Here is a 57671-nt window from a genome sequence, read left to right on the forward strand (position 1 = left end):
CCGCTGAAATTGAAAACCTAGAAAAGGAGCAAGCAGAACTTTCTGAGAAACTTGTAGATGGTTCATGGTTTATTAAAGATGCTGATGCAGCAACAAAAGCAAGCCAACGTCTTACAGAAATTGACGAGTTATTACTTGAAAAATTGGAACGTTGGGACGTGCTTGAACAAATGAGTAAAGGAAACTAATCAGCTTTACTTTGCTAAAAAGAACATAAAAGAGCCTCCTTAAATTAAGGGGGCTCTTTTTTTATATTAAGAATATAAGCTTTTTTAAAATCAAAGCTTCTATATCACATTCCTATAATGGATTATATCTTCGCTATTTTTAGTATTTTAAAATAGCCTTGTGCTTGAATATAAGACTTATAAAAATAATTATGTTATATGTATATGCATAATAATATTGGAGTGATTTCGCATGCTGGAGCTTTCTCAAATTTTGGCATTTGGACTAATTTGTTTGGCGATGGTACTCACTCCTGGCCCCAATATGATTTACCTGATTTCCCGCTCAATTTGCCAAGGAAAAACAGCAGGATTTATCTCTTTAGGCGGGGTAGCTGCAGGTTTTATCTTTTATATGCTTTGCGCATCTTTTGGTATTACGGCGTTAATTGTTGCTGTTCCCTATGCCTATGACACTATTCGTATTGCGGGTGCAATTTATTTACTCTGGCTTGCATGGAAAGCATTACGCCCAAATGCCTCCCCTATTTTTAATGTAAAAGATTTATCAGTAGATTCTCCAGCTAAACTTTTTTTAATGGGTTTTGCCACAAACTTGCTTAATCCTAAAATTGCCATTATGTATTTATCTTTACTGCCACAGTTTATTCACCCACAACAAGGCAGTATTTTATGGCAATCAATCCAACTTGGTACGATTCAAATTTTTGTAAGCGTTTCGGTAAATGCTCTTATTGTACTTTCTGCGGGTAGCATTGCACTTTTTCTACAAGAAAAGCCTCTTTGGGCCAATATACAGCGCTGGCTCATGGGAACTGTATTAGCCGGACTCGCTGTTAAAATTCTTTTAGAAAATCGCCGATAATCCAGCCTCTTATTTCAAACTCTCTTAACACTCAATTGAACAGTGTATTACGACGATAAATGCAGTTCGTGATACACTTTTGCCAGTTTTAACTTTTTGAAATCTTTTTATCGTTATGAGCCAAAAGCAGCCTTATACGCCCGGTGAGTTTCAATGGTCCTTTTTACTGCCTAAATATTGGGGTGTTTGGATTGCTATTGTTTTTTTAATGCTTTTGGCTATTTTACCATGGGCCATACAATGGCGTCTGGCGCATAGCGTAGCTCATCTGGCTTGGAAATATCTAAAATCACGCCGTAAAACAACTATTCGTAATTTAGAAGTCTGCTTTCCTGAATGGTCTGCCGATAAAGTTCAACAGCAAGCTCAACAAGTTTTTGTCGATATGATGCTTGGGGTGTTTGAAACCTTAAATGCATGGTACAACCCGCGCTGGTTTAAAAACCGAGTCACCATTGAAGGGTTAGAACACATTACCAATGCCCAAGCTCAAGGCAAAGGTGTTTTATTACTAGGCACTCACAGTACTCTACTCGACGCTGGTGGTTATATTTGTGCTCAATATTTCGAGCCTGATGTTGTCTATCGTCCTCAAAATAATCCATTACTCGATATGCTCATTTATCGTTGCCGTGCCACTATCTATAAAGCACAAATCGATCATGACGATATGCGTGGTTTAATTCGTCATCTTAAAGATGGCGATGCAATTTGGTATAGCCCAGATCAAGACTTTGGTTTAAAACAAGGCGTTATGGCACCTTTCTTTGGTGTACCAGCTGCCACAGTCACTGCACACCGCCGCTTATTAAAAATCTCGAAAGCAGTCGCCGTGCCTTTATATTTCTACCGTCATGGGGATATTAAGAACCCCAAATATCATGTTCTGATTGAACCTACGGTCGACAATATGCCAAGTGAAGATGAAGTTGATGATGCAACACGCGTCAATAAAATTATTGAAAATCAGCTTCGAATCGCACCGACTCAATATATGTGGTTCCACCGCAGATTTAAAACACGTCCTGAAGGGTATGAAGAAATTTATTAAATAATCTTCCGTAATTACCGCATCATAGTTATAAACATCTAAATAATATCCAGTATGTACTATCGTGCGAAGGCGACAAGGATGTCGCCCGTTGGACTACGACATCATGGATGTGTCGTTAGTCCAACAAATGGTTTTGTTACTTTTGCCAAAACAAAAGTAAGGAGTAAACTCCAAATATTGAATGAATAAACTGCAAGACCTCGCTTTGCTACAACCTAAAGGCAAAAAATAATGAAAGTGATGCAACTTCTCCCAGAACTCAACAGCGGTGGCGTAGAACGCGGCACACTGGAAATTGCACGTGCGCTTGTTGCACAAGGACATCAGTCTTTAGTTGTATCCAACGGCGGGCGCTTAGTTTCACAGCTCGAAGCTGAAGGTTCTACCCACTTAACGCTACCGATTCATAAAAAGTCACTTTCAAGCTTGTGGCAGATTCGGCCTTTACGTCAACTAATTGAACAACATCAACCCGACATTGTTCATGTACGCTCTCGTGTACCAGCATGGTTAACTCATTTTGCTTTAAGAAAAATACCTACACATAAACGTCCTCACCTCATTAGCACGGTGCATGGATTTTATTCAGTCAATCGTTATAGCGCAATTATGACTCAAGCCGAGAAAGTCATTGCTGTTTCTGACAGCGTGGTTAAATACATTACTGAGCATTATAAAAATTGCCCACCACAAGATATTGTGCGGATTTATCGAGGGATTGACCCAGCTGCTTTTCCGCATAACTATCACCCTCCAGCACAATGGTTTAATCAAGTTTTTAATGACTTTCCTGAACTCGAAAATAAATTTTTACTTTGCTTACCTGGCCGTATTACACGTTTAAAAGGCCATGAAAGCTTAATTGAACTGATGCAACAGCTTCAGTCGCAATATCCACAACTACATGCGGTTGTTGTCGGCGGTGCTGATAGAAAAAAACAGGCCTATTTAAGTGAGCTGCAAAGCACCATTCAAAGTAAAGGACTCGCAGATAAAATCACCTTCGTAGGGCATCGCTCAGATATTCGCGAATGGCTCGCTTTTAGCGATATTGTGCTCTCTCTATCCAATCAGGCAGAAACATTTGGCAGAACAGCCTTAGAAGCGCTCTCAGTAGGTACGCCAGTCATTGGCTGGAACCGTGGAGGTGTTGCCGAGATTTTATCTAATGTCTACCCGCAAGGTCTTGTTGAAGTAGGAAATGAAAAGGTTTTAGTGGAAACTGTGGAACAGCATATTGAACAGCCTCAAGTCGTTGCCCCTGTTACCATGTTTAGCTTGAAAGACATGTGTGATCAGACACTGGCACTATATGAATCTATACTGAAATAACCTCATAAAAAAACCCGCGATCAACGCGGGTTTTTACTACAATAACAAGGCAGATTATTTATAAGTTGCCTCATAAGCTGCTGCTTTCTCGCTGTCGTATTGTTTTTCCCATTTACTAATCACAAGTACTGCAAGTGCATTACCTACAACGTTCAATGCGGTACGCGCCATATCCATGATACGGTCAACACCAGCAATAAATGCTAAGCCTTCAAGTGGAATACCAACTGTATGTAACGTAGCTAATAACACCACGAATGATACACCAGGAACACCAGCAATACCTTTAGAAGTAATCATTAAGGTTACAACTAAAAGAACTTGTTGACCAATTGACATGTCAATACCATAAAGCTGCGCAATAAAGATAGCTGCAATACTTTGGTAAAGTGTTGAACCGTCAAGGTTAAATGAATAACCCGTTGGAATTACAAAACTAGAAATTGCTTTTGGTGCACCGTAGTCTTCCATTTTTTGCATAATACGCGGTAGAACAGTTTCCGAGCTCGCTGTTGAGTAAGCTAAGATCAGTTCATCTTTCAATATTTTCATTAGAATAAGGATATTGATACCGAACATTTTTGCAGTGATTCCTAAAACCACAAAAGCAAAGAATAAGATAGCTACGTAAACTAATACCACTAATTTAGCTAATGGAATTAATGATGCGAAACCGAAGTTCGCAACAGTTACAGCGATCAAACCAAACACACCAAATGGTGCATATTTCATAATGATGTGTGTCACACGGAACATTGTTTCTGACACAGCATGAAATACGCTTAACAATGGATCTTTGGTCTTCTCTGGCAATGAAGATAAACCAATACCAAATAACACGGCGAAGAAAATCACTGGCAACATTTCGCCATGTGCCATCGAGTTAATAATATTGGTTGGAATCATTGACAAAACTGTCTGTACCAAACCATGCGATTGAGAACCAACTTCTTGAGCTGTACTCTTATATTGAGAAATATCGGTTTGAACCAGTTGAGACATATCAATGCCTGAACCAGGATGGAAGATATTTGCCGCAACCAAACCAACTAAAATGGCAATCGTGGTAATAATTTCAAAATAGAGAATGGTTTTAAAACCAAGACGCCCTAAACTTTTCGTACTGCCAACACCTGCAATACCTAAAATTAAGGTAGAGAAAACGATTGGAATAACAATCATTTTAATCAGGCTAATAAAGATCTTACCCATTGGCGTAAGAACATTATTCACAATACTATCTTTGATTTCAGGCTGGTTATGTAAAACAGCCCCTACAACTATCCCTAGGACTAAAGCAATTAAAATTTGCCAAGCAAGGCTAAATTTAAAATTCTTCATAAGACAATCCTTATGCACCGCAAAGTATCAAATATGAGAGGGAGAAGACCACTAACTAAGAGTGAAACCTCAATATGTACAGTAATTTCCAAACAGAAATTTAAATGCACAAACAAATCACAACTCGCCGATCCGGCGAAATAAACAACAATGCCTGTTGACGATCCAACATGTCAACGATCGGCACATTCTATTGAGATTTGCCAATTAAACAACCCCAATTTATATCTAAATAGATCAAAGCCTATATTTAGTCATCAATAATCTATAAAAACAAAAACTTATCAAAAAAAAATTTTTATCTATTTTTCATTTAAAATTGCTCAGATATATAAAGAACTTATGAACTCTTACCTACAGTTAAATAGATTTTTAAATTAAGATTAACTTAACAATATTTCTTATATTCGCAATGAACTAAATAGGGTATATATAAAGTATTAACCCGAGTTCTGCGTCCTGCAAAACTCGGGTAAATGAGGTTGTGCTTTCAGGTTAATCGTTATTTTTATCGTTTCCGTTCCAACATCTGATCCGTGATGCTTATTCCATATCAGCTTAGTGTATCCTTACGTGGGATCGTCCATTCCCGTTTCCGTGTGCCGATGAATGTAGAATAAGGTTTTTATACCCCTCTGCCTATTGGCCCTAGACTCAAATCTTTGTACGATATTGCTTACATCGATTTTTATATGCTTTTTATTTATAAGGCTGTGCAATTTCATCAGTCACAATTTTTTCTTCTTTTTCAGCCTTGGCAATTCCTTCTTGTATAGCGCTTTGGGCCTCGTCTTCATCGTTTTGAGTTTGTTCCAATTCTTCTTGAATTTGTTCAAACACCCGACCAGTCTGCAAAACGACATATACTGGAAAATGATCCGATCCAATATGTGGCAACCGTTTCATTTTAACCAGACCAAAATCAGTACTATGAAAAATATGGTCTAAAGACCAACGCAGCAATGGATAATCTGCATGGAAGGTATTAATGAAATGTCGACCAACCCGTGGGTCAAGTAATCCGCTAATACGTTGAAATAAACGTGTAGTACGCGACCACGCTACATCATTTAAATCCCCCATCACAATACAGCTTTCATCTAAGTCCTTAATCTGATCTCCAACAATTAAAAGCTCTGCATCACGTAAAGTCGAATCTTTCGCCTCGGTTGGACTCGGTGGCTTAGGATGCAAACAATATAACTGAACTGGCATACCAGATCGTAAAGTCACAGTGGTGTGAATAGAGGGAATTTCATCACTTAGAATAAATTTAACTTCTGTATTTGATAGAGGTAAGCGACTATATAGATGCATTCCATATAAGTTATCTAAAGGCACAGGAACACGATGAGGATAATCTTCTTCAATTTCTTTTAAAGCATTTTCCCATGTCTTGTCACTTTCTAAGGTAAGCAATAAATCAGGTTTTAATGTCCGAATCTGTTCAAGAAGTAAATGATATTTATCATTAGGGGTTAGAACGTTAGATACAATCAATGAAATCTGCTTTTGAGGGTCTAATTGAGACCGTCTCACCTGCTTAACCTGTTTTTTCCAAAATAGGGTATAAGGCAAAACCATTTTAAGCTGATAGGCGATGGCCGCAATGAGCACAGCAAGCAATATTTCACGCCATAGATTCCATTCGGTAGGCCAAAACAACATCCCGACAAAGGCCAACAAACCAATAAATAGAATCTGCAAACGAGGAAAGTCGGCGCCACGAAACCACCACTCATCACGAGGAATAAGTGACCAGAAACTTAACCAAATCACCAGACCAGCTAGAACTTCGATATAAATCATTGAATTTTCTCTTTTAAGATGATTTGGTTTTTAAATTTTTTGTCATCTTTATCAATTTTGTATGTAACATAAACAAGATATTCTACTCAATAAACATGGTGTTTTGTTTCTGTAACGCTTGCAGTTGTGGACACTTTTGATACACTCAACTCCCCCTAATAATTTTAACGCACCGAGGCAAAATGACATGAAAGTAGGTCTGGTCGGTTGGCGCGGGATGGTCGGTTCCGTCCTTATGCAACGTATGGTTGAAGAGAATGATTTTGCTCATATTGAGCCATTTTATTTCTCTACCAGTAATGCAGGTGGTGAAGCTCCTTCATTTGGTGGTAAGACTGCCCCAGCACTTATGGAAGCTACAGACATTAATAGTCTGAAGCAAATGGATGTCATTATTACCTGTCAAGGTGGTGACTATACGTCTGAAGTTTTCCCACAGTTAAAAGCAACTGGTTGGAATGGCTACTGGATTGATGCAGCCTCTACTTTACGTATGTCAGATGATGCAATCATCGTTCTTGACCCAGTAAACCTTAACGTTATCAAAGATGGTTTGGCTAACGGCACCAAAACTTTCGTAGGCGGTAACTGTACTGTATCGCTTATGTTAATGGGTTTGGGTTCACTTTTCCAAAACAATTTGGTGGAGTGGATGACTGCTATGACTTATCAAGCAGCATCAGGCGCTGGCGCACAAAACATGCGTGAGCTAATTACTGGTATGGGCTACTTATATAACAATACCAAAACGTTGCTAGATGATCCTAAATCTGCAATTTTGGATATTGACCGTCAAGTTGCCGAGTTACAACGTGGCGAAGGTTTCCCATCTGCTAACTTTGGCGTGCCATTAGCTGGTTCGTTGATTCCTTATATTGATAAGCAACTTGAAAGCGGTCAGTCAAAAGAAGAATGGAAAGGTCAAGTTGAAACCAACAAGATCTTGGGTAATTCACAAATTATTCCAATCGATGGTCACTGTGTCCGTATTGGCGCGATGCGTTGTCACTCTCAAGCACTGACGATCAAGTTGAAAAAAGATGTCCCGCTTGATGAAATCGAAGATATGATTCGTACTTCAAACCAATGGGCAAAAGTTGTACCAAACACTCGTGAAGCGTCTATGACTGACCTTACACCTGTTGCTGTAACAGGTACCTTAACTGTACCTGTTGGCCGTTTGCGTAAACTTAACATGGGTAAAGAATATTTAGGGGCATTCACAGTAGGTGATCAGTTACTTTGGGGTGCTGCTGAACCTTTACGTCGTATGTTACGTATCTTAGTAGAATACAAAAGCTCATAATTTGGTCTGAATTATTCAGTCAAAATAAAAAGCCGATCACATTAGATCGGCTTTTTCGTAACTGGTTTGTGAAAAATTTACAATTTATTTACATTTCATTATTGTATAATTTTGAACGACTTTACGACTTATTAGGTCATGGATTGAGATGACTGTTTATAACAAATTAAAAATTGCCATTTTCACCATTATGTCTTCGCCATCTATTTATGCGATTACATTAGACCCTATACAAATTCAGTCCGCACCCGGCGATTTGTTATATGCAGAAATGAACTTCCAGCAAGCTGATCCCAATTCCACTTTGCAAGTCAGTTTAGCAACGCCAGAAGATTTAAGTGCTTTGGGTGTGACTCATCAACCTCCGGGAAATCTTAATTTTTATACACGCCAAAATGGTCAAGGCTCTGGGGTTATTGTCATTACCTCATCCCGTCCTGTTATTGATCCCGAGCTCAATATTGTTGTAAAAATCAGTGAGGGCTCTGCAACGCGTTTACAGCATATCAAAACTGTAATTAAGCCTTCTGCTATAAAAAAGACTGAAAATAACGAAAGTACTTTATCGCCTCAGCTTATTGTGAATGAAAAAGATATTGCTCTAAATCTGCCAGAAAGCACCCAATATGCTTCATCAACTTCAGTCCCAACTACAACAAACTCGAATAGTGAACAAAACCTGAATATCAACGCTAGTACTATCCCTGCTATAAATACAAATTCATCTGCCCCACTTAGTGAAAACTCTTCGGCTCAACAATTTGTAATAAGCACCATTCCAGATCAGGCAGCAACAAAAAATCAAATTACATCTGCTATTAATAAGTCAAATGCAAATAATTCGCCAAAAACACCAGTTAAAAAGTTAGCAGTACAAAAGAAATCTGTTCCATCCAAAAATCTCAGTCAAAATGCTGCAAAAAAACAAACTCTAAGTCCGTCTAGAGGACCAGTAACTTCAGGTAAATATGTAGTACAACACAATGAGTCTCTATGGAGCATTGCTAATCGTATTGCAGCGAAAACCAAACAGCCAGTTGCGAAAGTCATGCACGATATCCAAAAACAAAACCAGCATGCTTTTATCCAAGGTGATGTAAACCGTTTACGTCAGGGAATCGCTCTAAAACTCGCGCATACTCCTGTCTCTAAAACTCAGCAAAATAAATCAAAAACAGAAATAACGCATACTGCAAAATCACCTTCTGGCAAAGCTAAATACCGTTTACAACAAGCAGAAATGAGTATCGTGGCTGAAAACAGCCAAAATTCTACACATGGAAGTGCTAAAAAGAGCACACAACAAAGTCAAAACAATACTGAGTTAGCAGTAAAAGTTATGACAAAAAGAGAAAAAAACGTTACATTACAAAGGAATGTAACCAAATTAAATCAAACTTTACGGTTAAAAGACCAACGTATTCAACTTTTGAATGCGCGTTTGGCAGAGTTACAACAGCAGTTACAAGCACAGCAAAATACTCACAAGCAAAAACATTAAGTTAAAACCAGAGTTAGCTCGCTTTATATTGCAAATATTTATTTTTTAAGGGGAAAGTAATGTTATATGTGATTCCGTTCATCATATTGCTCGTGGTCGCTGTTATTTTAAAAAAACGCGAGAATAGCCAGAAACAAGAGGCCACCTCCCCTAAAACGATAAATAAAAAAACCAATAAAAAGGCAAACTCTAAATCGAGTAAAAACTCGCGTGAAAAAAGTAAAGTAAATGTGGTAGAAGAAACTCTTCCACCTATTCCACAAAGCAGCCCTGTTCCAGAAGCTGTACGTCAAAAAATCAAACAGCTCATTCAAGAAAAGCAATATTCAGCCGCTGAAGCTCAAGTAAATCAGGCGCTAAAAAAAGATAATACTCAACATGAGCTTTATTTATTATTGCTTGAAGTTCATATTGCACAGAAAGATGAACTTGCCATAACACAACTGATTAGTCATATTCGAAGTCTGGCATTACATGAAATAGTGACTCAAGCAGAAGCTAAACAAATAGAATATGAAGCATTACGAAAAACAGAACACGAGTTATCGAAACAACCCGATGCCATCGATTTCCCTCAAGCTCAAACATACGAAGAGCCAAAAAACACACCAGACACAACAGCTCAGTTTGACCAGTTAACAACAAGTTCTTCTGAAGCTTCTTTTGATGACTTGCAGAAAGACTATACTCCTGAACCTGCTGTTGAAGTTGAGCCTCTGGAATTTAATTTCTCATTTGAGCAAAAAACAACAGAAGTCGATTCTGCCAAACCTGAAGATAAAATTAGCACTGAAACAGTCAGTGAAACAAATGACTTAAATACTTTAGAGTTTTCATTTGATTTAGAGCCTATCCCAAATAAAGCAGAAAAGTCTCTTGAGCCTAGCTCTGAATTGACTGTTGAAACACTCAAAGTTGATACAACCTCTACACCAGACATTGATTTTGATTTTAGTAATTTTTCGATAGAAAAAGACTCTGATTCACAAAGCAATAACTCTCAAGAAATCGTCTTAGAAGAAAATATTCAAACTCAGCCATTATCAGTTGAAACCCTTGAGTTTTCTTTAAATCCTATAGAGTCTGAAGATAATCAACCGAATTTAAATGAATCAGAACTTAGCCTTGAAAACAACGACCCACTTGTCCAAGCTTTTCCAGAATTAAAACAGTTAGATGAAAATGAACTTGACTTAAAACTTGCAGAGCAATACATCAAGTTAGGTGCTTACTCAGCAGCGCACGCTTTGTTGGCAAGTAATGAGCAAAAATTAAACACAGAGCAACAACAACGCGCGAAAAATCTACTAAATCGCATAGCTTCTTAAGGCTGATCGTTTTACCATAAGCAGTCAAAGATGACTGCTTTTATGCCTGAAAAAGATGAAAAAAATAGCCTTATTTTATATGGGTGGTACTTTTGGCTGTGTAGGTGAACCTTTAGCGCCTATGCCATATGACCAATTCTTACCTCAACTTGAAAAAGTTATACCACCTCACTTAACGGTCGACTGTTTTGCTGCCCCAAATATTGTAGATAGCAGTGCTTGTACAGCGCCCGACTGGCTACGTCTTATTCAACGCATACAACAACTCCAACTTGAAGGCTATCAGCACTTCGTCGTTATTCATGGTACAGATACTCTCAGTTATGCTGCAGCGACTCTAGCTCGTTTTCTAGGCCAGAGTTGCCATGTGGTTATTACTGGCAGTCAATATCCTCTCCTGAATATTCAAGGGAATGATACCCGTGAGTTTACTGATGCAATTGATAATTTATATCTTGCATTAGAACAGGTGATTAGCTTACCTGTGGGTGCATACCTTGCGTTTCATCATCAAGTATTTCATGCTCAAACTGTGTTAAAGACACATACGACTGAACTTGACGCTTTTTCCGGTCTTAAAGCTGAGTCTGAATTTACACCTCAGCAAAACGGGTTAATTCTGCAAGATACGCAAATCGAGCGTGCAGCATCTTTTCAAATCTTGAATTGGATGATGCAACCTATTGCGACCACTCAGCTCGTTCAACAATTACGAAATTTACTGCCAGCCCCACCTCAATTTTTAGTATTGCAAGGTTTTGGTACTGGAAACATAGCTGTTAATCAGGAACTACTCGCAACATTAGATGAGCTCTATACACATGGCTGCGTTCCGATTCTTACGACTCAGGTTACGTTTGGTGGTATTGATCAACGCTATGCAATTAGTGAGTGGACGAAAACTGCAAAAATTGTCATTAGTGATGCACATAGTCATGCAGATCTCTATGCAAAAGCACTTCAAATCTATTTAAAATACTCAACCCCAGAACAGTGGCTCAGCCATTGGAACGAAAATTTGCATTAAATAGAGGAAAAGCCATGCAACGTTATGCAGTCGGTATTGAATTTAGCGGAGTTCAATATCGAGGTTGGCAAACACAACAGCCAGGCGTTGCCAGCGTACAAGAAACCATTGAACGTGTGCTTAGCAAAGTCGCAAATGAGCCTATAGCACTTCATGGTGCTGGTCGTACCGATGCAGGAGTACATGCGACAAATATGGTGGCACACTTCGACACGCATGCCATTCGCCCAGAAATGGGGTGGTTAAGAGGCGCAAACAGCCAGCTACCTAAAGATATTTCCATTCAGTGGATTAAACTGATGGATGAAAGTTTTCATGCTCGCTTTAAAGCGACTGCTCGACGTTACCGCTATATTATATATAACACGCCTCATCGCCCTGCTTTATTGCATAAACAGGTTACTCACATTTACCAACCGTTAGATGTGCAAAAGATGATTGAAGCGGCAAGTAAATTTGAAGGTACTCATAACTTTGAAAGCTTCCGCGCAGCAGCGTGCCAATCAAATCAGCCTGTTCGACATGTAAAACATTGCCGTTTATTTGAACATGGACGCTATTTGGTTTTAGATATTCAAGCAGATGGTTTTTTACACCATATGGTTCGCAACATTGTTGGATGTTTACTTGAAATTGGTCAAGGCATGTATGAAATTAATCATATCGATGCAATGTTTGCTGCACAAGATCGTAAAGCGGCAGGAGTCACTGCGCCACCAGATGGTCTTTATTTTATTCAGTGTAACTATCCTGAGCAGTTTGATTTGCCACAGCCACCGCTTGGGCCACATTGGCTTAATTTACCAGATTAAAACATTTAAAACTCAGTATCCAAATTAAGTATTAAATAAGATACGTGACAAAATCATACGCAACCTGAACAAGGTTAAAGTGCACTTTAACCGCAGTGCAAGACAAACGAAGTGCGTAGTTCGATAAATTTTTCACCTTGTGACACGGTAAGAATGATTACTCTTTACCATGTCACAAGCTTTTGCTCTTGCAGAGCTTGCGCTCTTCATCCCGAAAGAAAAGTAACTCTAGCTGAAGGCCAATCCAGTTATTAAAGCCTCAATGGCACGATTCCGTCATGACATAGAATAAATTAACGGTGTTGTTTACGTTTCCGATATTCAACTGGTGTCTCATTTGTCCAACGCTTAAATGCACGATAGAACGTACTTGGTTCAGAGAAACCTGTTAAATACACAATACGCTCAACGCTCTCGTTGGTATTTGCCAAAAGTTTTTTAGCTAAACGGCAACGATAGTCAGAAAGTATTTGCTGAAAACTGGTATTCGCCTCACTTAGCTGAGTACGTAAGCGACGTGGGGTAATATTCAACTGAGCTGCAACCGTTTCTAAGGTTGTTTCTCCACTTTCCAGTGTTGAACCAATTGCTCTACGAACTTCGCCCACTAAATCATAGCGCGCTAATTCTTGCAATTTTTCAATCGCAAGCTGCTCATGCAATTGCAATAACTCGGGCTCTGCTTGCCAAAGCTGAAAATCCAGAATAGCGGGATCAAAATATAAACGTGTTTCTTTTTGACCTAAACTGACCGGACAGCCATATACGCGGAAATATTCATCCTCGGCGGCTCCTTCGCTGAAGTTAAAATCGATAAAAATCGGGTGAAATTGCCCTTCGGTAATAAATTTAAAAAATCTAAGGATGCCCGAAATTGCACATTCAGAGAAATGGCGATTAACAAGATTATCAGCACCGATCTGCTCGCCATTGGTTAAATAACAACGCCCTTCTTCAATCACTAGTTTTGCATCAAATGCGTCACTAATGAGGCGCTGATAAGCCAAAGCCCGCTTTAGGCCTTCACCAAAGGTATCACTACTAATAAATAGATGTTCAATGACCTGACCACGATATAAAGGCAAATGCTCGCCTAAATGCAGACCGATATCTGGATCTTTACTGACTTCCTGAGCGGCAGTCCAAAAGGCATACTGTGCACTTAACGGTGTACGTGCATTCGTATCAACCTGATTTAAAGCAACTCCCGCTTTGGTTAATATTTCTTCTGTTGGCAATCCCGCACGACGAATCGCTTGATAGCCAAAGCGTAATACAACTGATGCATCTGTTAGCTGACCCACGCAGTGCCCTTCCATGTAGATACTTCATTGATATTTAGGGCCGTTGACTTTTACGCAATTAACAGTCCCTAATAACTATGATTTTAGATTAGCGTTGATTGACCGAACTGACAACAGAATTAAACTTCTTTTGTGAAAAAAATTACATCTTTTTTTATTAGTCATACTTTAACCAGATGCTTGAGTAGAAGTATGTCTATCTTGTTTTTTTTAAATAAATTGACTATAATTTGCGCCTTCCCAATTTGATCATCAGGTAGGCTATGGCCAATAAAGAGGAACTCATTGAGTTCGAAGGCGTTGTCACCGAAACGCTTCCTAATACGATGTTCCGTGTACGTCTTGAAAACGGTCACGAAGTTATTGCACACATTTCTGGTAAAATGCGTAAACACTATATTCGTATTCTTACTGGCGACAGTGTAAAAGTCGAAATGACTCCATATGACCTCACTAAAGGTCGTATCACGTACCGTGCTCGCTAATTAGTGAATGCAAAAAAGCCACTTCATGATGTGGCTTTTTTATTGCGTTGTTTATTCACTTAAGCGACTGGTTTTACATCCCACCGTTTGGCATTCACGCAATCTTTCTTGCAGCCAATGGTTTCTTTCTTGCGTTGTCTGTAAACGACATTGCACGTCTACACTATTTCTATTTGAATCTGTACACTCAGCATCACGTTGACGTATCCATGCAAGCTGAGATTTCTTAAGAATATTTTTTTGCGCAGTATTTAACTTTACTCGCAATGCTTGATAATTCTTATTCAGATCTACATCTGCACTCGCATAAATTTTATTTGTACAGTAAATATCATCATAAGTATTGCGGGCACTATCACAGTTATCAGCGTAGACGACAGTCATTCCTAAACTGCATAAAAATGCAAAAGCAATTTTTCTCATACTTTTCTTCCTTAAGTTTTATATGAAATTATTATTAAAGCGATTCGAATGTAATGATAAATTTAAAGGTAAGTTCACCTTCCATTTATCATAATCTTCCTTTTTTACTTTACAAGCATTCAAATCCAACCTATTGTTCTTTAATAATAAATATAATTTTTTATTGAGATAAAAATGAATATAGATACCCGATGTAAAATTGGCCTACTTTGTTTGATTATGATGAATGTGAACGGTTGCACTAGCCATCCACGCCAATCTATAGATTTACAAGAGTATTTAAAGAGCTTTCTAGGCAAATCTTCTGCAACCATTCGACAAGACATTAATCTACGTAGTCTTGGTTTTCAAGTCGCTAATGCTCCACAGAAAACACCTAATCAACTCATTTATACGATTTTACGTCCATTAAACATCCCAATCCCGATGGTGACTAATGTCGATATGAGAGGTAACTCTGTCGCTATACAGTCAGGTAATCTGGGTGGCAATTCTTACGATGTGAATTTCAACTGTAAAGTTATTTTCCAGCTAAACAATGATATTGCCGAGTCTATTCAATATGAAGGCAAAGCCTGCTAAAACATAGGCATAAAAAAACGCAGCGTTGAGCTGCGTTTTTTTATAAGAAGCTTTTAAGCAAGAGCAGCTACAACTGCCTCACCCATCTCGGCTGTACCCACTTTTGTCATACCTTCAGACATAATATCTGCTGTACGTAAGCCTTGATCAAGTACTTGACCTACAGCATCTTCAATTGCTTTTGCAGCAGCTTCTTCACGGAATGTATAACGAAGCATCATTGCAACAGAAAGAATGGTTGCTAATGGATTGGCAACATTTTGGCCAGCAATGTCAGGTGCAGAACCATGACAAGGTTCATACATACCTTTGCCATTTTCATCTAAAGAAGCTGATGGCAACATGCCGATTGAGCCTGTAAGCATTGCAGCTTCATCAGATAAGATATCGCCAAACAAGTTACCTGTTACGATCACGTCAAACTGTTTTGGTGCACGTACAAGCTGCATTGCAGCATTATCCACATACATATGTGAAAGCTGAATGTTTGAATAACTCGCTTGCTGCAAATCAGTAACTGTTTGCTTCCAAAGTTCTGTTACTTCTAAAACGTTCGCCTTATCGACCGAACAGACTTTACCACCACGTAAACCTGCAAGTTCAAAAGCAACTTTTGCAATGCGCTTAATTTCACTTTCAGAATAAACGTCAGTGTTATAGCCTTGTTTTTCGCCGTTTTCGAGTTCACGAATACCACGTGGCTGACCAAAATAGATACCGCCAGTAAGCTCACGAACAATCAGAATATCTAAACCAGCAACAATTTCAGGTTTTAAGCTAGAAGCATCTGCCAATTGCGGATATAAAATCGCTGGGCGTAAGTTAGCAAACAAGTTGAGTTCACTACGAATTTTTAAAAGACCACGTTCAGGACGGATAGAACGCTCGATCGCATCCCATTTTGGTCCGCCTACTGCACCCAGTAAAATTGCATCAGCTTTTTTTGCCTGTTCGCTCGTTACAGCTGGATACGGTTCGCCATGTGCATCAATTGCCGCACCACCCAATAGGCCATGTTCCCAAGTCAACGATAAATTAAATTTTTCATTTACTGTATTTAATACTTTTTCTGCTGCCCCAACAATTTCAGGACCAATACCATCACCAGCTAAAATTAAAATCTGTTTAGACATGAACTTTTTCCATTTTCCAAAAAACAAGCAGTGTTATGACGACCGCGGTGTTAGTTTTTTCTGTTCAAGGAACTCGCCTAGCCCTGTTGTTACATCAAATGGTCGGCAAAAACGGCGAATAACACGCTCATCTTGCTCTAAATCGACACATAATGGATCTGGCACAGAAACATTCAGCAAACTACCCGAACGGTTAGTTTTGTCTCGGTACATTTTAAATGTATAGCGATGGTTGGCATTAAACTGGTGAATCACATGGATTGTTTCAGCTCGATCTGGAGAAATCGGATAGAAACGGATCACCACTTCATATTGTTTAGCAGGCACAGATAAATATAAACTGTTGGTTTGCCCAAGCACTGAACCGTGCAACCGTACAATTCCTTGATGAATTGCCTGATTACTAATTCGTCGTGTTTGCGCATCCACTACAGTAATATCGTTTAGTCGTTCAAATTCACAACTCTTCGCACCCGAACAATATATTGCTGCATTCTGCCCCAAATTTTCTTGTTCAGCCTGCTTAATACGGACAGTATCCACTACATTGTACGTGCTCTGACAAGCACTGAGTGTTATTGCGCACAGGCTCAACAAAAAGCTATGAGTAACGTTCCTCTTCATTGTTCAAGCCCAATCCTCATCTAGTGCATAATTTTAAGGTGTTTTTATGCTTTAGCATGTTAGCAAGAGTTTGAACACTACGCCATGGCTATGTTTAAAATGTACCAAAAGGTTAATTTAACTCTTGGAATACCCAAGGACGAACCTGTTTAGTTTTTTCTTCATAAGCGCGAATTGCATCCGCATTTTGAAGCGTTAAACCAATATCATCCAAGCCATTTAACAAGCAATGCTTGCGAAATGGGTCAACTTCAAATTTAAAAGCTTCACCTGTTGGGGTACGCACTTCCTGAGCCGCTAAATCAATTGTTAATTGATATCCTTCATTGGCAGCGCATTCTTTAAATAACTGATCAACAATTTCTTCTGACAAAATGACAGGTAACATGCCATTTTTGAAACAGTTATTAAAGAAAATATCAGCAAAGCTTGGCGCAATAACAGTACGAAAACCGTATTCATTCAATGCCCAAGGTGCATGCTCACGACTTGAACCACAACCGAAGTTAGTACGAGCAATTAAAACATTTGCTCCTTGATAACGTGGTTGATTCAAAACGAAATCCGGATTTTTTGGACGAACTGAATTATCTTGTCCCGGATAGCCTTCATCTAAATAACGAAGTTCATCAAATAAGTTATCGCCAAAACCAGTACGTTTGATTGATTTCAAAAACTGTTTTGGAATAATTAAATCTGTATCAACATTGGCACGATCTAATGGTGCAACGATACCTTGTTCAACTGTATAAGCTTTCATGGTTTGCTCCAGACCGAATTAAAATGAACGAACATCAACAAAGTGACCTGCGATTGCAGCCGCTGCCGCCATTGCTGGGCTCACCAAGTGAGTGCGACCACCATTGCCTTGACGACCTTCAAAGTTACGGTTAGACGTCGATGCACAGTGTTCGCCTGGCTGTAATTTATCTGCATTCATTGCTAAACACATTGAACAACCTGGTTCACGCCATTCAAAACCAGCTTCCAAGAAGATTTTATCTAAGCCTTCTTTCTCTGCCTGTTGTTTAACTAAACCTGAACCCGGAACAATCATGGCTTGCTTAATGCTAGATGCCACTTTACGGCCTTTAACCACCTCAGCCGCAGCACGGATATCTTCAATACGAGAGTTAGTACAAGAACCAATAAAGACACGGTCAAGTTGAATATCAGCTAATGCCTGACCTGCATTTAAACCCATATATTGATAAGCACGTGTCCAATCATTGCGTTGAACATCATCTTTGGCTTGTTCTAAAGTTGGTACAGCTTCTGTTACCGAAATAACCATCTCAGGTGAAGTTCCCCAAGACACTTGTGGTTCGATCTCTGCACCATTTAATTCAACTACAGCATCAAAGGTAGCATCTTCATCTGAATGCAAAGTGTCCCAGTAAGCAACTGCTTGTTCCCACTGCTCGCCTTTTGGTGCATAGCTACGGCCTTTCACGTATTCAACGGTTTTGTCATCAACAGCAACCATGCCTACACGAGCACCCGCTTCAATCGCCATGTTACATACCGTCATACGTCCTTCAATCGACATATCACGGAACACCTGACCACCAAATTCAATGGCATAGCCTGTACCACCTGCGGTACCAATTTTAGCAATAATTGCCAACACCACATCTTTTGGTGTCACACCTTTGCCTAATACGCCATCTACACGGATTAACATATTTTTAGATTTTTTCTGAATCAAACATTGTGTTGCTAACACATGTTCAACTTCAGAAGTTCCGATACCATGTGCCAAACAACCAAAAGCACCGTGTGTTGCTGTATGTGAATCACCACACACTACGGTCATGCCCGGTAAAGTTAAACCTTGTTCTGGGCCAACTACGTGCACAATACCCTGACGGATATCGTTAATATTAAATTCAACAATATTAAAGGCTTTACAATTGTCATCTAAGGTTTGAACCTGAATACGAGACGTATCATCTTCAATACCCGCGATGCCTTGCTCACGTTCCTTTTTAGATGTTGGAACGTTATGGTCTGGTGTAGCAACGTTTGCACTTAAACGCCATGGTTGACGACCCGCAAGTTGCAAACCTTCAAATGCTTGTGGACTAGTCACTTCATGCAATAAATGACGGTCAATATAAAGTAAACATGAGCCATCATCACGCTGTGAAACAACGTGGTCATCCCACAATTTGTCATATAAAGTTTTGCCTGCCATGTCGTCTTCCTCCATTGGACTGGGTAATTCTAATCTTTCTTCGATTATAGCCAGAGTTTCACATAAATCTAATTTATCATTTTTATAAATTAGAAAACTTTTTGGAATTAATCATAATCCCTTCTATACACAGCAAATTTAATAAATCGTTTTTGTTAATGATTATCATTTGCATAATCAATTTTTAATCTTATACTCTCATCTCTATACTAAAAATATCCGAAGTGGCTAAAGAGAATGATCATGGCTAATATTCAAAAATTCGTTGTAAATAATCAACGTACCTTAAAGAAAACCTTCAGCTATTACATTATGCATATTAGCGTAGCGATGATAGTTGCATACTTTGTAACAGGTAATATCTGGATGGCTTTAACCTTAAGTATGCTTGAGCCAACCGTACAAGCATTTGCTTTCTTCTTTCATGAAAAAGTATGGGCAGCTAAAGACCGCCGCATTTCAGCCTTAGCTGAGAAAGAGACAACGGCTTAGGCTAAGATTAGTGCGGTAATTCATAACTTTCTAACTCGTTTTGCTGCAAGCATGATACGATTTTGGCTTGGCAACTTTAGCCCCTCGATTTTTCTATTCCAAGTTGAGTTGTATTATGAATCTTGCAGCCTTTGAAGCTTTTGTAAAAGTTATGGAAACAGGGTCTATCTCTGTGGCAGTAGATCAACTATTTATTACTCAACCTGCTGTAACTAAAAGGATTCACAGCTTAGAAGAATATTTTGGTGTAAAACTATTTGAGTCGGCAGGCCGAGGCGTTCAAGCAACACATGCCGCTCATTCATTATTACCAAAAGTTAAAAACTGGCTAAATGAGCTTGGAGATATCCATCACACCCTAAGCCATGAGCAAACACAGATACAAGGCCGTTTAAAAATTGGAACCAGTCACCACATTGGTTTGCATCATTTACCCGCTCCCCTTAAACACTTTGTTCAGCAATTTCCTCAGGTCACCTTAGATGTGCATTTTGTTGACTCAGAGCAAGCGCATGAAAAAGTGCTTGCCGGTGATTTAGAGTTAGCATTTTTAACACTTCCCCCTTCAGGTGATGAGCGTCTTAACTACATTACCATCTGGAATGATCCTTTAGTTTTTGTTGCTGCCCCTTTTCATCCATTGGCACAAAAAAAGAATCTGACCTTACAAGATTTAATTGAATATCCGAGCTTGTTACCCGCTGCACAAACTTACACTGCTCAAATCACTTTAGCCGAGTTTGAAAAACAAGGGCTTAAACCAAAAATCACCATGAGCAATAACCCGCTTGAGTCTATTCGTATGTTGGTGTCTATTGGTTTAGGTTGGTCAGTTTTACCAAAAACTCTGTTGAATCAGGATATGCAACAACTTGATTTAGATGTAAAAATGAATCGCCAATTAGGCATGGTATGGCATCCTGCGCGCACTCAATCCAGAGCTATGCAGGAACTGATTAAAATGATGCAGGAGTAGTTGATTATTAGCGACTATATTTTTTAAAAAGGATATAAACTAGAACAGCAAAAGGTAATAGTAAAAATAATACGCCCCAACCAAAGAAAATAGCGGCAAAGATAATACCGAGTAAAGTACCTGAAAATAATAAAAAAATAATGTAAATGAAGAGTTCACCAATGAGTGTGATGAAACCGTCAATCAGTTGCCCACCAAATTCTTCAAGAAGATTGCCACTACGGGTCTTCTTTTCTTCGGTCTCGTTCTGATTATCCATCATATCCTCACACATCATCACGACCGCTTTAAATCGCCCTTACTCTCAATGCAGCAAAAGCGATTTAAATATAAGGCTCTTTTCAAGTTAATAAAAAGCTCTCATTTGATGCACCTAATTTCACTTATCCAAGCTGCAATAGGCTTCGAATTTGTTGCACAATTTGGTTTTCATCAAGCATATGATGCGGAATAGTCATCGTTAAGAGTTGATCTGATCGAAAATGACGGTCAACTTCAAGCATAACGTGCGTTTGATTAGGTTCAGCAACGAAAGAGACTTCCACCTCATTAAACCCACTAAACATATGTGAAGAGACAAATTCAAGCTCTTGGTAACAACCAATGGTTGATCTAAAATTTCGTGCAGTAAGTTGACCTTTTTCGACATCAACTGTTGATAAAATAAAGCTACATCGCTGCATGGCCTGCAAAAACATTTGCATAGCGGGAGTTGGCAGCACTTTTAAATAATCACGATCAGTTGCATCTAATCCCCAATCAACATCCATATGAGTTTGAATCCAAACACGTGTACCATTTCGTCGACAAGCGACTTCGGTAATCGGTGTCTCAAATGGTAATTGAATACTGAAAGGGAAAGAATGAGCTTGATGTGCTGGCAGTAAAAATCGAGAATTCACTAACCACTCTTGTAAGACCAAAGGTTGATTAAACTCATGGTCACCAGATTCAACTTCTGCCATCGTCATCAACTTCAAATAAAGACCATTAATCTCTTTATCAGATGCCCCCCCCTTGAAGCTAATTTCCCCATGCAGTGTCTCGCCTGCTTGTAAGTTTGGATTGTGTAAAACAGTTTCTACCGTTACGCCTTGAAGACCCAAACCAGACATAATTTTATTAAACATTTTTTCTCTAACCTTTCAAATTATTTCATGTCATCTGTAGCAGCATACTTATTCTTAAAGTGCATCATCTCCAGCGAGCGAAATCTTACCATCTGCAACTTCATTCATAAATTGATGATAGTCATTTAAATTGCGCTCCGCATACTCCTCTGCATACGCTTGCAATACTTCTACGATCGTACTGCCCTCTCCAAGATATCCCATAAGTACATCAGCATTTCCAGACTTAGCATGGGCATGAGCTAAAGCCAAACCACAACTTTCAGCATACTCATTGAAATACTCATCATCCATATCACTAAGATCAACCGAAATTTTCATATCACGTAACTGACGTACATGAAAATGTTGATTGGGGGTTGAAGAAAATCCAAGGAAGATGTCACTGGCAGCTTGCATGAGTTGCTGGCCATGTATCACGCGCTCGCCTTCATGTTTTGCTTTTTCTACAAATAACGGACTAAGAATCGATGGATTCGCTTCTTTCATTTGTAAAATTAACGGTTCCCGATCTGCATCCTGAAATAATGCAATCGCGGATCGTGTACCCACACTTCCGACACCAACCACTTTCAAAGCCACATCGGTCCGTTGATAACGATCAAAAAGTACTTGGCGATCATATTTCAAAGAATCTCGATATTGCTGAAAGAATGCATCAACATCTTTACTGAACGGTTCATCTGCCTTTGGATGCCATAATAACGGCGCATCATCCACAAAATGACGAGATCCCGTATCTTGATCTTGCTGTGTGAGCTTCGGTAAAACAGAATATGCATTTCTCTTCTGCGCTGAATCAAGATGCTTCGCGCGTTTCTTTCTCAGTTTTCGGCATTCAGTGTTTTCTAATAAGGTACTGGCATCAACTTTTTCATACCAAACTTGTAGAGGCGAAAGTTTCGTATTTTCTAATAAGTGCTGACGATAACTATTCAACATCGTTTTAATTGCTTTTAAACCCACTTTATCTGCAAGATCAATATCACGAGCCGCAATCACAAAACTGGTTGCTAAACGCTTTAAATCCCATTCAAATGGGGCAACCAAAGTCTCATCAAAATCATTGATTCCAAACAACAAGTTACGTTCCGGGCTAGCAAACCCACCAAAATTACTTAAATGACAATCGCCACAAATCTGTTGAAACAAGCCGGAGTTCATCTGCTCCCAAGCTTGATCAAACAGCATCAAAGAAGGCATACCACGATAAAATGTAAACGGTGAAACACTCATTCGTTTTGCACGAATTGGTTTGAGCTGCTCTAAACGCCCTTGATTACTCCAATCATAGATTGTTAAAGCAGTTATACCTTTTGGTCGCTCAGAAAGCTCTGATAACTGTTCTCTCGGAACTTTTTTACGTTGAGCCTTACCTAATTTGAAGCCTTCGCTTTTATTAAGTAATTTCCCCCGATAGCTATGACGTGTTAAATCAATACTTTCATCATTCCAAAGTTGTTTTGGTAATTTAATTTGTACTGTTTTTGGCATTATTCCCTCATTTTTAAATTAGAATTTTTTATATTCTTAAACCTTTACCAAGATAAAATTTATTTTTTATTAGACATACTCATATCTACTTTTGGAACGAGATTTATAAAAAACATTCAAAAAATGATTTTAAATATAACTAATTAAGAGTTGGAAGACCTCAAAGCTTTACAAGCTACTCTTCCAACTCCACAATCTTAAATCGACCAGTCTTGAATTTCCCAGCTATTTTCTTGAGCCAGCTTTTCAAGGCGATCATCAGGATTTACTGCAATCGCATGGGTCGCATATTCAAGTAAAAAGCGATCGTTGATTGAGTCTGAATATGCCCAAGATTCAGATACACTGCGTCCAGCCAACCATTCGTCGAGACGTGCAAGTTTACCTTTTTGATAACACGCCAAACCCGCAACTTTACCTGTATATTTCCCATCTGCAACTTCAGCATTCGTTGCCAAAATTTCGGTAATGCCAAATTCACGGAAAATTGGCGCAGTAATAAAATCACTTGTTGCCGTAATCCCAACAATTGTATGTCCAAGGTCCTGATGCTTTTTGATTGCATCAAAACCTTTTGGACGCATTTGTGGACGAATAACTTTTTGCATGAACAATTGGTGAAGCTCGGTTAAGTAGTTATTGTCGTGCTTTGTTAAAAATCCAAAGACAAATTCATTATAAGCATAAGGGTCAAGTTGCCCTGCTTTGTAATCTTCATAAAATTTATCATTCATCTGACGATGATGAACCGGATCAACCAAACCTTCATTGACTAAAAATTCACCCCACGAGTGGTCTGAATCGGTATTTAACAAGGTATGGTCTAAATCAAACAACGCCAGTTTCATGAAAATTCTCGTTTAAACTGAAATTTAAGAAAAAAAATGTAAATCTATCTCCGCTAGTCGATAGAAATTCGTTAAGATCGTAGCAATTTAAACATTTTACTTTGATCTTTTCGAGCTGGACATAAAAAAGTGTTTGTCCCCGCGATTAAAGTCAACGATATAGACAATATTTAGGTAGCCAAATGATCGATTCAGAAGGTTTCCGACCGAATGTCGGGATCATTTTGGCAAACGATGATGGACAGGTTTTATGGGCAAAGCGCATTGGTCACAATGCTTGGCAATTTCCACAAGGAGGCATTCAGTTTGGAGAAACCCCTGAACAGGCACTTTTTCGAGAACTGAGAGAAGAAATCGGCTTATTGCCCGAACATGTCCAGATTATTGCGCAAACCAAAGGATGGCTGCGTTATCGTTTGCCACATAGGTACATTCGGTCAGACTCTGACCCCGTATGTATCGGACAGAAACAAAAATGGTTTTTACTGAAATTGACTGCGCATGCAAGAAATATTCAGTTAGACCTCTCTGACCCACCCGAATTCGATGAATGGCAGTGGGTTAGCTATTGGTATCCTCTTGGACAAGTGGTGAACTTCAAGCGTGATGTTTATCGCAAAGCCATGGTGGAGTTGTGTACACAGTTGCCGATGCAACAATTACCCTAAAAATCATTTATCTAGCAAATGATTTTTATTGAAAGTGCTGTTATAAATACATTCATAGTCTAAAAAATACTGGAGTATACATCCATGTCAAACATGCAACTCGACACTCTACGGCGCATTGTCCAAGAAGTTAATGCGTCCGTCAGTTTGCATGAATCATTAGACACCATGGTCAATCAGGTTGCTGAGGCCATGAAAGTGGATGTTTGCTCTATTTATTTACTCGATGAACGCAATCAGCGCTATGTATTGATGGCCTCTAAAGGCTTAAATCCAGAATCTGTGGGCCATGTTTCACTGCAACTCGGTGAAGGCTTGGTTGGTCTGGTCGGGCAACGTGAAGAAATAGTTAACCTTGACAATGCACCAAAACATGAGCGTTTCATGTATTTACCTGAAACAGGTGAAGAAATTTACAACTCATTCCTCGGCGTACCTGTCATGTATCGCCGTAAGGTTATGGGTGTTTTGGTTGTACAAAACAAACTTCCTCAAGATTTTAGCGAAGCAGCCGAGTCATTTTTAGTTACTTTGTGTGCCCAGCTTTCTGGTGTTATTGCCCATGCTCACGCGGTTGGAAATATTGACGTATTTCGTAAACCAAGTAATGGCCCTGCCTATAAAACCTTTCAAGGTGCTTCAGGTGCAGGCGGTGTTGCTTTAGGTCGCGCTATTATTTTATATCCACCTGCCGATTTGGGTTCAGTACCTGACCGTGAAGCAGAAGATATTAGTCATGAACTTCGACTTTTAGATCAAGCCATTTCATCAGTTCGTTCAGAGATTCGTTCTTTAGATGAAAAAATGCATGATTCATTAATGGCAGAAGAACGCGCTTTATTTAGTGTTTTCTTAAGAATGCTAGATGAAAATGCATTGCCGGCAGAAATTAAAGAACTCATTCGTGACGGACATTGGGCACAAGGGGCTGTGCGTCGTGTCATTGAAAAGCACACTGCCCTATTTGCACAAATGGAAGATGACTATCTTCGTGAGCGAGTTTCTGATCTTAAAGATTTAGGCCGTCGTATTTTAGCCTCGCTGCAAGAAGAAGATTCTAGCCACCGTGAGCTAAGCCCAGACAGTATTTTAATTGGTGAAGAAATTAGTACTGCGGCACTAGTCGAACTACCAGTTGATAATATTGCGGCGATCGTAACCTCAGAAGGTGCTGCCAACTCACACATGGTGATTGTGGCTCGAGCACTAGGAATTCCAACTGTGGTTGGCGTCACTGAGCTGCCAGTTAACACACTTGATGATGCAGAAATGATTGTGGATGCTTATCAAGGCCGTATTTTTGTAAATCCTCCACGTCGTTTACGCCAACGTTACAAAGAAATTCAAAAAGAAGATGAGCAGATCGCAAAAGATCTCAAACAATACGAGACAAGAGAAGCGATTACTCCAGATGGTGTATCTGTTCCACTTTACGTAAACACAGGCCTTATGATTGATGTGGTTCGCGGTGTACAACGCGGTGCTCAAGGTGTGGGTCTATACCGAAGTGAAATTCCATTCATGTTAAGGGAACGTTTCCCTGGTGAAGAAGAACAACGTGCAATCTATCGTCAACAATTGAGTCACTTCGCCAACAAACCTGTGGTAATGCGAACTCTGGATATTGGTGCCGATAAAGACTTGCCTTACTTCAGTATTGAAGAAGAAAACTCGGCATTAGGATGGCGTGGTATTCGTTTCACGCTCGATCATCCCGAGATTTTTTCGTCACAAATTCGCGCAATGCTCAAAGCCAGTATTGGTTTAAATAATTTGCATATTTTATTGCCAATGGTGACTACAGTAAGTGAAGTCGAAGAAGTACTTTATTTACTTGAGCGTGACTGGATGGCGGTGCAAGAAGAAGAGCAAGTTAAAATTACCAAGCCAAAAATTGGAATTATGGTTGAGGTACCAAGCGTACTACTACAAATTGATGAGTTTGCTAAACTTGTCGATTTCTTCTCGGTCGGTTCAAATGACTTAACTCAATATTTACTTGCAGTTGACCGTAATAATCCACATGTGGCAAACGTTTACTCGCACTTCCACCCATCCGTTCTACGTGCTTTAACTCGCTTAGTTAAAGAATGTCATGAATACAAAAAACCTATTAGTATTTGTGGTGAAATGGCAGGTGATCCATTATCGGCAATTCTGCTCATGGCGATGGGCTTTAATACCCTTTCAATGAGTTCGAGTAACATTTTGCGAGTACGAAAAGCAATTTGTCATGTACCTATGACAGATGCACAAAAACTACTTGATGATGTTATGAAAATGAATAATCCACTCATTGTAAAAAGCTGGCTTGAGTACTACTTTAAAACTCACGGTTTAGCAGATATGGTCAAATCAAATCGAATCGTAAATGTTTAATATATAAACAATAAAGGAGAGCAATGCTCTCCTTTATTTATTTTAGATAGCTTCTACGATCACTGAATATAAAAATTTCTTTTCACTCTCAGTTCTACCCTACTTTTTAAATTAAACAAAAATACAATCGGTTTTTCAAATCAATACTTCCAGTTTAATCCATTTGAAAAATAAGACTTCTACTTCTAGTATATTTAAAGAGCGTTATTAAAAGGTCTTACTTACGTTGTTCCAACAATTGAAGAGGTAATTCTATGCATCATTATTTACAGCCTTCAGCTTATTTTTCCTCTTGTTTTTTCACCTTCATACAGTAAATTGGAGGAATAACAATTAAAGGAATCTGATGCATTATTAAATAAAAAATAATGAGCTAACATCTCAGTGAAAAGAATTTTTAAACGGTTTCTCTCACCATTTGTTCACTCATTTCTTTATTTGATAAACATGAGTTTTTAACCCAGAAGTCCAGGAAAATGAGCCCTACTACTTTATCAAGAGCTCAATAATTATTACCCAGAGAGAATATAACCATGTCAGACGAATCAAAATGTCCTTTTTCAGGTCATAACTCAAAACCGGAAGTAACGGTCGGTGGTGGTACGCCTAGTTTACATTGGTGGCCAAAACAATTACGCGTTGACTTGCTCAATCAACATTCAGAACGTTCTAATCCACTTGGTAAAGATTTTAATTACCGCGAAGAATTTAAAAAAATTGACTACTACGCACTCAAAGCTGATATCAAAAATGTGTTAACCGATTCCCAAGATTGGTGGCCAGCCGATTGGGGAAATTATACAGGCTTATTTATTCGTTTAGCATGGCATGCTGCTGGTACATATCGTATGGGCGATGGCCGTGGTGGCGCTGGTCGCGGCCAACAACGTTTTGCACCATTAAATAGTTGGCCTGACAATGCGAGCTTAGATAAAGCACGCCGCTTGCTATGGCCAGTTAAACAAAAATACGGTCAAAAAATATCGTGGGCAGATTTATTTATTCTTGCGGGTAACATTGCGCTTGAGTCTTCTGGCTTCCGTACCTTTGGTTTTGGTGCGGGTCGTGAAGATGTTTGGGAACCAGACAACGATGTAAACTGGGGCGATGAAAAAGAATGGTTAGCTCATCGTAACTCTGAAGCATTGGAAGGCAGCAATCTAGCTGCAACTGAAATGGGTCTAATTTATGTGAACCCTGAAGGTCCACAAGCCAGTGGCGATCCAAAATCGGCTGCACCATTTATTCGTGCGACTTTCGGCAACATGGCAATGGATGATGAAGAAATTGTTGCATTGATTGCTGGCGGTCATACCTTAGGTAAAACTCATGGTGCTGGCTCTGCTGATCATGTTCAGGCTGATCCTGAAGGAGCACCAATTGAACAGATGGGCTTTGGCTGGTCAAATAGCTTTGGCACAGGTGTTGGTAAAGACGCAATCACTTCTGGCTTAGAAGTTATTTGGTCGCAAACTCCAACCCAATGGAGCAATTACTTCTTTGAAAACCTATTCAAATACGAGTGGGTACAAGAACGTTCACCTGCTGGTGCAATTCAATGGGTAGCAGCAGATGCTGAAGCGATCATCCCAGATCCATTCGACCCATCAATTAAACGTAAGCCAACAATGCTCACTACAGATTTGACCTTACGTTTTGATCCTGAGTTTGAAAAGATCTCTCGTCGCTTCCATAACGACCCACAAGCTTTCGCTAATGCTTTTGCCCGTGCATGGTTTAAATTAACTCACCGCGATATGGGTCCAAAAGCACGTTATTTAGGTCCAGAAATTCCTGCTGAGGACTTAATTTGGCAAGATCCATTACCGACTGCCAGCGCTATACCATCTTCTGCTAGCATTGCTGATGCTAAAGCGAAAATTGTTGCGCTGGGACTATCTGCTGGAGAGTTGGTTTCTCTTGGTTGGGCTTCAGCCTCAACTTTCCGTGGTGGAGATAAACGCGGTGGTGCAAACGGCGCACGCATTGCTTTATCGCCACAACGTGATTGGGAAGTAAACCAAAAAGCGATTGAGACTTTAACTAAAATTGAAGAAATCAAAGCATCAACTCAATTGTCATTAGCTGATTTAATTGTTCTCGCAGGTAACGTTGGTGTAGAGCAAGCTGCTCAAGCGGCAGGCTTCAATATTAGCATTCCATTTGCCCCTGGTCGTGTTGATGCTTTACAAAGTCAAACTGATGTCGAATCTTTCCAATTACTCCTCGGCCTTGCTGATGGTTTTAGAAATTGGAAAAAAGAGGGAGTTAATGCAGCAACTGAAGCATTATTAATTGATAAAGCACAACAACTGACTTTGACTGCACCAGAGTTAACTGCATTGGTTGGTGGTTTACGTGTACTAAGTACCAACTGGGATGGTTCACAACACGGCGTATTCACTCAGCAAGTTGGTGTACTCAGCACAGACTTCTTCACGAACTTACTCGACATGTCTACGGTGTGGGCACCTGTTGATTCATCGAACGAAGTATTTGAAGGCAAAGACCGTAAAACAGGTGCAGTAAAATTTACTGCAACACGTAATGATTTAGTCTTCGGTTCAAATTCAATCTTGCGTGCCTTAGCAGAAGTTTATGCTCAGGCAGATGGTAAAGAAAAATTTGTTCAAGACTTTGTAGCTGCATGGACTAAAGTCATGAATCTTGACCGTTTTGACTTAGCTTAATTTAGGTCAAAATAATAAAAAGCCAGTTCAATTTGAACTGGCTTTTTAAATTTAAATATAAAGTGATCTAGGGGGTTACACAGTCAACTTATGCCCTTCACGAATGCAGTAAAAAGGATTAGCAAGCTTCGATGAAGCTTTGATCGCTTGTCCTAAAGCATGTTCTGGATCTTCCCGACCTTCATCAGTCAACTGGAAAGTCCGATAATGAATCGCAACAGAACGATGGGCCTGTAAATCGAAGTGTGCATGTAATGCATCTTGTGGATTCATGTGCACATAGCTCATCAAGGCCCGTGGCTCATAAGCACCTATTGGAAGCAAAGCAACACGCGGCGCCCCATAACGTGCATGTATTTGTTTGAAATGCCCTGCATAACCAGTGTCCCCTGCAAAAAAACAATGACCTGTTTTAGCAACAACCGAAAAGCCTCCCCAGAGTGCTTTATTTTGGTCACGTAGACCACGGCCCGATCCATGCTGTGCAGGTGTATAGATTATTCTTAATTCGTGATAGGGAATTTCTTGCCACCAATCCATCTCAATCACATGAAATTCTTTTGGTAGATAAAAACCATTCCCCAATCCTGTGTAAATCGGCATTGCAAATTTTTTATGCAACCAATCGAGTGTAGCCAAGTCCATATGGTCATAGTGATTATGGCTGAGTAAAACACCATGAATAGTCGGTAATTGCTCTAACGCAAAACCCGCAGGGCATACACGGCGTGGTCCACGACCATGTAAAGGGCTTGCATAATCACACCATACTGGGTCAGTAATAAAGTTATAAAGTCCGATCTGAATTAATACTGTAGCATGCCCAACAAACCAAACTTGCCAATCATCCAAATCTGCATGTGGTCGATTTTGAGGTAAAGCCACGGCTGTATTTATACGGGTTTCATATTCACTTTGAATATCAACATTCCATGTATAAGACTCACGAGTGGCTAACCAACGTAATAGCTCTTTTGAGCCCCTAGCCGGTAATTTAGGTTGTTGGTTATAAAAACGTGTATCTGATTCACGCCCTGACTCGGGATGATAAAAAGGAGGTTTTATCCATGTATGCGTCCAACAGGACTGAGTCGGCAATTGATATGTTAATGTCGGCTTGTCTTTCATGGGCTTTTCTATGCTTTAGCATCGGCAGAATGGATGTGTTCAGGTTTCTATCTTAACAATTAAAACAAATTAAGCTATGGCACTTACACTTATTTATCATATAAATATCCTTTTTATTGTGGTCACAGCCAACATAAGTTGAATTAGCTTGCCATAAAAAATACATAGATGTGTTGGGTTTATGCGTCGATAATTACCATTCTTATTAAGAGCACTTGTATAACATAACAATAAGTAAGCTACCGAAAGTAGCCATAGAACTACTGTGCTCCACTACCCTAGTCCTAATTTTTTCAGCCTAAAGCGTCTTCAACATATAGAGAAGAAAATATTTAGTAACAATTTCAAATTAATAGTTCTAAGAAAAGTACATTTATAAATTTATTTTATTACTCTCCACTTTTGCATAATATGAGAATCAATCATATTAATATTTAAAACATTTAAATATTTCTTTGATTAAGTAAAGATAATGCATCCAACATCTAACAATTAATATATTTTATGAATTATTAAAACCCAGCTCCCCATATTAAATCCTTAATGAAAATCAAAATTCCATTTATTTTATAAATATCTAAAGTATCTTCACGCTATATCCCTTTATGCTTTATACTTCACATAAATCATAGTAAGACATTTTTTGGATTAGTCTTATGGAACTACGCCACCTCCGATATTTCATTACCGTTGCTGAAGAATTAAATTTTAGTAAAGCCGCTCTTAAACTTTTTACCGCACAACCCTCCCTTAGCCAACAGATTAAAGATTTAGAAGAAGATGTTGGTGTACGACTTTTAAATCGCACTAAACGTAAAGTTGAGTTAACCGAAGAAGGCGTAGTATTTTTAGAACATGCTCGCCTCACCCTTGCTCAAGCTGAAAAAGCAGTTGCTCTAGCAAGACAGGTTTCTAAGGCTAAACAACAACTGTTACGTATCGGTTTTGTCCCCATTGCAGAAATGAAAATTTTCCCTTACGTTCTTCCCAATCTGCGATTACAGCACCCCGATCTAATCATTGAATTATCTAACCTAAACAATACTGAACAACTTAAAGCCTTAAAAAAAGGTGAGTTGGACATTACCTTTACCCGAGAAAATACAAATAGTGATGAGATCCAAAGCCAATTTGTTTTGACTGAACCCCTGATTTTTTTACTTCCTAAAAATCATCCACTTACTCAATATGACCGAATTCCTGTCCATGCCTTACAAGGCGTTGATTTTATTATTCCTGCTGCCGAGCAGTCACAAACATTACATAACACTATTCTAGACTTTGCCAAAACTCACAATATTGACCTCAATATTGTTCAAAAAGCAGATAGCATGTTGTTTAATATTAACTCTCTTGGTTCTGGATTAGGTTGTACTATTTTACCTGCCTACGTGGCACCTTTAGGAATCAAAAATACGGTAGTCCGCCCACTTGATATCGAGTTACCAACGCTGGATTTATTCGTAAATTACCGTAAAAACTCACAGTCTTTAGGCGTCCAAAAGTTCATTGACCAACTCACGAAAGTATTTCATCTAGATAAAAACTTAACTCACACTTAATCAGAAAAGCTATATTTTATTTTTAAGTAGATGATTAATAAGAACACCTTTATAAAAAGTATAAGTAAATATTATTTTTTATTTATTCTATACTTTTTATAAACATTTTAACCCATGCTTTTGTTCTATTTTACCTACTCGGCAAAGTAAATATCTCTTAAATATAATTAAAAAGATTGGAATAAAATCTATATAAAACTGGATATTATTTTCACCATTCAATAAAAAATAATATATTTACCATGTGGTAAAAGGAGATTAGAAAAATGGTTGCAGTATTTCAACATCTTGGACGTAGTGTACGAAACCGCCCTCATTTCTTTATTGCTTTATTTATGGGACTTATCACAGCAAGTATTTTGACATGGTTAACTTCATGGAAATGGTCAACTATTTTATTAGTCAGCTGGAATGCTTCTGTTAGCGTATATCTATTATATATTTTGCAACTTATGAAAAGTTGCGATCATTCAAAAATGCAACAGCAAGCCAAAAAACAAGATGAAAGCAAATGGGTCATTATGCTGATTGTTTTATTAGCTTTAGCCATGTGTTTAGTCGCTATTCTCATCCAACTCTCACAGCTTCCTTCTGAGAGTTCTGCAAAGCTAGGGCACGTAGCTTTAGCTTTATTAACAATTGTTTCTGCATGGTTGTTTATGCATAGCGTTTTTGCTCTACATTACGCACATGATTTCTATATGGCTTTGTCTAGAAATGAAGAAAATGGCGGTTTAGATTTCCCCGGAACAGAACATCCAACTTATCCCGACTTTTTATACTTTAGTTATATTATTGGTACCTCTGCTCAAACTGCTGATGTTTCAATTACCACCAAACATATGCGGCTTTTAAATTTATTTCACGCCGTGTTGTCATTTGGTTTCAACACCACAATTTTAGCGATTTGTATTAACATTGCTGCTGGCTTTCTTACCAACTAACTTCTTATTTATAAAAACAAAAAGTCATCCGTTTGGATGACTTTTTACTTAAAAGCTTAGCTGGAGAAAACCGCACCTAACGCTTGCAAACTTTCACGCTGCTGAATTGCTTCAACATAACGTGTAATGGCTGGATGTGATTCAATCGCACCCATTTTCAATTGCCATAAAAGCATTGCTCCAACACTTACATCTGCTGCGGTAAATTGTTCGCCACACACATACGGATTTGCTTCACTCAAGCCTTGCACTAAAGCTTGGTAAGCATCGTTATAATCACCATAGCCAACAAACATTTTTTGCTCAGGAGATACCTCTATTCCGAGGGCTTTATCAACGCCTGCAGCTTCCCATGGACCTGCCATCACAAATAACCAGCGATAGTACAAACCACGTTTAGGGTCATCTAATGCCGGAGCCAACCCCTTGTCGAAAAATTTATCAGCCAGATAAGCACAGATCGCGCCTAGCTCATAAATCACGACATCACCATCCACCAATACTGGCACTTTTCCAAAAGGGTTAATTTTTAGATATTCCGGTGTTTTCATTTCAGTCTTATATGCAACTTCAATGCGTTCACATTCAACACCTAATTCGACTAAAAGCCAGTCGACCACAACACCACGCGACTCTTTGTTAGTATAAAGTTTAAGGCTCATTTTTATGACTCCTTGTTTATCGTGGGTCCTAGTCTACAAAACCTCTTTGTCAGTTTTTGTCAGTAGTCTGCGATTCTTGTGCCCACCACTGCTGAAATAGTTGTTGCTTAAATGATGGGTATAATTCTTGGCTTAAACTCAGTTGTTGAATACGATCGAGTCGAAAATGTCGAAAATCCTGCCTTAGTTCACACCACGCAGCCAACACAATTTTGTCATTAAAGTATCCCAAGGCAAAAGGCCACAAGGTTCGAACACTACTTCGTTGCTGCTCATCATGATAATGCATCGAGATTTTGACTTGCTGCCGAATAGCTAAACGCACCTGTTCGACTCGATTTTCATCCACAGGCAGCCATGTATTAAACGCTCTTAAAGTCGTTTGCTGTAATAAATATTGCCGATGTTCAGGCAAAACAGAATTCAATTTAGCTAATACTGATGTAGATGCCGATTGTAACGATTGATCTGGCACACTTTTCAACCAATACAATGCCAAAAAAATAGCTTCGACTTCATTTTCATTGAGTGTCATTGGTGGTAATACAATATCTTCTTTAAGCTGAAAACCGATACCTGCCGATGCCTCAATTTCTACACCCTGCTCACGTAAGCTATCTATATCCCGATAGATACTTCGCACACTAATTCCCATACGCTCAGCGAGAACTTGCGCAGTGACTGGATAACGGGCTTCACGGAGTTGTTGTAAAAGATTTAATAGGCGAATAGAACGGCTCATATCTCTCTTCTTATTGTTTTATTTAACTTTAGTTCAGGGGGAATCAATTCCCCCTTTTTGTATTATTCTAAATTAAGCCACATCTATTGTAGGTAACTGAGCATAATCTTTTAAAAAGTTATGAAGTTCCTGAACATCCTTGGCAATCGTTAAAGGCTGGAATTGTTGCAGCACTTCAATCGAATGAACTCCATAACCAACGCCAATTCGTGGCATGTTTAAACGCTGAGCCATCTCAAGGTCGTAGCTACTATCACCAATCATTACCGCACGCTCAACACTCACCCCAGTGACTGTTAATATTTCTTGCAACATGAGTGGATCTGGCTTTGATCGAGTTTCATTGGCTGCTCGAGTCACATCAAAAAGATGAGTACTCTGTGTTTTTGCGATTACACGATCTAACCCACGACGGTTTTTACCCGTCGCGACTGCAAGTTTTAAACCTTGAGCTTTTAAGTCATGTAAGAGCTCTGCAATACCATCAAACCATGCATCATTTGTAGAATTCGCAATATAGTGATCGCCATATGCTTTTAGAATTGAATCATGTAACTCAGGTGCTTCTGGGAATAAGGTTTGCATGACTTCAGGCAAGCCTAAACCAATAATGCTTTTTGCTGCTTCATCGGTTAAAGGTAATTCATGCTGCTCTGCCGCATGCTGCAAGCTAGCAACGATTTGCCCAACAGAGTTATATAAAGTCCCATCCCAGTCAAAAATAACTAATTCTGTTTTTAGACTCATTTTGCCACTCTCAAAGCCTTTAATAACTGGGTCATATCTTCTGGTAAAGGCGCTTCAATCGGTGGATAACCCGGAATATCTAAACGCATCGCATGTAAGCATAGACGACGTGCTTCAGGCCCAGTGTACGCTGTAGTGTGCCCATATTTATCATCGCCAATCAACGGGTGTCCAATGCTTAAACCATGCACACGGATCTGATGAGTACGACCTGACAAAGGTGACGCATGAATTAATGTTGCATTTTTAAAGCGCTCTGCTACAACCCATTCAGTTTTACTTGGTTTGCCATCTTTAGTCACACGTACACGACGCTCGCCATTTGCCAGTTCATATCGCAATAAAGGCGCATCAATCAGTTGTTTATCTAGGCTCACTTGACCTTTAACAATCGCAGCATAGGTCTTACGAATTTTGTGCTCACGCAACATATCTTGTAGTTGTTTTAAAGTGCTACGTTTTTTACTAATCATGACCAGACCTGAAGTATCACGGTCAATACGATGAATAAGTTCTAAATATTTTTTGCCAGTCGCTGCGCGTAATGCCTCAATCAAACCATATGCCATACCACTGCCACCATGGACAGCAATACCTGACGGCTTATTAACAACTAATAGACCTTCATCTTCATAGACGATACGGCTTAATAAGCTTTGTGCTACATTGTCACTAACAGGAGCGGTTGTTTCATCTTTTTGTTCATAACGAATTGGAGCAACACGAATCTGATCGCCAATCTCAAGTTTAGTCTCAGCTTTAACACGTTTTTTATTTACTCGAACCTGACTTTCACGAATCAAACGATAAATACGACTTTTAGGTACACCTTTTAAACGCGAGAACAGGAAATTATCAATTCGCTGTCCTGCTTGATGTTCATCCACCTCAAACCAAGTGACACTTTGCCATTGCTGTGTAGAATTCATACTAATATTTAAACCTGAAATTTTGCTAAATTTGATTAATAAATGACCGTTTAGCTTAGTTTTTTCACAAGAAATCTAAGCTTAGCCCATAGGCAGATGCTGCAAGGTTTGATATAGTCAGCGCACGGATACCGCCGTAAGTGAACATCTAATAGGGAATTTCCCTGATTGAAACCTCAATCAAAATGATGCTTTCACCATCAGCTCGGATAGGTCCTAAAGAATTATGCCGACGCCGAAGGCTTATTATATCGGCAAAATGACAAACTGTTGCGTTTAATTCAGTTTGTTCAAAAAAATATGTTACCAACTCTAGTTGGTTATGGAACGTAAACTGATACACATCAGACAAATCGCTCCTTAATGTTGCCTTCAGGCTAAAGCGTTGATGCATTGGAACTGCCGAAAGCACCGATACGATGAACATTCCGTATCAAACTTCTAAAAAGAAGTCACTTCGCGCTCAATGACAGTGAAAGTCATTAACCAATGTACCGCTCACCCGCCAGTGAAGCACTAAGGAAGTCCGATTTAAAGGTTGAAGCAGTATTGCCTACATCACAGACGAGAATCGAAGTTCAGGCTAAATGTAGCCGGTAACAGATGACTCAGACCACAAATATTTTGAGATCTGGGAAATGATCCGTCATGTTCGATGTTCGTTCAGAACCTTTAAGTTTGTGCGATATGTTTGTGTGGGTCACTATTAGGTGTCACACCCATGAAACGTATGTTGATTAATGCAACTCACGCAGAAGAAGTCCGCGTTGCACTTATCACTGGTAATCGTCTTTACGATTTTGATTTAGAAAATCGTACCCGAGAACAGAAAAAATCCAATATCTATAAAGGCCATGTAACCCGCGTAGAACCTTCTTTAGAAGCTGTGTTTGTTGAATATGGCGCAGGCCGTCAAGGCTTCTTGTCTATGCGTGAAATTGCGAACAGCTATTTCCAAGCAGACCCGCGACAAACTTCAAACATTCGTGAACTCATCACTGAAGGTACTGAATTACTTGTTCAGGTTGAAAAAGAAGAACGTGGTAACAAAGGCGCTGCCCTTTCTACATTCATTTCACTTGCAGGACGTTATTTGGTTCTTATGCCAAACAACCCGAAAGGCGGTGGTATTAGCCGTCAAATTTCAGGTTCTGTGCGTGAAGAATTAAAAGAAATTTTAGCTTCTTTAAATTTACCTCGCGGCATGAGCGTTATTGTGCGTACCGCAGGTATTGGCCGTACTCAAGAAGAATTACAGTTAGATTTACAGCATTTGCTCGACCTTTGGGCACAAATCCAAGGCACAGCAAGTTCTGGTCCGTCTCCAATGCTTGTTCACCAAGAAGCTGGTGTAGTAACTCGTGCTATCCGCGATTACTTACGTGATGACGTTGCAGAAATTTTAATTGATAGCGAACAAGCCTATAACGAAGCTTATAACTTTGTTAAAGCAGTAATGCCTCGTCAATTAGACAAACTTAAAACTTATACTTTAAACGAGCCATTGTTTGCTCATTTTGGTATTGAAAGCCAAATTCAAACTGCTTACGAGCGTGAAGTAAAACTTCCTTCTGGTGGTTCAATCGTAATTGACCAGACCGAAGCTTTAGTTTCAATCGACATTAACTCTGCGAAATCGACTCGTGGACATGACGTTGAAGAAACTGCGCTTAATACAAACCTAGAAGCAGCAGAAGAAATTGCTCGCCAACTTCGTCTTCGTGACATTGGCGGTTTAGTTGTGATCGACTTTATTGACATGACTAAAGAACGCAACCAACGCATGGTTGAAGCAAAACTTCGTGAAGCAACACAAAGCGACCGTGCACGTATCCAGTTTGGCCAATTATCTCGTTTTGGCTTAATGGAAATGAGCCGTCAACGTTTACGTCCATCACTTGAAGAAGCAACTGGATATGTTTGTCCACGCTGTCATGGCACAGGTATGGTCCGTGACTTACGCTCACTTTCGCTTTCAATTATGCGTAAAGTAGAAGAAATTGCACTTCGTGAACGTCATGGTGAAGTACAAGTAGAAGTTCCTGTTGAAATTGCAGCGTTCTTACTCAATGAAAAACGCCATAGCCTTGTTTATTTAGAACAAACTTCTAGTGTTCGTGTGACTATTTTACCTCACCCACACTTAGAAACACCTCATTATGAAATTCAGTACAATCCAGATGGATTTGCACCATCTAGCTATGAGCGTACTGAAGCAACTCGTTCAAGCGAGAAAGAGTTAGGTTATGAATCTTCTGAATGGCATTTAGAAGAAGCTGATCATGGCCATGCTCATGCAGCTCCTGCTGCAAACAACACAGCTGGTCAAAAGAAAGTAAATCAACCAGCTCAACCTGCTGCTGCTCAACCAAGCACTCAAAAAGCAGCGAGCCCTTGTGCATGGTTAGAGAACCTTTTTGTTCAAAAACAAGCTAAAACTGTTGACCAATCTCGTTCGGCACAGAACGCTGCTGCGTCAATTGAACAAATGGTGAATACTGGCGCTGTAAGCCGTGGCCAGTTTGGACAAGTCGTAGTACCAGCAGTTGCTGAAGTTGTTTCAGCGCCATCTAACAATGCTTATATTTCGCAATCTCCTGCTAAACAGGAAGTTCGTGAGAATGTTGAAAAAGACGAGAAAGTACAACAACGTCCAAACAACAAAAAACGTAAGCACAAAGAGCAACGTGAACAACATCACCATACTCAAGAGCCACAACAACAGCAGCAACAACCACAACAGGTTCATGAAGAAGTTGTACAGTTATCACGTCAAGAACAACGTGAGTTAAAACGTCAACAAAAACGTCCGCACCCTGATCAGCCACATCCACAACATCAAAATGATGGACAACAAACTGAAAATGCCGTGCCGCGTCGTGACCGTAATAATCAACAACGTCCGAACCGTCCGAATCGCCACCGCGATCCAAGCGTATTAAATGAAAATCAAAATGCGCCGGCACCAGTAGTTGTTGATGAGAAACAAATTAAGGTTGATTTGATCGATGCTCCAAAGCATGAAGTCATGAATACAGCCTTAGTGATCAATGTTGATCAGGCACAAAGCGAAATTATCGCTTTAACTCCTGAGCAGCCTGTTAAACGTACTGAAACAGCACCTGTTGTTGAAGTCGTTCAAGAGCCAGCTCCAGCACCTATTGCTGTTGTAGAAGAGACGGTAACTGCTGAAGCAGAAGAAACTACTCCTCCTCCAGCACACAACAAAAATCAACCGCAAATTCAACGTGCGAGTAATGATCCTCGTATGCGTCGCCGTGAACAACGCAACGCAAAACGTGCCAAAGCTGCGGTACCGTCTATTGCCCCATCGCAAATTCCAACTTTGGCGCAATACACAATTGGTAGCTTGATTCGTCATGTTTATGGTGAAGACTGCACAGTATTGATTGAACAGTTTGGTTTAGTTCCAACGTTTAATCGTGCATTGCTGAAATTTGCCGAACAGTACGCAAGTACTCTAGTAACAGAAGTCGCGTCTGATGCTGAAGACAAGAAGCCTGTTACTCGTGATGCAGAGCTTCCAAGCAACAAACCATCACAAGAAGCAGAGCCTGCGCCTGTACTTGCATTGACGCCACAAAAAGAGTCGACACCACGTGTTGCTAATGATCCACGTGAGCGTCGTCGTTTAGCAAAACTTGCTGCTGAACAAGCTTTTGAGCAAGTTAAACAACAACACTCTGCACCAGAAGAAGCTGCTCCTGTAGCTCCGGTTGTTGAAGAAACTGTTGTTGCTCCTGTTGCTGAAACGCAAGCACCTGTTGAGTCAAAACAACAACCGCTTGAGCTTGATCAGGTGACTGAAGTAGCGCAAAGTGAAACAAGCGCAGAAGAAGTACCAGCGACAACTGTGGTTGAAGCTCCGGCTGTGAAACAACCGAGAGCAAAAGCCAAAGCAGCCACTGAACAAGCTGTAGCACCCGTAGAAGCTAATGCAGAGGTTGAATCAGAAGATTCTAAGGCAGATCTGGACAAACCAAATCGCCCTCCTCGTCGTCCTCGTGGTCGTCCACCAAAGAAAGCAAATCCTGTAGCTGAGTAAATCATTTGCTCAATTGCAGCTAATTTAAACAAACCTAGTCATTTCGATGACTAGGTTTTTTTTGTTATTTTTAACCAATTAGGTTGATTGCACTAGAAGAAAAGTTTTAAAAGCATGGTGAACCATGAAAAATACTGTACTTTTGCCAACGCAACCTTTTTTGGATTGATCGAAAAATAAATAGGATTGATATGAGCCAGACAACACAGACCGATATCATTACGCTTGGTGATGTTGCAACAAGACTTCCTAGCTTCATCCCCAAAGTACCCCATATCCTGAATGGTCTTAAACAGGCTTACTTAAGAACAGTAAATACACCAACAGGATTAGGTGTAGCTTTTGAAAAAGCTGTTAAGCGAAATCCGCAAGGTATTGCATTATTATTTGAAGATCAAAGTTATTCTTATGAAGCTTTAAACGAATGGGCTAACCAGATTTCTCACTACTATCTCTCTCTCGGCGCACGTAAAGGTGACGTGATTGCAGTAATGGTTGAAAACCGTTCTGAACTTATTGCCACGATTGTAGGTTTAGCTAAAATTGGGGTAACTATTGCGCTGGTTAATACCTCTCAAGTAGGTAAAGTCCTCGCTCATAGTATCAATCTTGTCAAACCAATTGCCGTCATTGCAGGTGAAGAAGTTCGAGCAGTAATTGATGAAATTCGTCAGGACCTGAATGTTCCTAAAGATCGTTTCCATTGGTTTGCAGATCAAGCTACACGTCAAGATCAGGGAACAGCGCCTCAAGGTTATGCCAATCTTGCAAAAGAAATTGATCAGTTTCCAAAATTTAATCCATCAACCACAAATTCTGTTCATGGAAATGATGGTCTATTTTATATTTACACATCTGGCACAACAGGTTTACCAAAAGCTGTTGTTTTCAAACATAGTCGCTGGACGCTGGCATATGGCACCTATGGGCACATTTTGAACCTTGGTCCAGATGATGTGATGTATGTAACCTTACCGCTTTACCATGCAACAGGTGTGGTTGTGTGTTGGTGTGGGGTGATTGCAGGAAGTTCTACCCTTGCAATTCGACGTAAATATTCAACCAGTGCGTTCTGGAAAGATGTTCAGAAATTTAATGCCTCTGCAATTGGATATGTTGGAGAGCTTTGCCGCTATTTAATGGATGCCCCTACTACAGAAATTGACCGTGCTCACCGTGTAACCAAAATGATCGGCAATGGCATGCGTCCAAATATCTGGGATAAGTTCAAACAACGCTTTGGCGTCCAAGAAGTTCTTGAGCTTTATGCTTCAAGTGAGGGTAATGTCGGGTTTAGTAATATTTTTAACTTTGACAACACAGTCGGCTTCTCTCTTATGCCATACGCGGTCATTCAGTTTGATAAAGAAAAGAATGAGCCTGTACGCGATAAAAATGGCTGGTGTAAAAAAGTTAAAGCAGGTGAAGTTGGTTTGCTTGTAGGCAAAATTACCAGTCGCTTTCCTTTCGATGGCTATACCGATCCTGAAAAGAATAAATCTGTGATTATGCAAGATATCTTTAAAAAAGGTGATTCATATTTCAATACAGGTGATCTTGTCCGTAACATTGGTTTCCGTCATGCTCAATTTGTTGACCGCTTAGGAGATACCTTCCGCTGGAAAGGTGAAAATGTATCTACGACTGAAGTTGAAAACATGGTTTGTGAATACGACAAGATCGCTGAAGCGGTGGTCTATGGCGTAGAAATTCCAAATACCAATGGTCGTGCTGGTATGGCAGCAATCACACTTGCTGATGGTGCTGAGTTAAATGAGTCTGATTTAACAGAAATGGTAACGATATTTAAAAAATGCCTACCGGCTTACGCAGTACCCGTGTTTTTACGTGTGCAGGCTAAAGTTGAAACAACAGGTACTTTTAAATATCAAAAGAATAAATTGAAGGAAGATTCGTTTAATCCAGGCAAAACTTCTGAACGTTTACTCGCTTTATTACCTGGTGCGAACAGTTATTGTGACGTCACAACTGAAATTTTTGACAATATTCAGGCATATAAATACCGTTTTTAGTTCATTTTTTAGCTAAACAAGAGGAAATCGTGCTTTTTATAGGCAATCATGCAAATGTTTTTGATTTACCTCTTGTGTTAGTTGAATAACTTGCTAAAATACGCGACATCAAAACGATACGGGTCGTTAGCTCAGTTGGTAGAGCAGCGGACTTTTAATCCGTTGGTCCCGCGTTCGAGTCGCGGACGACCCACCACTTATCTGTTTTGACCTATTTGGGTCGTTAGCTCAGCTGGTAGAGCAGCGGACTTTTAATTCGTTGGTCCCGCGTTCGAATCGCGGACGACCCACCAAATTCTAAAAAGCCTCTCACTGCGAGAGGCTTTTTTTATTGTTATCTTATTTTAATTTCATGACTAAAAGATGACGATGCATCTCTTATATAGAACCTCTTTAACCCATTCCATAAAAATTTCTAACCGTTTAGGAATATAACTTCGGTTCGGATATAAAATATTGAGTGGCAAAGATTGAGGCGTATGTGCGCTTAGCACTTCAACCAAAGTTCCTTGCTCAATTTTCTCCTGAACATCATAGTAAGGTAGTTGAATAATTCCTAAACCTGCACAAGCCGCAGCAATATAGGCTTCTGTATTATTCACACTCAACGCACTGTCCATCATCACTGTTCCATCTTGATATAAAAATACACCCTGTTTTTCCCCTACCGCTCCTGCGTAGTTAATCAGTTTGTGTTGAGATAAATCTTCTAATTGTTCAGGAATACCATAATGTTCCAGATAATCGGGACTTGCACAGTTCACCATAATCAAGTTGCCAACGAATTTCGCGATCAAACTACTATTGTCTAGCTGCCCCACCCGAACAACACAATCAATCCCTTTCTCGATCAAGTCAGTGATGTCATCAGAGCTATTCAGTTGTAAATGGATATCTGGATAGCGGCTATAAAAATCGGGAAGTACTGGAATAATGACTTGATGCACTATTCGGCTGGGCATTGAAACTTTTAGTGTGCCACGGTAATGCTGCTTTTGCGCCTGTATAAGTTGTTCTAATTGCTCATAATCAAATAATAGATTTTGACATTCGGGCAATATCCTTTGCCCATCTTGCGTAAGACTTACTTTACGGGTGGTTCGGTGAAATAACCGAACACCATAGTGAGTTTCAAGTTGCTGAATTGCACTCGTCACTGTCGAACGAGGTAAATCGAGCTGATTTGCCACTTCACTAAAGCTTTGTCGTTTAGCAACTTCTGTAAAAATAAAAAACTGCTGCAACCGATCCATTTAATTGTTCGTATTTTCTGAATAGTTAAACCAAACTAGCATAATTGATCAAAAATTACCGCCAATCTAGACTAAAAACACATTAGAACAAGTCATCATAGGAACAATCATCATGGCAACTCATACTCTCAAAGACAAAGTTGTACTGATTACAGGCGGTGCAAAAAACTTAGGCGGACTCATTAGCCGTAAATTTGCAGAACAAGGTGCAAAAATCGCAATTCATTACAATAGCGCTGCAACTCAGGCAGATGCTGAGCAGACGCTCGCAGATGTAACAGCTTTAGGTGTAGACGCTGTTTTAATTCAAGCAGACTTAACGGATATTGATAATATCGAAAAGCTCTTCTTAGACACCAAACAGCATTTTGGTGGAATTGATATTGCTATTAATACAGTTGGAAAGGTTTTGAAAAAATCCTTCTTGGAAACCACAGAACAAGAGTTTGATAGCATGAGCGATATCAACTCAAAAATTGCCTATTTCTTTATTCAGTCGGCTGGTCGACATTTAAATAACGGCGGAAAAATCTGCTCAATCGTCACTTCGCTTCTTGCAGCTTACACTGGGCTGTACTCAACCTATGAAGGCTTAAAAGCGCCTGTTGAGCATTACACCCGCGCTGCATCAAAAGAATTTGGAGACCGTCAGATTTCTGTGACTGCTGTTGCACCTGGACCTATGGATACACCGTTCTTTTATGGTCAGGAATCTGCCGAAGCAGTGGCTTATCATAAATCAGCTTCAGCTTTAGGCGGGCTTACTAAAATTGAAGATATTGAGCCATTAGTTCGCTTTCTGGTGACCGATGGTTGGTGGATTACCGGTCAAACTATTTTTGCAAATGGTGGCTATACCACTCGCTAAAATAAAAAAAGCCGCATCTGATGACGCGGCTTTTTAGTTTGTTTAATTATAAAAACTCTTCAAGCACGGAGTTTAAGAAAATATGGCCTTGCTCAGTACAAGCTAAACGGGAAACATCATCTACCAGTAGCTTTCTAGTGCGTAGAGAAGTGAGTACCTCATTTAGGCCATCCAAGCTTAAACCTGTACGCTGTTCATATAACTCAGCTTTGACACCATCATTTAAACGCAAAGCATTCATCATAAACTCAAATGGTAGCTCTTCTGCCTCAATCTTTTTCATTTGCAAATGTTCAGCTGGAACCTTGGCTAAATAGTCTTTCGGCAAACGAGTTTTTTGGAAACGATACACTCCATCTGGTCGTGTAACTTTGCCATGTGCACCTGCACCAATCGCAAGATAATCGCCAAATTCCCAATAATTTAAGTTGTGTGTTGAAGGCAGCTCTTTACGCCATGCCGAAACTTCATAGTTTATAAAACCATTTGCCTTAAGATATGCCTCACCCTGCTCTTGAATGTCTTCTAGCATTTCATCTTGCGGTAGAACGGGTTGGGTACGAAAGAAAACGGTATTAGGTTCAATAGTGAGTTGATACCAACTAATATGTGTTGCACCACTTTCTACAGCTAACTGTAGATCGTAAAGCGCCTGTTCTAGCGTTTGCTCAGGTAAACCATGCATTAAGTCTACATTCACTCGCTTAAAGCCAGCCTGTTTTGCTTGTTGAATCGCTTCAATTGCATTATTTGCAGAATGAATACGTCCAAGCTTTTGCAAATGATTGGTATCAAAGCTCTGGACTCCAATAGACAAACGGTTAATGCCTGCCTCTAAATATCCTGCAAACGGGTCATGCTCTACCGTTCCTGGATTTGCCTCTAAGGTAATTTCACAGCCATCTTCAAACTTAAGCAATGACTTAAGCTCTGCAAATAGCCACACATAACCCTGTGCCGAAATCAGTGAAGGGGTTCCACCACCAATAAATACACTGTGAATCGAACGCCCCTGTGCCATCTCAATTTGAGTTTCAAAGTCGGCTACCAACGCTTTTAAATAGGTTTGCTCGAGTTCTGAAGAAAGTGCACCGTCGGGTACGGCATGCGAGTTAAAGTCACAATATGGACACTTACGCACACACCAAGGCATGTGAATATACAAAGATAACGGAATAGAAGCAGGGTTTAATACAGCCAAGGAACAGGTCCAATTTACACAATATTTCTATTTTAACATGACTGCATCAATGGGCTTATGAAAACATACCTTAATTGCTTTAGACTGTTTTTAAACATACTTAAATACTGATAAAAATGATGAAATTTTCTAGCCAATTTTTCCTATTTTTACCCTTAGCTCTGGGAATCGGTATTGCCATGGCTTTTCAAACCGCCATCAATGCACAATTGAGAGAACAATTACACACCCCATTACAAGCAGCCCTCTTATCCTTTCTTGTAGGGACTATTGTTTTAGCAATCATGGTTTTCTTTCAAAGTGCTGAAAAGCCAACTTTAAGTGAAATATCAAATATTCCATGGATTCTATGGACAGGGGGATTTCTTGGGGTTTATGCAATTAGCATGAGCATTTATACTGCACCTAAACTTGGTTTTTTAACCTTTTCAGGTTTAGTCATTTTTGGGCAAATAGTTATTTCTATGTTACTTGATCATTTTGGTTGGTTAGGTACAGAAAAGACACCTGTTACATGGCAACGGTTTCTTGGTGGAGTCATCATCTTTGTCGGTGTGGTACTCACTTTGCAGCGTTAGCTTCATTTTTATATTTAAAAAGAGTACCTTTTGTGTCGAATGTCACATCTTTTCGGTCTGAATTAAAACAACTCTTCCACTTAATGCTACCGATTTTAATTACCCAGTTTGCTCAAGCAGGCTTTGGATTAATTGATACTATTATGGCTGGGCATTTATCTGCAACCGATTTAGCAGCAATTGCTGTAGGGGTCGGTTTATGGGTTCCAATCATGCTCCTGTTCAGCGGCATTATGATTGCAACTACACCCTTAGTAGCCGAAGCAAAAGGCGCAAGAAATACAGAGCAGATCCCTGTCGTTGTTCGTCAGTCATTGTGGGTTGCCGTCATTTTAGGTGTACTGGCAATGCTCATTTTGCAGCTTATGCCGTTTTTCTTGCATGTGTTCGGTGTACCAGAGAGCTTACGACCTAAAGCAAGTCTATTCTTGCATGCAATTGGTTTGGGTATGCCAGCTGTGACCATGTACGCAGCGCTACGTGGCTATTCAGAAGCATTAGGCCATCCACGCCCTGTCACAGCTATTAGCATGTTAGCTTTAGTTGTATTGATCCCTCTTAACATGATTTTTATGCATGGATTAGGACCAATACCTGCATTAGGTAGTGCTGGCTGTGGTTTTGCAACCTCCATTTTACAATGGCTCATGTTGATTACATTAGCAGGCTATATTTATAAAGCTTCGGCTTATCAAAACACGTCTATTTTTGGCCGATTTGATAAAATTAATATGGCTTTAGTTAAAAGAATTTTACAGCTTGGTCTACCAATCGGCTTAGCTGTGTTCTTTGAGATTAGTATTTTTAGTACAGGTGCATTGGTCCTTAGCCCACTTGGTGAAGTGTTTATTGCTGCACACCAAGTCGCAATTTCCGTTACCTCTGTGCTGTTTATGATTCCGCTTTCACTAGCCATTGCCTTAACCATCCGTGTCGGTACTTATTATGGTGAAAAGAACTGGGCTGCAATGTATCAGGTACAAAAGATTGGTCTCAGCACAGCAATATTTTTTGCCATATTAACCATGACTTTTATTGCTCTAGGCCGTGAACAAATTATCTCGATTTATACTCAAGACTTAACCGTAGCTCCTGTTGCGATGTATTTACTCTGGTTTGCAATGGCATATCAGTTGATGGATGCGTTACAAGTCAGCGCTGCTGGCTGTTTAAGAGGTATGCAAGATACTCAAGCACCAATGTGGATTACGCTCATGGCATATTGGGTGATTGCTTTTCCTATTGGGCTTTATTTAGCTCGCTATACCCATTGGGGCGTAGCTGGTGTGTGGCTAGGCTTAATTATTGGTTTAAGCATTGCCTGTGTCTTATTACTTTCGCGGTTGTACATCAACACCAAACGCTTAAGCCAAACCTAATAAAAAAGAGCCGATAAAATATCGGCTCTTTTACACTATGCAGATTTTGCCCGTGGGCTTGCTCCAATTTGCCAGACAAAAGGCAAATCAGTACGGTTCACTTCCCAATCACCAATCACTTTTTCTTTATAGATAAGTGGATTATGTGAAGATACTGTTCGCGCATTACGCCAGAAACGGTCGAGTTGTTTGACCTGACTACTTGCTGACGCGCCTAAAGCATTAAATAACTGGCTGGTTAAATCCAGTACCAAGTTAGAAATCACCACCTGCCCTTGTGCGGACTCAAGCTCAGCATCTACATTAAACTGATGCTCTTTCACCTCTAACTCACTAAAGTGACTTTCGTAAGCCTTCTGTAATGCTTCTGCTGTTTTAATTGTAATTGCTAGACTTGCATAGGCTTGAGCAGAGGCTTTACCCACCACCTGTAAAACTTGTGGGTCGTGACGAACAAGGTCGCCATTACCATGACTAAAAATACGTTTTCGCTCACGTATCTCCTGACTAAAAGTTTCTACTGCCGCATGTGCAATACCCGTTAAAGTTGCAAGATGGACGACTTGATAAAAAGCAGTTTGATATTTAAAACGCTGGTCAAATGGAATAAGGTGCGAAGCTGGTAAATGAACCTGATGTACTTTTAAAGTACCACTGCCCGTTGTCTTTTGACCAAAGCCATCCCAATCATCAATCACACTTACCCCTGTTTCATGGCGATAAATAGCAGCAATTACATGGCGGTCATTCACTTCATCATAAGCAAATAGGTCTATCCAGTCTGCAAAGATACTTCCAGTTGAATAATACTTTTCACCATTCACCACCAAGTTGCCCGAAGCATCTTTGGTTACTCGTGTAACGACGTCACCAATCTGTACATTTCCAACTTCGGTCCATGCGTTTCCAACTAAATCACCTTGTACAAAACGCTGAAACCAAACTTCCTGCGAATGCTCTTTATGGGCAACTAAACGGTCTTCAACAAAAGCGAAGTGTCCACGCAAAGCTTGCACAATATTCGAGTCTGCTTGTGCTAACTCGGCTAAAAGCTGGAAAAGTTGCGGTAATGACACTCCATCTCCACCATATTTAACAGGTACACGTACCGCACCTAATTTGAGTTCTTTTAACCACTGAATCGGTTCAAAAGGTAAGATTCGTTCTTTTTCTCGTTGAATTGCGCCTTGTGCAATTTTTTCAAAAACTGGACGAAATCTGCTTGCTACCTTTTCATAATCGGCACCGACGGACAGTTCTTCTAACTCAATTTGGGTAATTGTCATCTTTATTCTCCTAATCTTATTTTTTCTTCAATTTAACTCCATGCATGACGGGGCGGATGAACACCATTGAGGTAATAATTACCGACAATGTGATATTTCCAGCGCACCGGATCATGCAAGGTATGGGTACGTGCATTACGCCAATGGCGATCTAGATTAAGCTCAGATAAAGTGGAACGCGTTCCCGACAATTCAAAAAGCTTGTTGGCAGCTAAAATCGCAACTTCTGTGGTGAGTACTTTTGCTTCGGCAACCAGTAAGGTGGCTTGGTTTACATGTTCTTCGGAAGTATCGGCAATTGCCTGATCAATCGCATCTCCTGCCAAATCCAATACGGCTTCTGCTGCACGCAGTTTTATTTTTAAATCACCAATGTTCGCAATCGTGTAAGGATCATCACTGGCTTTTTCCAGACCTGAATCGACCCATGCGCGGCTATGATTTTTGACATAGTGAATTGTTTCTTCAATTGCACCACGCGCAATACCTGCATCGACAGCAGCTTGAATAAACTGTGAAATTGCTCCCGCTGGTGTTGGTCGCTCGAAAGCCTGATAAATCGGAACTAAGTATTCTTCACGTACTGGAACCTGATTAAGTTCAACAGTGCCACTAGCCGTAGTTCGTTGCCCAAAACCAGACCAGTCATTAATAATATTCACCCCTGAAGTTTCCCGAGGGACTAGTGCTGCATAAGGCTGGCCTTGTTCATTCACCGCGACAATCGGAATCCAATGTGCTAGTAAGGCACCAGTTGCAAAGAATTTCTTGCCATTAATTTCATAACCGTGCTCGGTCTTTCGTAATGTTGTAGTGAGATCTGCAACCGTTTTACTATGTTTTTCCGAAAAGGCATTTCCAAAACGGATTCCTCTCAACACTAAATTAAAGAAGAACTGTTGTTGTTCTGGGCCTGCATCAAGACGTAAATGTTCAATAAAAGCCAAATGATTTTGAGGAAGCTGCGCAAGGGATGGATCAACACTCGCAATTGTTTTGATGACCTCAGCCAAGGTTCGATATTTGACTTGTGCACCACCAAACTGCTTAGGAACTGTAATGGCCCATAAGCCACTTTGTGAGAACTGTTGAATTTCATTTAAAGGTAAACGGCGCTCTCTGTCTCGCTCTGATGCCTCTTGTGCAAACTCTTGGGCAAGTTGTTTTGCAACCTCAATTGCCTCTTCATCGGAGCGAATAATATGTGCATCTTTTGACTGCTCAAATACAGATAAAGGAACCGCTTGAGATCGTCCATGGGCCGAATTTAAACTTGTCATCGCTTTTGTTATCTCTATATTTATTTAACCTGTCATTCACATTAGCACTAAAAAAATAGAGACTTTATAGATATTAAAGCTTTGTTTATGAAATGGATTTTCACAAGCTTTTCATATTTTTTACTATAAAAATAACATTTTGTTTTTCGAAAATTTTCTTACATGAGATAAACAATTTCGTATAGGCTTTTTAAGCTTTGTCACCTATGATCAAAACTAAGCAATATTATGTTGTAGTCAATGAGGTATCGAAGATATGGCAAAGAATGCAAGTTCACCAGGCAAACGTTTTATGAAACTTGCAGGAATGACCGCGAGCATTGCAACGAAAACCGTTTCTAACTCGATTCGAAACTTGACAGCAGATGAAGAGCAAAAGCTGGCTTCAAAAACCAAATTATTTCAGGATATTGGTTTGCAAATTGCCGACACCTTAGGAGAAATGAAAGGTGCCGTCATGAAAGTCGGGCAAATTGCTTCACAATATAAAGATATCTTCCCACCAGAAGTCGCTAAAGCAATTTCAAAGTTACAACGCCAAGCCCCAGCCATGCCTTTTGCCGCGATTCAACAGCAAATTGAACGAGAGCTTGGAAAACCGCTTAATGTGGCTTTTAAATCTTTTGATAGTGAACCTTTTGCTGCTGCATCGATTGGGCAAGTTCACAAAGCTACTCTGCCTAGTGGCGAACAAGTCGTGGTTAAAGTGCAATATCCAGGTGTTGATGAAGCCTGTGAAAGTGACTTAAAACAAGTACGTTTAGCCCTTCGCTTAATGGGTGTACTTAAAATTGATAAAAAGTTGCAGGATCAGCTTTTTGCAGAAATTCAGGATAGCCTTTCAGCAGAACTCAATTATGAAATTGAAGCTCAAAATCTTGAGGTCTTTAAAACATTCCATAGCCAGTTAGATGACAAAATTATCATTCCAACTGTTTATAAAGATTACTCTTCTAGACGTATTTTGACCCTAAGCCTCGAACAAGGTGACAGTATTGAAACTGCAAGTTCTTGGCCGCTCGAAATTCGAAATACAATTGGAAACCGCCTAATACGTGCTTTAGGTCAGGAAATGTTCTTTTTAAAACGTTTTCACTGTGACCCTCACCCTGGAAATTTCGCTTTCCGCCAAGATGGTAGTGTAATTATTTATGACTATGGCAGTGTTAAAACACTTTCAAATGAAATCGTTCAGCACTTCAAGCGTTTAGTGAATGCAGCTCGCCATGAAAATATTGATCTGATTGAAACAGAGCTACTCGAACTACACTCCCTTACTGAAAAAGGCAAGTTCCCAAGTGATCTGTATAAGCTATGGATTGAAGTGTTATTACGCCCGCTTAATACCACTTATGATTTTGCCGAGAACTCATCACATCATGATGGCATGTTACTTGTGAAAAAATCTTTGAAATATTGGGATGTCTTTAAACCTTCACCAGATACGCTGATGGTCAATAGAACAATTTCAGGACACTACTGGAACCTGATTCACTTAAAAGTACATGACAATCTCAGTGATTTATTTGAAGAACTGGTCCCGCCATCTAGCTAATTAAATTTTAAGTCAGTGTGACCTTTAGGAGGTACATTGACTTTTTAATTGTTATGTTATAACATTTCTTTAATCAAAAATAATTTAGGACAATCTCTCATGCGTAAAGATATTCATCCTGCTTATCAACAAGTGTTATTTCATGATACCAATGCAGACGTGTACTTCTTAATTGGCAGTACTCTCCAGACGCAACAAACTAAAGAATATCAAGGTCAAGTTTACCCTTATGTCACCCTTGATATTTCAAGTGCATCACACCCTTTCTACACAGGTGAAGTACGTCAAGCAAGTAACGAAGGCCGTGTTGCAACCTTTAATAAACGTTTCGCTCGCTTTAATCGTAAGAGTTAATCTTACGTTAAGGTTTGATCAATACACTTAAATCATTGGAAGCCTAAGACTATCTCCTCCACTTAGGCTTCTTTTTTTATGTCCATTTTTTCGATTTTTTTATGTTGTGTATAAAAGAGAACTTATCCACAACTTATGTAAAAACTATTCTTATTTTTTCCACAACTCATCAATTTTTTGTATTCTCCAAGCTTTCAAAGCTTCTATTCGATGCTATGCTTAAACCCTCATTTGATAGGAAGTTTAAGATAATGGCACAAGAGTTACTTGCCCAATTACAAGCAGGCACAGCAAAGTTTTCAGACGTTTTAGCTCATATTGAAGCACGCTACCAACATACTCCAACAGCTTTTCAAAATGGCACACAGCATAACGCTGCTACTGAAAATCAAGGCAGTGCAAAAGTTTTCTCTTTTGCCAAATTACAAGATTTAGACCAAGCACAAACTTTAAGTTTATTTGCAGAACACTATGCATCTGTATTGGCTACACCTGAGGGAACTGACCATCAAAATATTCGTCAGTTTATGCAAAATGGTTGGGATGGCGTGAAGTTTGAAGGTCAGGCTTTAGCTGAAAAATAATAGAAGTGTCGTAATTCTTATTATTAGCACTGCCCTAGATGGAAGTGATATCCAAATAATGGATTGTATAGGCTAACCTTACTTTTCAAGGATGAAAAGTAACAAAAATCCTTTGTTCCGCTGATGCTACATCCATGTAGCACAGCGAAACGACGGCATCCATGCCGTCTGTCACGATAGCAAATGACTAATTATTAATTAAACTATTTGATCAAGCTCTTATATTCGATACTCGGGAAGTCATCAACAGCCTGAATCAAATCAGCAATATAATGTTTTTGCGACATATTTGATAAGTGTAAACAGATAACAGGTTCTGTTGATGAAAATGGTTTTGCCTACTTTTGCCGAAACAAAAGTAGGCCGAGCCGAAGGCTAATCCAGACATAAAACCTTATTGAAAAGACTCCACAGTAAACACTTCAACTGAAACAAATACTCAGTTTCCAGCTACCCAATAATAAGTCGCTAACCCCAAACACGTAAAAATTAATGACCCAATTAAATGAATGGAAATCCCCAACATTGCCATTCCCAATTTACCACTTTGCAACAACGTGACGATCTCAATCGAGAATGTTGAAAAGGTGGTTAAAGCACCACAAAAACCAGTAATCACAAAAAGTTTATAGTTTGGACTTAAATCACTTTGAGCAAAATAAGCAATTGCAAATCCAATAATAAAGCCACCGACCAAATTAACGGTGACAGTACCTAGTGGGATTTGCGGATAAATCGGGTTGAGCTTTAAGCCTAAAAACCAACGTAACCATGCCCCTAGAACGGAACCTAAAGCAATTGAAAGTAGAGAATAATACATAGGACCACCCCTTTAGATAGACGCTAAAAGAGTAAAAAAGCATGAAGGTAAATGTGACATGGCGTACTCCAAAAATAAGCAAAGTACGCAATAACCTACGTACCCAGCGATATAAATACATGAGGGTAACGTAGGCATCATTAGCCAATACGGCGGTTTTTCAAGGGAAGAATGCCATCTCCCTATTTTGATTATATTAGTCCATCTAAAAGTTGATTGAAATATGCTTTTTTAAATCATGGACGTTCAGCATATTGTGGTAAATCATCCTGAATACATTCCCACTCTGCTTTTGAAGCAGCAAAAATATGCATCGTTGGTTTTTGATCTAATAGTGTATCCAGAGAACCAATTCTTAAACGATATAGTTCAGGCTGTCCATCACGCGAGCTAATCAAAGGTGAACCACATTCACTACAGAACCAACGGTACACACCTTCCACAGCAAATTTTTTGACTAATTCTTCACCTTGGATAATTTTAAAATCTGCACTTTTAATAGGAGCATTAGTGGCAAATGCTGTTCCATTGGCTTTTCGGCATCGTTGGCAGTGGCACTGAATAATATCTCCGATATCGCCTTTAATTTCATAGCGAATACCTTGGCATAAACAACTTCCCTGATAGACTGGTGATGCTTGAAACATGTGAGCGCAACTCCTATTATTATTGATCGCTCAAAAATAACACTTTTCACCTATCAAACATAGCGCCAAATGAAGCACTTATCGCTCTAAGAATGAATGCACGCCCTCTCCCGCGGCTCGCCCTGTGGCAAAGCATGCTGTAAGCAAATAACCACCTGTAGGTGCATCCCAATCCAGCATTTCACCGCAGCAAAACACCCCTGATATTTCTTTGAGATTTAAACTTTCGGACAGTGCTTCTTGCTTAATGCCTCCTGCACAACTAATCGCTTCTTCAATGGGTCTAAAGCCATCTAACTTGATTTGAATCGCTTTGATTTGCTGAGCCATAGCATCTGGTTGGTTCCATAATGCTTTATCAACGACTTCTCTAATTAAGTTAATTTTGGCTGTGTCTAAGCCTGCTTTACGCCAGATATTGGTCAGAGATTGTTTCTTACCACCCTGTAATTTTTTAACTAACTGTGACAACTCTACATCAGGCAATAAATCTAAAAATAGGTTTAAGCTTTGTCCTTGTTTTTGCTGTTCTCGTAAGGCACGCCCGAGTTTATAAATAACCCCACTTTCTAAACCATAGTGAGAAATGACAATATCGCCATGTGTAATTTGGCTAGGATCGACCCATGCATGGACGCGTTTTAAGGGTTCACCAAAGCAACTTTCCATAAAAGTAGACCAAACATGCAACACCCCTGCATTGCTTGGCTGAAAAGGCTCAATACTAGATTGATGAATCCATTGCTGCCATGCACCATCACTACCTAATTGTGACCATGACACAGCCCCACATGCCAATACCACAGCATCATATTGCTGGGTAAAAGTTTCAGTGTTTTGATTATTTTGGTTTTCTAAAGTCACTGTTGTACCTTGCAAATCAAGACAACGATGACGATAAAAGAATTTAACCTGCTGTTCTGCCAAGCGTTTTAGCCAAGCACGTAATAGAGGTGCAGCTTTCATTTCGACAGGAAAAATACGACCAGAGCTGCCCACATAAGACTCAATTCCAAGACTTTTCATCCAGTCTTGAATCCAGACAGCATCCCACTTTTCAACCCAAGGTTTTAGCCATTTTGGATGGTCGTAACGCTCAATAAACTGTGTTAAAGGTTCAGCATGCGAGATATTTAATCCCGTTTTACCCGCCATAAGAAACTTACGCGCAGCAGATGGCTTTTGTTCATACACATCAATATCATAAGCATATTGGCTTAATACTTCAGCAGCCATAAGACCTGCTGGGCCTGCCCCAATAATGGCAACCCGCTTATTCGCCATGTGTTTGCCCTTGCAGCGGCGCAAAATCATCAAAACGTGTGCTGTAGCCTTCAGGCTTGGTCATAATGAGTTGCTGACAAAGCTCGCCACGCTCTAAATACTTAATTTCGAAATGAGTACGTGCAGAGGTTTGAGCAATTTTTTCTTTTTGATAAGGCAGCTTCCACACATGAATTAACTGTTGTTCTGCTTCTTCAATATATTCAGGGATATTACTTGCCAATGTAATGGTTCCACCTGTTTGCAGACGTGAGATTAAGAACTCAAAAAATGGCATATTCAACCAGCGCTGTGCCGGATTATGTGGTTCTGGATTTGGGTAGAGAATAAAGAAATGTTCAACTTGAGCGGGGTGCAAAGCATGCACTACCCAAGGCAAAGCATCCGCATGTACAGGCACCAAGTTATCTCTTGGTTCCAAACCATGCTGTTTTTGCATTGCCAAGAATTTTTCTCGGGTTCGTTCAATTGCATATAACGTATGCTGTGGCTGTTGGCCGCTAAAGAGCAAAGCATGTTTACCCTTGCCAGCACCAATTTCAACACAAATCGGTGTATTTTCAATTGGGGTAAAATCACGAGGCGCTTGCATACGTTGTGCTTGAAATTGACGAATCGGCATAATCACATCAAACTAAATAAAAATCGGCATAAGTCTAACAACTCACCTGACTTTTGCCTAATCTATTTCTCTTCACTTTGAGGATATCGCTATATGCCACGTACATTTCCCTGCCCACGTTGTGGTGGACCAAGTGTTTGGGAAGGTAATGAGTTTCGTCCGTTTTGCTCAGAACGCTGTAAATTAATTGATTTAGGCGCTTGGGCAAACGATGAATATAAATTGCCTACCCAAGATGCTCCTCAGCAAAACAAGGGTAGTCAAAATGAAGATGATTATGAGGATTAACCTGCTTTACCAGCGACAAACGGGTTAAATTGTTTTTCATAGCCAATGGTACTCATCGGGCCATGTCCAGAAATAAACTGAGTATCATCTGGCAAACTAAAACATTCACGTTTAATCGATTCAATTAACTGATCATGATTGCCACGCGGGAAATCTGTTCGTCCAATCGAACCTTTAAATAAAACATCGCCCGTCCAAAGTAAGCCATGGTTTTTATTATAGAAAACAACATGTCCTGGTGTATGTCCCGGCGCAAAACGCACCTCAAACTCATCTTCACCCAGTTTTAGCACTTCGCCACCTTCAAGCCATTGATCGACTTTAACAGGCTGCGGAATTGGGAAGCCATACCGTGCTGATACTTCCTGAATCATGTCTAACCAGAACTGATCTTCTTTATGTGGACCAATAACTGGAACGCTCCATTCTTTAGCAAGCTCACCCACCGCTCCAGCATGATCTAAATGCCCATGAGTTAGCCACAGGGCCTTCACTTTTAGACCTAAAGCTTCAACTTCTTTTTTCAAAACAGCAGCGTCACCACCAGCATCAATCAAAACTGCTTCTTTCGTTTCACTGTCCCAAACGAGGGAACAATTTTGAGCAAATGCAGTAACTGGAACAATTTTGACTTGCAGCATAAAAACCTCTGGCTAAAACACAATTAACGGTGGGCTAAGGTATGGGTAAGGGCATCAAGATTAGCCTGAACTAAACCTGCAAGCAAATCAATATGAGCCTGATCGCTATTTAAAGCCGGAATATAAGCATAGCTTCCACCGCCTGCTTGTTGAAATAGTTCAGCATTTTGAATCGCTAACTCTTCAAGCGTTTCTAGACAATCGGCAGAAAAAGCAGGACTTAACACCTG

At 39.8% G+C, this 57671-nt stretch carries 54 protein-coding genes, 2 tRNA genes and 1 riboswitch (2 of these 57 only partly in view); of the genes, 29 read left to right on the top strand and 27 right to left on the bottom strand.

What is annotated here, in order from left to right:
• From F936_RS03485 to F936_RS03500, 4 genes are all read left to right on the top strand, one after another.
• Positions 1-188: the end of an ATP-binding cassette domain-containing protein gene (locus F936_RS03485; protein WP_005044939.1), read on the top strand. Its footprint begins 1723 nt before the window's first position; the window shows 188 of its 1911 coding nt (coding positions 1724-1911); its start codon lies off the left edge, out of view; the stop codon is at positions 186-188.
• A 232-nt stretch (positions 189-420) separates the two neighbouring features.
• Entirely contained in the window at positions 421-1053 is a 633-nt protein-coding gene (locus F936_RS03490) for a LysE family translocator (protein WP_003654740.1), read from the top strand.
• A 115-nt stretch (positions 1054-1168) separates the two neighbouring features.
• Complete coding sequence (lpxL, locus tag F936_RS03495) at positions 1169-2104, top strand: LpxL/LpxP family Kdo(2)-lipid IV(A) lauroyl/palmitoleoyl acyltransferase (RefSeq protein WP_005044941.1); 936 nt, start codon at positions 1169-1171, stop codon at positions 2102-2104.
• Between the two features lie 234 nt (positions 2105-2338).
• Positions 2339-3439: a glycosyltransferase family 4 protein gene (locus F936_RS03500; protein WP_005044942.1), complete on the top strand. Its 1101-nt coding sequence runs from the start codon at positions 2339-2341 to the stop codon at positions 3437-3439.
• Positions 3440-3493: 54 nt separating this feature from the next.
• Here the strand turns inward: F936_RS03500 and gltP are convergent, their stop codons facing one another.
• Positions 3494-4780 (bottom strand): glutamate/aspartate:proton symporter GltP, encoded by a 1287-nt coding sequence (gene gltP / locus F936_RS03505; protein WP_003654734.1) that lies wholly within the window; start codon positions 4778-4780, stop codon positions 3494-3496.
• A gap of 699 nt (positions 4781-5479) precedes the next feature.
• A complete protein-coding gene (locus tag F936_RS03510; protein ID WP_005044944.1) occupies positions 5480-6589 on the bottom strand; it encodes an endonuclease/exonuclease/phosphatase family protein in 1110 nt (369 codons plus the stop codon).
• A 187-nt stretch (positions 6590-6776) separates the two neighbouring features.
• Between F936_RS03510 and asd the strand changes: the two genes are divergently transcribed.
• From asd to truA, 5 genes are all read left to right on the top strand, one after another.
• Positions 6777-7895, top strand: a complete 1119-nt coding sequence (asd, locus tag F936_RS03515) for an aspartate-semialdehyde dehydrogenase (RefSeq protein ID WP_004641000.1) — start codon at positions 6777-6779, stop codon at positions 7893-7895.
• Between the two features lie 148 nt (positions 7896-8043).
• Entirely contained in the window at positions 8044-9396 is a 1353-nt protein-coding gene (locus F936_RS03520; RefSeq protein ID WP_005044946.1) for a type IV pilus assembly protein FimV, read from the top strand.
• A gap of 59 nt (positions 9397-9455) precedes the next feature.
• A complete protein-coding gene (locus tag F936_RS03525) occupies positions 9456-10724 on the top strand; it encodes a hypothetical protein (RefSeq protein ID WP_005044949.1) in 1269 nt (422 codons plus the stop codon).
• 55 nt (positions 10725-10779) lie between these two features.
• Complete coding sequence (locus F936_RS03530; protein WP_003654725.1) at positions 10780-11751, top strand: asparaginase; 972 nt, start codon at positions 10780-10782, stop codon at positions 11749-11751.
• A 14-nt stretch (positions 11752-11765) separates the two neighbouring features.
• Entirely contained in the window at positions 11766-12563 is a 798-nt protein-coding gene (gene truA, locus F936_RS03535; protein WP_005044953.1) for a tRNA pseudouridine(38-40) synthase TruA, read from the top strand.
• A 293-nt stretch (positions 12564-12856) separates the two neighbouring features.
• On the opposite strand, the gene F936_RS03540 is transcribed toward truA, so the two are convergent.
• The gene (locus tag F936_RS03540) at positions 12857-13867 is read right to left on the bottom strand and encodes an AraC family transcriptional regulator (protein ID WP_005037036.1); all 1011 of its coding nucleotides are present in this window, start codon (positions 13865-13867) and stop codon (positions 12857-12859) included.
• Between the two features lie 263 nt (positions 13868-14130).
• On the opposite strand from F936_RS03540, the gene infA reads away from it, so the two are divergent.
• Positions 14131-14352 (top strand): translation initiation factor IF-1, encoded by a 222-nt coding sequence (gene infA / locus F936_RS03545; RefSeq protein ID WP_001284370.1) that lies wholly within the window; start codon positions 14131-14133, stop codon positions 14350-14352.
• 51 nt (positions 14353-14403) lie between these two features.
• On the opposite strand, the gene F936_RS03550 is transcribed toward infA, so the two are convergent.
• Positions 14404-14775, bottom strand: coding sequence for a lysozyme inhibitor LprI family protein (locus F936_RS03550; RefSeq protein ID WP_003654719.1), 372 nt, complete (start codon positions 14773-14775; stop codon positions 14404-14406).
• A gap of 174 nt (positions 14776-14949) precedes the next feature.
• Between F936_RS03550 and F936_RS03555 the strand changes: the two genes are divergently transcribed.
• Positions 14950-15357, top strand: coding sequence for a hypothetical protein (locus F936_RS03555; protein WP_005044956.1), 408 nt, complete (start codon positions 14950-14952; stop codon positions 15355-15357).
• 53 nt (positions 15358-15410) lie between these two features.
• Here the strand turns inward: F936_RS03555 and leuB are convergent, their stop codons facing one another.
• The 4 genes from leuB to leuC all read right to left on the bottom strand — a co-directional run bounded on the left by leuB (position 15411) and on the right by leuC (position 19311).
• On the bottom strand, positions 15411-16490 hold the full coding sequence (leuB, locus tag F936_RS03560) for a 3-isopropylmalate dehydrogenase (protein WP_004640985.1): 1080 nt from the start codon (positions 16488-16490) through the stop codon (positions 15411-15413).
• 33 nt (positions 16491-16523) lie between these two features.
• The gene (locus F936_RS03565) at positions 16524-17114 is read right to left on the bottom strand and encodes a hypothetical protein (RefSeq protein WP_003654712.1); all 591 of its coding nucleotides are present in this window, start codon (positions 17112-17114) and stop codon (positions 16524-16526) included.
• A gap of 112 nt (positions 17115-17226) precedes the next feature.
• On the bottom strand, positions 17227-17874 hold the full coding sequence (gene leuD / locus F936_RS03570; RefSeq protein ID WP_003654711.1) for a 3-isopropylmalate dehydratase small subunit: 648 nt from the start codon (positions 17872-17874) through the stop codon (positions 17227-17229).
• Between the two features lie 18 nt (positions 17875-17892).
• The gene (leuC, locus tag F936_RS03575) at positions 17893-19311 is read right to left on the bottom strand and encodes a 3-isopropylmalate dehydratase large subunit (RefSeq protein WP_005044960.1); all 1419 of its coding nucleotides are present in this window, start codon (positions 19309-19311) and stop codon (positions 17893-17895) included.
• Positions 19312-19548: 237 nt separating this feature from the next.
• On the opposite strand from leuC, the gene F936_RS03580 reads away from it, so the two are divergent.
• Positions 19549-19803, top strand: coding sequence for a DUF2061 domain-containing protein (locus F936_RS03580; protein ID WP_003654707.1), 255 nt, complete (start codon positions 19549-19551; stop codon positions 19801-19803).
• Positions 19804-19918: 115 nt separating this feature from the next.
• Positions 19919-20779, top strand: a complete 861-nt coding sequence (locus F936_RS03585) for a LysR family transcriptional regulator (protein ID WP_005044976.1) — start codon at positions 19919-19921, stop codon at positions 20777-20779.
• Positions 20780-20786: 7 nt separating this feature from the next.
• Here the strand turns inward: F936_RS03585 and F936_RS03590 are convergent, their stop codons facing one another.
• The 4 genes from F936_RS03590 to F936_RS03605 all read right to left on the bottom strand — a co-directional run bounded on the left by F936_RS03590 (position 20787) and on the right by F936_RS03605 (position 24251).
• On the bottom strand, positions 20787-21038 hold the full coding sequence (locus tag F936_RS03590; protein WP_005044977.1) for a hypothetical protein: 252 nt from the start codon (positions 21036-21038) through the stop codon (positions 20787-20789).
• Between the two features lie 124 nt (positions 21039-21162).
• Positions 21163-21909 carry a sporulation protein gene (locus F936_RS03595; RefSeq protein ID WP_003654702.1) on the bottom strand — a complete coding sequence of 249 codons (747 nt, stop codon included), beginning with the start codon at positions 21907-21909 and terminating at the stop codon, positions 21163-21165.
• Positions 21910-21963: 54 nt separating this feature from the next.
• On the bottom strand, positions 21964-23403 hold the full coding sequence (locus F936_RS03600; RefSeq protein WP_005044980.1) for a DUF2252 domain-containing protein: 1440 nt from the start codon (positions 23401-23403) through the stop codon (positions 21964-21966).
• A 197-nt stretch (positions 23404-23600) separates the two neighbouring features.
• Positions 23601-24251 carry an HAD family hydrolase gene (locus F936_RS03605; RefSeq protein ID WP_005044982.1) on the bottom strand — a complete coding sequence of 217 codons (651 nt, stop codon included), beginning with the start codon at positions 24249-24251 and terminating at the stop codon, positions 23601-23603.
• A gap of 182 nt (positions 24252-24433) precedes the next feature.
• On the opposite strand from F936_RS03605, the gene F936_RS03610 reads away from it, so the two are divergent.
• The 3 genes from F936_RS03610 (at position 24434) to katG (ending at position 29988) form a co-directional block, all read left to right on the top strand.
• On the top strand, positions 24434-24919 hold the full coding sequence (locus F936_RS03610; protein ID WP_003654696.1) for an RNA pyrophosphohydrolase: 486 nt from the start codon (positions 24434-24436) through the stop codon (positions 24917-24919).
• An 84-nt stretch (positions 24920-25003) separates the two neighbouring features.
• Positions 25004-27298 carry a phosphoenolpyruvate--protein phosphotransferase gene (gene ptsP, locus F936_RS03615; RefSeq protein WP_005044984.1) on the top strand — a complete coding sequence of 765 codons (2295 nt, stop codon included), beginning with the start codon at positions 25004-25006 and terminating at the stop codon, positions 27296-27298.
• 533 nt (positions 27299-27831) lie between these two features.
• Positions 27832-29988 (top strand): catalase/peroxidase HPI, encoded by a 2157-nt coding sequence (katG, locus tag F936_RS03620; protein WP_005044985.1) that lies wholly within the window; start codon positions 27832-27834, stop codon positions 29986-29988.
• A gap of 75 nt (positions 29989-30063) precedes the next feature.
• Here the strand turns inward: katG and F936_RS03625 are convergent, their stop codons facing one another.
• The gene (locus F936_RS03625; RefSeq protein WP_005044986.1) at positions 30064-31116 is read right to left on the bottom strand and encodes an MBL fold metallo-hydrolase; all 1053 of its coding nucleotides are present in this window, start codon (positions 31114-31116) and stop codon (positions 30064-30066) included.
• Between the two features lie 656 nt (positions 31117-31772).
• On the opposite strand from F936_RS03625, the gene hcaR reads away from it, so the two are divergent.
• Both hcaR and F936_RS03635 read left to right on the top strand, forming a co-directional pair.
• Complete coding sequence (hcaR, locus tag F936_RS03630; RefSeq protein ID WP_004640965.1) at positions 31773-32678, top strand: DNA-binding transcriptional regulator HcaR; 906 nt, start codon at positions 31773-31775, stop codon at positions 32676-32678.
• Positions 32679-32944: 266 nt separating this feature from the next.
• Positions 32945-33622 carry a DUF1345 domain-containing protein gene (locus tag F936_RS03635; RefSeq protein WP_005044987.1) on the top strand — a complete coding sequence of 226 codons (678 nt, stop codon included), beginning with the start codon at positions 32945-32947 and terminating at the stop codon, positions 33620-33622.
• Between the two features lie 56 nt (positions 33623-33678).
• Here F936_RS03635 and F936_RS03640 read toward each other — a convergent pair whose 3' ends face one another.
• The 4 genes from F936_RS03640 to F936_RS03655 form a co-directional block, all read right to left on the bottom strand.
• Complete coding sequence (locus F936_RS03640; RefSeq protein ID WP_005044988.1) at positions 33679-34284, bottom strand: glutathione S-transferase family protein; 606 nt, start codon at positions 34282-34284, stop codon at positions 33679-33681.
• Between the two features lie 49 nt (positions 34285-34333).
• A complete protein-coding gene (locus tag F936_RS03645; RefSeq protein WP_003654689.1) occupies positions 34334-35026 on the bottom strand; it encodes a helix-turn-helix transcriptional regulator in 693 nt (230 codons plus the stop codon).
• Positions 35027-35098: 72 nt separating this feature from the next.
• A complete protein-coding gene (locus tag F936_RS03650; RefSeq protein WP_005044991.1) occupies positions 35099-35773 on the bottom strand; it encodes an HAD-IA family hydrolase in 675 nt (224 codons plus the stop codon).
• Entirely contained in the window at positions 35770-36702 is a 933-nt protein-coding gene (locus tag F936_RS03655; protein WP_005044994.1) for an RluA family pseudouridine synthase, read from the bottom strand. The genes F936_RS03650 and F936_RS03655 overlap by 4 nt, the downstream gene beginning before the upstream one ends.
• Positions 36703-37423: 721 nt before the next feature.
• Between F936_RS03655 and F936_RS03660 the strand changes: the two genes are divergently transcribed.
• The 4 genes from F936_RS03660 to F936_RS03675 all read left to right on the top strand — a co-directional run bounded on the left by F936_RS03660 (position 37424) and on the right by F936_RS03675 (position 43094).
• A complete protein-coding gene (locus F936_RS03660) occupies positions 37424-40768 on the top strand; it encodes an Rne/Rng family ribonuclease (protein WP_005044996.1) in 3345 nt (1114 codons plus the stop codon).
• Positions 40769-40959: 191 nt separating this feature from the next.
• Positions 40960-42801, top strand: coding sequence for a long-chain-acyl-CoA synthetase (locus tag F936_RS03665; RefSeq protein ID WP_005044997.1), 1842 nt, complete (start codon positions 40960-40962; stop codon positions 42799-42801).
• Positions 42802-42921: 120 nt separating this feature from the next.
• Positions 42922-42997 (top strand) — tRNA-Lys (locus F936_RS03670).
• Positions 42998-43018: 21 nt separating this feature from the next.
• A tRNA-Lys gene (locus tag F936_RS03675) sits at positions 43019-43094 on the top strand.
• A gap of 63 nt (positions 43095-43157) precedes the next feature.
• Here F936_RS03675 and F936_RS03680 read toward each other — a convergent pair.
• Entirely contained in the window at positions 43158-44054 is an 897-nt protein-coding gene (locus tag F936_RS03680; RefSeq protein ID WP_005044999.1) for a LysR family transcriptional regulator, read from the bottom strand.
• Positions 44055-44166: 112 nt separating this feature from the next.
• Between F936_RS03680 and F936_RS03685 the strand changes: the two genes are divergently transcribed.
• Positions 44167-44922, top strand: coding sequence for an SDR family oxidoreductase (locus tag F936_RS03685; protein ID WP_005045002.1), 756 nt, complete (start codon positions 44167-44169; stop codon positions 44920-44922).
• Between the two features lie 46 nt (positions 44923-44968).
• On the opposite strand, the gene hemW is transcribed toward F936_RS03685, so the two are convergent.
• Positions 44969-46123 (bottom strand): radical SAM family heme chaperone HemW, encoded by a 1155-nt coding sequence (hemW, locus tag F936_RS03690; protein WP_005045004.1) that lies wholly within the window; start codon positions 46121-46123, stop codon positions 44969-44971.
• A gap of 116 nt (positions 46124-46239) precedes the next feature.
• Between hemW and F936_RS03695 the strand changes: the two genes are divergently transcribed.
• Together F936_RS03695 and abeM are read left to right on the top strand one after the other, a co-directional pair.
• On the top strand, positions 46240-46701 hold the full coding sequence (locus F936_RS03695) for a DMT family transporter (protein WP_005045006.1): 462 nt from the start codon (positions 46240-46242) through the stop codon (positions 46699-46701).
• A gap of 32 nt (positions 46702-46733) precedes the next feature.
• The gene (abeM, locus tag F936_RS03700; protein ID WP_005045010.1) at positions 46734-48080 is read left to right on the top strand and encodes a multidrug efflux MATE transporter AbeM; all 1347 of its coding nucleotides are present in this window, start codon (positions 46734-46736) and stop codon (positions 48078-48080) included.
• 35 nt (positions 48081-48115) lie between these two features.
• On the opposite strand, the gene F936_RS03705 is transcribed toward abeM, so the two are convergent.
• Both F936_RS03705 and F936_RS03710 read right to left on the bottom strand, forming a co-directional pair.
• On the bottom strand, positions 48116-49366 hold the full coding sequence (locus tag F936_RS03705; RefSeq protein WP_005045012.1) for an acyl-CoA dehydrogenase family protein: 1251 nt from the start codon (positions 49364-49366) through the stop codon (positions 48116-48118).
• A gap of 32 nt (positions 49367-49398) precedes the next feature.
• Positions 49399-50646: an SfnB family sulfur acquisition oxidoreductase gene (locus F936_RS03710; RefSeq protein WP_005045016.1), complete on the bottom strand. Its 1248-nt coding sequence runs from the start codon at positions 50644-50646 to the stop codon at positions 49399-49401.
• A 256-nt stretch (positions 50647-50902) separates the two neighbouring features.
• Between F936_RS03710 and F936_RS03715 the strand changes: the two genes are divergently transcribed.
• From F936_RS03715 to F936_RS03725, 3 genes are all read left to right on the top strand, one after another.
• Positions 50903-52201, top strand: coding sequence for an ABC1 kinase family protein (locus F936_RS03715; protein ID WP_005045018.1), 1299 nt, complete (start codon positions 50903-50905; stop codon positions 52199-52201).
• A gap of 99 nt (positions 52202-52300) precedes the next feature.
• Positions 52301-52555: a type B 50S ribosomal protein L31 gene (locus F936_RS03720; RefSeq protein ID WP_005045020.1), complete on the top strand. Its 255-nt coding sequence runs from the start codon at positions 52301-52303 to the stop codon at positions 52553-52555.
• 251 nt (positions 52556-52806) lie between these two features.
• Positions 52807-53139: a HopJ type III effector protein gene (locus F936_RS03725; RefSeq protein WP_005045022.1), complete on the top strand. Its 333-nt coding sequence runs from the start codon at positions 52807-52809 to the stop codon at positions 53137-53139.
• 439 nt (positions 53140-53578) lie between these two features.
• Here F936_RS03725 and crcB read toward each other — a convergent pair whose 3' ends face one another.
• From crcB to F936_RS03745, 4 genes are all read right to left on the bottom strand, one after another.
• Complete coding sequence (gene crcB, locus F936_RS03730) at positions 53579-53959, bottom strand: fluoride efflux transporter CrcB (RefSeq protein WP_005045024.1); 381 nt, start codon at positions 53957-53959, stop codon at positions 53579-53581.
• A 124-nt stretch (positions 53960-54083) separates the two neighbouring features.
• A riboswitch (Fluoride riboswitch) is annotated at positions 54084-54150 on the bottom strand.
• A gap of 45 nt (positions 54151-54195) precedes the next feature.
• The gene (locus F936_RS03735) at positions 54196-54606 is read right to left on the bottom strand and encodes a GFA family protein (protein WP_005045026.1); all 411 of its coding nucleotides are present in this window, start codon (positions 54604-54606) and stop codon (positions 54196-54198) included.
• Positions 54607-54684: 78 nt separating this feature from the next.
• Positions 54685-55890: a TIGR03862 family flavoprotein gene (locus F936_RS03740; RefSeq protein ID WP_005045029.1), complete on the bottom strand. Its 1206-nt coding sequence runs from the start codon at positions 55888-55890 to the stop codon at positions 54685-54687.
• Positions 55880-56518 carry a class I SAM-dependent methyltransferase gene (locus F936_RS03745; protein WP_080595440.1) on the bottom strand — a complete coding sequence of 213 codons (639 nt, stop codon included), beginning with the start codon at positions 56516-56518 and terminating at the stop codon, positions 55880-55882. Before F936_RS03745 ends, F936_RS03740 begins: the two co-directional genes overlap by 11 nt.
• Before the next feature lie 87 nt (positions 56519-56605).
• Here F936_RS03745 and F936_RS03750 point away from each other — a divergent pair, with 87 nt between their 5' ends.
• Positions 56606-56800: a DNA gyrase inhibitor YacG gene (locus F936_RS03750; protein WP_003654666.1), complete on the top strand. Its 195-nt coding sequence runs from the start codon at positions 56606-56608 to the stop codon at positions 56798-56800.
• Here F936_RS03750 and F936_RS03755 read toward each other — a convergent pair.
• Both F936_RS03755 and hemH read right to left on the bottom strand, forming a co-directional pair.
• A complete protein-coding gene (locus F936_RS03755) occupies positions 56797-57441 on the bottom strand; it encodes an MBL fold metallo-hydrolase (RefSeq protein ID WP_005045031.1) in 645 nt (214 codons plus the stop codon). The two genes, F936_RS03750 and F936_RS03755, sit on opposite strands and share 4 nt — an antisense overlap.
• Before the next feature lie 23 nt (positions 57442-57464).
• Positions 57465-57671 carry the 3' portion of a ferrochelatase gene (gene hemH, locus F936_RS03760; RefSeq protein ID WP_005045033.1) on the bottom strand. The gene runs 810 nt beyond the window's last position, so 207 of the gene's 1017 nt are visible here — the last part of the coding sequence; its start codon lies off the right edge, out of view; its stop codon occupies positions 57465-57467.

This window comes from Acinetobacter calcoaceticus DSM 30006 = CIP 81.8 (genome assembly GCF_000368965.1).
Lineage (GTDB): Bacteria > Pseudomonadota > Gammaproteobacteria > Pseudomonadales > Moraxellaceae > Acinetobacter > Acinetobacter calcoaceticus.

Excerpts from the sequence above, each read along its gene's own strand:
- F936_RS03490 (WP_003654740.1), top strand. The coding sequence starts at position 421 with ATGCTGGAGCTTTCTCAAATTTTGGCATTTGGACTAATTTGTTTGGCG.
- lpxL (WP_005044941.1), top strand. The coding sequence starts at position 1,169 with ATGAGCCAAAAGCAGCCTTATACGCCCGGTGAGTTTCAATGGTCCTTT.
- F936_RS03500 (WP_005044942.1), top strand. The coding sequence starts at position 2,339 with ATGAAAGTGATGCAACTTCTCCCAGAACTCAACAGCGGTGGCGTAGAA.
- gltP (WP_003654734.1), bottom strand. The coding sequence starts at position 4,780 with ATGAAGAATTTTAAATTTAGCCTTGCTTGGCAAATTTTAATTGCTTTA.
- F936_RS03510 (WP_005044944.1), bottom strand. The coding sequence starts at position 6,589 with ATGATTTATATCGAAGTTCTAGCTGGTCTGGTGATTTGGTTAAGTTTC.
- asd (WP_004641000.1), top strand. The coding sequence starts at position 6,777 with ATGAAAGTAGGTCTGGTCGGTTGGCGCGGGATGGTCGGTTCCGTCCTT.
- F936_RS03520 (WP_005044946.1), top strand. The coding sequence starts at position 8,044 with ATGACTGTTTATAACAAATTAAAAATTGCCATTTTCACCATTATGTCT.
- F936_RS03525 (WP_005044949.1), top strand. The coding sequence starts at position 9,456 with ATGTTATATGTGATTCCGTTCATCATATTGCTCGTGGTCGCTGTTATT.
- F936_RS03530 (WP_003654725.1), top strand. The coding sequence starts at position 10,780 with ATGAAAAAAATAGCCTTATTTTATATGGGTGGTACTTTTGGCTGTGTA.
- truA (WP_005044953.1), top strand. The coding sequence starts at position 11,766 with ATGCAACGTTATGCAGTCGGTATTGAATTTAGCGGAGTTCAATATCGA.
- infA (WP_001284370.1), top strand. The coding sequence starts at position 14,131 with ATGGCCAATAAAGAGGAACTCATTGAGTTCGAAGGCGTTGTCACCGAA.
- F936_RS03550 (WP_003654719.1), bottom strand. The coding sequence starts at position 14,775 with ATGAGAAAAATTGCTTTTGCATTTTTATGCAGTTTAGGAATGACTGTC.
- F936_RS03555 (WP_005044956.1), top strand. The coding sequence starts at position 14,950 with ATGAATATAGATACCCGATGTAAAATTGGCCTACTTTGTTTGATTATG.
- leuB (WP_004640985.1), bottom strand. The coding sequence starts at position 16,490 with ATGTCTAAACAGATTTTAATTTTAGCTGGTGATGGTATTGGTCCTGAA.
- F936_RS03565 (WP_003654712.1), bottom strand. The coding sequence starts at position 17,114 with ATGAAGAGGAACGTTACTCATAGCTTTTTGTTGAGCCTGTGCGCAATA.
- leuD (WP_003654711.1), bottom strand. The coding sequence starts at position 17,874 with ATGAAAGCTTATACAGTTGAACAAGGTATCGTTGCACCATTAGATCGT.
- leuC (WP_005044960.1), bottom strand. The coding sequence starts at position 19,311 with ATGGCAGGCAAAACTTTATATGACAAATTGTGGGATGACCACGTTGTT.
- F936_RS03580 (WP_003654707.1), top strand. The coding sequence starts at position 19,549 with ATGATCATGGCTAATATTCAAAAATTCGTTGTAAATAATCAACGTACC.
- F936_RS03585 (WP_005044976.1), top strand. The coding sequence starts at position 19,919 with ATGAATCTTGCAGCCTTTGAAGCTTTTGTAAAAGTTATGGAAACAGGG.
- F936_RS03590 (WP_005044977.1), bottom strand. The coding sequence starts at position 21,038 with ATGGATAATCAGAACGAGACCGAAGAAAAGAAGACCCGTAGTGGCAAT.
- F936_RS03595 (WP_003654702.1), bottom strand. The coding sequence starts at position 21,909 with ATGTTTAATAAAATTATGTCTGGTTTGGGTCTTCAAGGCGTAACGGTA.
- F936_RS03600 (WP_005044980.1), bottom strand. The coding sequence starts at position 23,403 with ATGCCAAAAACAGTACAAATTAAATTACCAAAACAACTTTGGAATGAT.
- F936_RS03605 (WP_005044982.1), bottom strand. The coding sequence starts at position 24,251 with ATGAAACTGGCGTTGTTTGATTTAGACCATACCTTGTTAAATACCGAT.
- F936_RS03610 (WP_003654696.1), top strand. The coding sequence starts at position 24,434 with ATGATCGATTCAGAAGGTTTCCGACCGAATGTCGGGATCATTTTGGCA.
- ptsP (WP_005044984.1), top strand. The coding sequence starts at position 25,004 with ATGTCAAACATGCAACTCGACACTCTACGGCGCATTGTCCAAGAAGTT.
- katG (WP_005044985.1), top strand. The coding sequence starts at position 27,832 with ATGTCAGACGAATCAAAATGTCCTTTTTCAGGTCATAACTCAAAACCG.
- F936_RS03625 (WP_005044986.1), bottom strand. The coding sequence starts at position 31,116 with ATGAAAGACAAGCCGACATTAACATATCAATTGCCGACTCAGTCCTGT.
- hcaR (WP_004640965.1), top strand. The coding sequence starts at position 31,773 with ATGGAACTACGCCACCTCCGATATTTCATTACCGTTGCTGAAGAATTA.
- F936_RS03635 (WP_005044987.1), top strand. The coding sequence starts at position 32,945 with ATGGTTGCAGTATTTCAACATCTTGGACGTAGTGTACGAAACCGCCCT.
- F936_RS03640 (WP_005044988.1), bottom strand. The coding sequence starts at position 34,284 with ATGAGCCTTAAACTTTATACTAACAAAGAGTCGCGTGGTGTTGTGGTC.
- F936_RS03645 (WP_003654689.1), bottom strand. The coding sequence starts at position 35,026 with ATGAGCCGTTCTATTCGCCTATTAAATCTTTTACAACAACTCCGTGAA.
- F936_RS03650 (WP_005044991.1), bottom strand. The coding sequence starts at position 35,773 with ATGAGTCTAAAAACAGAATTAGTTATTTTTGACTGGGATGGGACTTTA.
- F936_RS03655 (WP_005044994.1), bottom strand. The coding sequence starts at position 36,702 with ATGAATTCTACACAGCAATGGCAAAGTGTCACTTGGTTTGAGGTGGAT.
- F936_RS03660 (WP_005044996.1), top strand. The coding sequence starts at position 37,424 with ATGAAACGTATGTTGATTAATGCAACTCACGCAGAAGAAGTCCGCGTT.
- F936_RS03665 (WP_005044997.1), top strand. The coding sequence starts at position 40,960 with ATGAGCCAGACAACACAGACCGATATCATTACGCTTGGTGATGTTGCA.
- F936_RS03680 (WP_005044999.1), bottom strand. The coding sequence starts at position 44,054 with ATGGATCGGTTGCAGCAGTTTTTTATTTTTACAGAAGTTGCTAAACGA.
- F936_RS03685 (WP_005045002.1), top strand. The coding sequence starts at position 44,167 with ATGGCAACTCATACTCTCAAAGACAAAGTTGTACTGATTACAGGCGGT.
- F936_RS03695 (WP_005045006.1), top strand. The coding sequence starts at position 46,240 with ATGATGAAATTTTCTAGCCAATTTTTCCTATTTTTACCCTTAGCTCTG.
- F936_RS03705 (WP_005045012.1), bottom strand. The coding sequence starts at position 49,366 with ATGACAATTACCCAAATTGAGTTAGAAGAACTGTCCGTCGGTGCCGAT.
- F936_RS03710 (WP_005045016.1), bottom strand. The coding sequence starts at position 50,646 with ATGACAAGTTTAAATTCGGCCCATGGACGATCTCAAGCGGTTCCTTTA.
- F936_RS03715 (WP_005045018.1), top strand. The coding sequence starts at position 50,903 with ATGGCAAAGAATGCAAGTTCACCAGGCAAACGTTTTATGAAACTTGCA.
- F936_RS03720 (WP_005045020.1), top strand. The coding sequence starts at position 52,301 with ATGCGTAAAGATATTCATCCTGCTTATCAACAAGTGTTATTTCATGAT.
- F936_RS03725 (WP_005045022.1), top strand. The coding sequence starts at position 52,807 with ATGGCACAAGAGTTACTTGCCCAATTACAAGCAGGCACAGCAAAGTTT.
- crcB (WP_005045024.1), bottom strand. The coding sequence starts at position 53,959 with ATGTATTATTCTCTACTTTCAATTGCTTTAGGTTCCGTTCTAGGGGCA.
- F936_RS03735 (WP_005045026.1), bottom strand. The coding sequence starts at position 54,606 with ATGTTTCAAGCATCACCAGTCTATCAGGGAAGTTGTTTATGCCAAGGT.
- F936_RS03740 (WP_005045029.1), bottom strand. The coding sequence starts at position 55,890 with ATGGCGAATAAGCGGGTTGCCATTATTGGGGCAGGCCCAGCAGGTCTT.
- F936_RS03750 (WP_003654666.1), top strand. The coding sequence starts at position 56,606 with ATGCCACGTACATTTCCCTGCCCACGTTGTGGTGGACCAAGTGTTTGG.
- F936_RS03755 (WP_005045031.1), bottom strand. The coding sequence starts at position 57,441 with ATGCTGCAAGTCAAAATTGTTCCAGTTACTGCATTTGCTCAAAATTGT.